The sequence below is a fragment of the Neptunomonas japonica DSM 18939 genome (assembly GCF_000422765.1).
GTDB classification, from domain to species: Bacteria; Pseudomonadota; Gammaproteobacteria; order Pseudomonadales; family Balneatricaceae; genus Neptunomonas; species Neptunomonas japonica.
The window spans coordinates 1-57,671 of record NZ_AUGR01000020.1; the positions used below are offsets into that span (position 1 = coordinate 1).

Annotated in this window: 51 protein-coding genes, 1 tRNA gene and 1 rRNA gene (1 of these 53 running past the window's edge); 40 read left to right on the plus strand and 13 right to left on the minus strand. The window is 45.2% G+C overall.

The window, feature by feature from the left end; translation table 11 throughout:
- The first annotated feature begins 181 nt into the window (after nucleotides 1-181).
- Nucleotides 182-297, plus strand: a 5S ribosomal RNA gene (gene rrf / locus G511_RS0113465).
- 201 nt (nucleotides 298-498) lie between these two features.
- Entirely contained in the window at nucleotides 499-1,275 is a 777-nt protein-coding gene (gene fabI / locus G511_RS0113470; protein ID WP_028470090.1) for an enoyl-ACP reductase FabI, read from the plus strand.
- 166 nt (nucleotides 1,276-1,441) lie between these two features.
- Here the strand turns inward: fabI and G511_RS0113475 are convergent.
- Nucleotides 1,442-1,517: transfer RNA gene (locus G511_RS0113475), tRNA-Phe, on the minus strand.
- Nucleotides 1,518-1,728: 211 nt separating this feature from the next.
- Between G511_RS0113475 and G511_RS0113480 the strand changes: the two genes are divergently transcribed.
- The 15 genes from G511_RS0113480 (at nucleotide 1,729) to G511_RS0113550 (ending at nucleotide 14,588) form a co-directional block, all read left to right on the plus strand.
- A complete protein-coding gene (locus tag G511_RS0113480; protein WP_028470091.1) occupies nucleotides 1,729-2,634 on the plus strand; it encodes a type IV pilus biogenesis protein PilM in 906 nt (301 codons plus the stop codon).
- Between the two features lie 3 nt (nucleotides 2,635-2,637).
- Nucleotides 2,638-3,243, plus strand: a complete 606-nt coding sequence (locus tag G511_RS0113485) for a PilN domain-containing protein (RefSeq protein ID WP_028470092.1) — start codon at nucleotides 2,638-2,640, stop codon at nucleotides 3,241-3,243.
- The gene (locus G511_RS0113490; RefSeq protein ID WP_028470093.1) at nucleotides 3,236-3,904 is read left to right on the plus strand and encodes a type II secretion system protein M; all 669 of its coding nucleotides are present in this window, start codon (nucleotides 3,236-3,238) and stop codon (nucleotides 3,902-3,904) included. The genes G511_RS0113485 and G511_RS0113490 overlap by 8 nt, the downstream gene beginning before the upstream one ends.
- Nucleotides 3,897-4,226 carry a hypothetical protein gene (locus G511_RS0113495; protein ID WP_028470094.1) on the plus strand — a complete coding sequence of 110 codons (330 nt, stop codon included), beginning with the start codon at nucleotides 3,897-3,899 and terminating at the stop codon, nucleotides 4,224-4,226. The genes G511_RS0113490 and G511_RS0113495 overlap by 8 nt, the downstream gene beginning before the upstream one ends.
- 26 nt (nucleotides 4,227-4,252) lie before the next feature.
- Nucleotides 4,253-5,860 carry a pilus (MSHA type) biogenesis protein MshL gene (gene mshL, locus G511_RS22905; protein WP_245574031.1) on the plus strand — a complete coding sequence of 536 codons (1,608 nt, stop codon included), beginning with the start codon at nucleotides 4,253-4,255 and terminating at the stop codon, nucleotides 5,858-5,860.
- Between the two features lie 36 nt (nucleotides 5,861-5,896).
- Complete coding sequence (locus tag G511_RS0113505) at nucleotides 5,897-6,814, plus strand: ExeA family protein (protein WP_028470095.1); 918 nt, start codon at nucleotides 5,897-5,899, stop codon at nucleotides 6,812-6,814.
- On the plus strand, nucleotides 6,811-8,238 hold the full coding sequence (locus G511_RS0113510) for a tetratricopeptide repeat protein (RefSeq protein ID WP_028470096.1): 1,428 nt from the start codon (nucleotides 6,811-6,813) through the stop codon (nucleotides 8,236-8,238). The genes G511_RS0113505 and G511_RS0113510 overlap by 4 nt, the downstream gene beginning before the upstream one ends.
- A 15-nt stretch (nucleotides 8,239-8,253) precedes the next feature.
- Nucleotides 8,254-10,017 carry a GspE/PulE family protein gene (locus tag G511_RS0113515; protein WP_028470097.1) on the plus strand — a complete coding sequence of 588 codons (1,764 nt, stop codon included), beginning with the start codon at nucleotides 8,254-8,256 and terminating at the stop codon, nucleotides 10,015-10,017.
- Nucleotides 10,018-10,019: 2 nt separating this feature from the next.
- Nucleotides 10,020-11,249: a type II secretion system F family protein gene (locus tag G511_RS0113520; protein WP_028470098.1), complete on the plus strand. Its 1,230-nt coding sequence runs from the start codon at nucleotides 10,020-10,022 to the stop codon at nucleotides 11,247-11,249.
- Nucleotides 11,242-11,760 (plus strand): type II secretion system protein, encoded by a 519-nt coding sequence (locus G511_RS0113525; RefSeq protein WP_028470099.1) that lies wholly within the window; start codon nucleotides 11,242-11,244, stop codon nucleotides 11,758-11,760. The genes G511_RS0113520 and G511_RS0113525 overlap by 8 nt, the downstream gene beginning before the upstream one ends.
- A gap of 71 nt (nucleotides 11,761-11,831) precedes the next feature.
- A complete protein-coding gene (locus tag G511_RS22910) occupies nucleotides 11,832-12,353 on the plus strand; it encodes a type II secretion system protein (RefSeq protein ID WP_036552073.1) in 522 nt (173 codons plus the stop codon).
- A gap of 29 nt (nucleotides 12,354-12,382) precedes the next feature.
- Nucleotides 12,383-12,886: a pilus assembly FimT family protein gene (locus G511_RS23910; protein ID WP_028470100.1), complete on the plus strand. Its 504-nt coding sequence runs from the start codon at nucleotides 12,383-12,385 to the stop codon at nucleotides 12,884-12,886.
- Nucleotides 12,867-13,376, plus strand: a complete 510-nt coding sequence (locus G511_RS22920; RefSeq protein ID WP_036552075.1) for a type IV pilus modification PilV family protein — start codon at nucleotides 12,867-12,869, stop codon at nucleotides 13,374-13,376. Before G511_RS23910 ends, G511_RS22920 begins: the two co-directional genes overlap by 20 nt.
- Nucleotides 13,376-14,185, plus strand: a complete 810-nt coding sequence (locus tag G511_RS0113545) for a prepilin-type N-terminal cleavage/methylation domain-containing protein (protein WP_028470101.1) — start codon at nucleotides 13,376-13,378, stop codon at nucleotides 14,183-14,185. Before G511_RS22920 ends, G511_RS0113545 begins: the two co-directional genes overlap by 1 nt.
- Nucleotide 14,186: 1 nt before the next feature.
- Nucleotides 14,187-14,588, plus strand: a complete 402-nt coding sequence (locus G511_RS0113550) for a hypothetical protein (RefSeq protein WP_156905220.1) — start codon at nucleotides 14,187-14,189, stop codon at nucleotides 14,586-14,588.
- An 8-nt stretch (nucleotides 14,589-14,596) separates the two neighbouring features.
- Here G511_RS0113550 and pyrE read toward each other — a convergent pair whose 3' ends face one another.
- Nucleotides 14,597-15,241, minus strand: coding sequence for an orotate phosphoribosyltransferase (gene pyrE, locus G511_RS0113555; RefSeq protein WP_028470103.1), 645 nt, complete (start codon nucleotides 15,239-15,241; stop codon nucleotides 14,597-14,599).
- Between the two features lie 150 nt (nucleotides 15,242-15,391).
- Here pyrE and G511_RS0113560 point away from each other — a divergent pair, with 150 nt between their 5' ends.
- Nucleotides 15,392-16,165 (plus strand): exodeoxyribonuclease III, encoded by a 774-nt coding sequence (locus G511_RS0113560; protein WP_028470104.1) that lies wholly within the window; start codon nucleotides 15,392-15,394, stop codon nucleotides 16,163-16,165.
- A gap of 55 nt (nucleotides 16,166-16,220) precedes the next feature.
- Here the strand turns inward: G511_RS0113560 and rph are convergent, their stop codons facing one another.
- The gene (gene rph, locus G511_RS0113565) at nucleotides 16,221-16,943 is read right to left on the minus strand and encodes a ribonuclease PH (protein ID WP_036552090.1); all 723 of its coding nucleotides are present in this window, start codon (nucleotides 16,941-16,943) and stop codon (nucleotides 16,221-16,223) included.
- A 153-nt stretch (nucleotides 16,944-17,096) separates the two neighbouring features.
- Between rph and G511_RS0113570 the strand changes: the two genes are divergently transcribed.
- Nucleotides 17,097-17,960, plus strand: a complete 864-nt coding sequence (locus tag G511_RS0113570) for a YicC/YloC family endoribonuclease (protein ID WP_028470106.1) — start codon at nucleotides 17,097-17,099, stop codon at nucleotides 17,958-17,960.
- Between the two features lie 79 nt (nucleotides 17,961-18,039).
- Here the strand turns inward: G511_RS0113570 and G511_RS0113575 are convergent, their stop codons facing one another.
- Together G511_RS0113575 and G511_RS0113580 are read right to left on the minus strand one after the other, a co-directional pair.
- Nucleotides 18,040-19,353: a type II toxin-antitoxin system HipA family toxin gene (locus G511_RS0113575; protein ID WP_028470107.1), complete on the minus strand. Its 1,314-nt coding sequence runs from the start codon at nucleotides 19,351-19,353 to the stop codon at nucleotides 18,040-18,042.
- The gene (locus G511_RS0113580) at nucleotides 19,343-19,639 is read right to left on the minus strand and encodes a helix-turn-helix domain-containing protein (protein WP_028470108.1); all 297 of its coding nucleotides are present in this window, start codon (nucleotides 19,637-19,639) and stop codon (nucleotides 19,343-19,345) included. The genes G511_RS0113575 and G511_RS0113580 overlap by 11 nt, the downstream gene beginning before the upstream one ends.
- A gap of 681 nt (nucleotides 19,640-20,320) precedes the next feature.
- Here G511_RS0113580 and G511_RS0113585 point away from each other — a divergent pair.
- A complete protein-coding gene (locus tag G511_RS0113585; protein WP_028470109.1) occupies nucleotides 20,321-23,581 on the plus strand; it encodes an NACHT domain-containing protein in 3,261 nt (1,086 codons plus the stop codon).
- A 126-nt stretch (nucleotides 23,582-23,707) separates the two neighbouring features.
- Here G511_RS0113585 and G511_RS0113590 read toward each other — a convergent pair whose 3' ends face one another.
- A complete protein-coding gene (locus tag G511_RS0113590) occupies nucleotides 23,708-27,166 on the minus strand; it encodes an acyl-[ACP]--phospholipid O-acyltransferase (protein WP_028470110.1) in 3,459 nt (1,152 codons plus the stop codon).
- Nucleotides 27,167-27,337: 171 nt separating this feature from the next.
- Between G511_RS0113590 and G511_RS0113595 the strand changes: the two genes are divergently transcribed.
- From G511_RS0113595 to rrtA, 3 genes are all read left to right on the plus strand, one after another.
- Nucleotides 27,338-28,090 (plus strand): helix-turn-helix domain-containing protein, encoded by a 753-nt coding sequence (locus G511_RS0113595; protein WP_036552078.1) that lies wholly within the window; start codon nucleotides 27,338-27,340, stop codon nucleotides 28,088-28,090.
- A 143-nt stretch (nucleotides 28,091-28,233) separates the two neighbouring features.
- Nucleotides 28,234-30,288, plus strand: coding sequence for a VIT and vWA domain-containing protein (locus G511_RS0113600; RefSeq protein ID WP_028470112.1), 2,055 nt, complete (start codon nucleotides 28,234-28,236; stop codon nucleotides 30,286-30,288).
- Complete coding sequence (rrtA, locus tag G511_RS23915; protein WP_051222049.1) at nucleotides 30,288-30,881, plus strand: rhombosortase; 594 nt, start codon at nucleotides 30,288-30,290, stop codon at nucleotides 30,879-30,881. Before G511_RS0113600 ends, rrtA begins: the two co-directional genes overlap by 1 nt.
- Here rrtA and gloA read toward each other — a convergent pair.
- Together gloA and G511_RS0113615 are read right to left on the minus strand one after the other, a co-directional pair.
- Nucleotides 30,829-31,263 carry a lactoylglutathione lyase gene (gene gloA, locus G511_RS0113610; RefSeq protein ID WP_036552079.1) on the minus strand — a complete coding sequence of 145 codons (435 nt, stop codon included), beginning with the start codon at nucleotides 31,261-31,263 and terminating at the stop codon, nucleotides 30,829-30,831. The two genes, rrtA and gloA, sit on opposite strands and share 53 nt — an antisense overlap.
- 70 nt (nucleotides 31,264-31,333) lie before the next feature.
- Nucleotides 31,334-31,750: a hypothetical protein gene (locus tag G511_RS0113615; RefSeq protein WP_028470114.1), complete on the minus strand. Its 417-nt coding sequence runs from the start codon at nucleotides 31,748-31,750 to the stop codon at nucleotides 31,334-31,336.
- A 145-nt stretch (nucleotides 31,751-31,895) separates the two neighbouring features.
- On the opposite strand from G511_RS0113615, the gene G511_RS0113620 reads away from it, so the two are divergent.
- From G511_RS0113620 to G511_RS0113650, 7 genes are all read left to right on the plus strand, one after another.
- Complete coding sequence (locus tag G511_RS0113620; protein WP_028470115.1) at nucleotides 31,896-32,459, plus strand: TetR/AcrR family transcriptional regulator; 564 nt, start codon at nucleotides 31,896-31,898, stop codon at nucleotides 32,457-32,459.
- A gap of 357 nt (nucleotides 32,460-32,816) precedes the next feature.
- Nucleotides 32,817-33,851, plus strand: a complete 1,035-nt coding sequence (locus G511_RS0113625; RefSeq protein ID WP_036552081.1) for an AAA family ATPase — start codon at nucleotides 32,817-32,819, stop codon at nucleotides 33,849-33,851.
- Between the two features lie 15 nt (nucleotides 33,852-33,866).
- Nucleotides 33,867-34,841, plus strand: a complete 975-nt coding sequence (locus G511_RS22930) for a DUF58 domain-containing protein (RefSeq protein WP_051222051.1) — start codon at nucleotides 33,867-33,869, stop codon at nucleotides 34,839-34,841.
- A complete protein-coding gene (locus G511_RS22935; protein ID WP_051222053.1) occupies nucleotides 34,841-35,308 on the plus strand; it encodes a DUF4381 domain-containing protein in 468 nt (155 codons plus the stop codon). Before G511_RS22930 ends, G511_RS22935 begins: the two co-directional genes overlap by 1 nt.
- Nucleotides 35,301-36,287: a vWA domain-containing protein gene (locus G511_RS0113640; protein ID WP_028470117.1), complete on the plus strand. Its 987-nt coding sequence runs from the start codon at nucleotides 35,301-35,303 to the stop codon at nucleotides 36,285-36,287. The genes G511_RS22935 and G511_RS0113640 overlap by 8 nt, the downstream gene beginning before the upstream one ends.
- A 1-nt stretch (nucleotide 36,288) precedes the next feature.
- Nucleotides 36,289-38,283, plus strand: coding sequence for a VWA domain-containing protein (locus G511_RS0113645; protein WP_028470118.1), 1,995 nt, complete (start codon nucleotides 36,289-36,291; stop codon nucleotides 38,281-38,283).
- Nucleotides 38,277-40,022 carry a BatD family protein gene (locus tag G511_RS0113650; RefSeq protein ID WP_028470119.1) on the plus strand — a complete coding sequence of 582 codons (1,746 nt, stop codon included), beginning with the start codon at nucleotides 38,277-38,279 and terminating at the stop codon, nucleotides 40,020-40,022. Before G511_RS0113645 ends, G511_RS0113650 begins: the two co-directional genes overlap by 7 nt.
- A 19-nt stretch (nucleotides 40,023-40,041) precedes the next feature.
- Here G511_RS0113650 and cadR read toward each other — a convergent pair whose 3' ends face one another.
- Nucleotides 40,042-40,512, minus strand: a complete 471-nt coding sequence (cadR, locus tag G511_RS0113655; protein ID WP_028470120.1) for a Cd(II)/Pb(II)-responsive transcriptional regulator — start codon at nucleotides 40,510-40,512, stop codon at nucleotides 40,042-40,044.
- 118 nt (nucleotides 40,513-40,630) lie between these two features.
- On the opposite strand from cadR, the gene G511_RS0113660 reads away from it, so the two are divergent.
- Nucleotides 40,631-42,958 (plus strand): heavy metal translocating P-type ATPase, encoded by a 2,328-nt coding sequence (locus G511_RS0113660; protein WP_245574033.1) that lies wholly within the window; start codon nucleotides 40,631-40,633, stop codon nucleotides 42,956-42,958.
- A 5-nt stretch (nucleotides 42,959-42,963) separates the two neighbouring features.
- Here G511_RS0113660 and G511_RS0113665 read toward each other — a convergent pair whose 3' ends face one another.
- The 3 genes from G511_RS0113665 to G511_RS0113675 all read right to left on the minus strand — a co-directional run bounded on the left by G511_RS0113665 (nucleotide 42,964) and on the right by G511_RS0113675 (nucleotide 47,233).
- Nucleotides 42,964-44,871 (minus strand): bifunctional diguanylate cyclase/phosphodiesterase, encoded by a 1,908-nt coding sequence (locus tag G511_RS0113665; protein WP_028470122.1) that lies wholly within the window; start codon nucleotides 44,869-44,871, stop codon nucleotides 42,964-42,966.
- A 179-nt stretch (nucleotides 44,872-45,050) separates the two neighbouring features.
- The gene (gene phbB / locus G511_RS0113670; RefSeq protein WP_028470123.1) at nucleotides 45,051-45,794 is read right to left on the minus strand and encodes an acetoacetyl-CoA reductase; all 744 of its coding nucleotides are present in this window, start codon (nucleotides 45,792-45,794) and stop codon (nucleotides 45,051-45,053) included.
- 65 nt (nucleotides 45,795-45,859) lie between these two features.
- Nucleotides 45,860-47,233: a malonyl-CoA decarboxylase gene (locus G511_RS0113675; RefSeq protein WP_245574035.1), complete on the minus strand. Its 1,374-nt coding sequence runs from the start codon at nucleotides 47,231-47,233 to the stop codon at nucleotides 45,860-45,862.
- Nucleotides 47,234-47,392: 159 nt separating this feature from the next.
- On the opposite strand from G511_RS0113675, the gene G511_RS0113680 reads away from it, so the two are divergent.
- The 9 genes from G511_RS0113680 to G511_RS0113720 all read left to right on the plus strand — a co-directional run bounded on the left by G511_RS0113680 (nucleotide 47,393) and on the right by G511_RS0113720 (nucleotide 56,592).
- The gene (locus G511_RS0113680) at nucleotides 47,393-47,833 is read left to right on the plus strand and encodes a MaoC family dehydratase (protein ID WP_028470125.1); all 441 of its coding nucleotides are present in this window, start codon (nucleotides 47,393-47,395) and stop codon (nucleotides 47,831-47,833) included.
- Between the two features lies 1 nt (nucleotide 47,834).
- Nucleotides 47,835-48,380 (plus strand): isochorismatase family protein, encoded by a 546-nt coding sequence (locus tag G511_RS0113685; RefSeq protein WP_028470126.1) that lies wholly within the window; start codon nucleotides 47,835-47,837, stop codon nucleotides 48,378-48,380.
- A gap of 49 nt (nucleotides 48,381-48,429) precedes the next feature.
- A complete protein-coding gene (locus G511_RS0113690; protein WP_028470127.1) occupies nucleotides 48,430-50,070 on the plus strand; it encodes an acyl-CoA synthetase in 1,641 nt (546 codons plus the stop codon).
- A 41-nt stretch (nucleotides 50,071-50,111) separates the two neighbouring features.
- Complete coding sequence (locus tag G511_RS22940; RefSeq protein WP_036552082.1) at nucleotides 50,112-51,317, plus strand: PAS domain-containing sensor histidine kinase; 1,206 nt, start codon at nucleotides 50,112-50,114, stop codon at nucleotides 51,315-51,317.
- Nucleotides 51,310-51,945: a response regulator transcription factor gene (locus G511_RS0113700; RefSeq protein ID WP_028470128.1), complete on the plus strand. Its 636-nt coding sequence runs from the start codon at nucleotides 51,310-51,312 to the stop codon at nucleotides 51,943-51,945. Before G511_RS22940 ends, G511_RS0113700 begins: the two co-directional genes overlap by 8 nt.
- A gap of 45 nt (nucleotides 51,946-51,990) precedes the next feature.
- Entirely contained in the window at nucleotides 51,991-52,611 is a 621-nt protein-coding gene (gene gmk / locus G511_RS0113705) for a guanylate kinase (RefSeq protein ID WP_028470129.1), read from the plus strand.
- A gap of 89 nt (nucleotides 52,612-52,700) precedes the next feature.
- Entirely contained in the window at nucleotides 52,701-52,913 is a 213-nt protein-coding gene (rpoZ, locus tag G511_RS0113710; protein ID WP_028470130.1) for a DNA-directed RNA polymerase subunit omega, read from the plus strand.
- Between the two features lie 84 nt (nucleotides 52,914-52,997).
- Nucleotides 52,998-55,106 (plus strand): RelA/SpoT family protein, encoded by a 2,109-nt coding sequence (locus G511_RS0113715; RefSeq protein WP_028470131.1) that lies wholly within the window; start codon nucleotides 52,998-53,000, stop codon nucleotides 55,104-55,106.
- A 163-nt stretch (nucleotides 55,107-55,269) separates the two neighbouring features.
- Nucleotides 55,270-56,592: an HDOD domain-containing protein gene (locus G511_RS0113720; protein ID WP_245574036.1), complete on the plus strand. Its 1,323-nt coding sequence runs from the start codon at nucleotides 55,270-55,272 to the stop codon at nucleotides 56,590-56,592.
- Here the strand turns inward: G511_RS0113720 and G511_RS0113725 are convergent.
- On the minus strand, nucleotides 56,589-57,671 hold the 3' portion of the coding sequence (locus G511_RS0113725; RefSeq protein WP_028470133.1) for an ATP-binding cassette domain-containing protein. Its footprint extends 840 nt past the window's final position; 1,083 of the gene's 1,923 nt are visible here — the last part of the coding sequence; the start codon falls outside the window, past its right edge; the stop codon is at nucleotides 56,589-56,591. The genes G511_RS0113720 and G511_RS0113725 overlap by 4 nt on opposite strands.

A 57,671-nucleotide genomic window follows, 5' to 3' on the forward strand; every position in this document is an offset into this window, starting at 1 on the left:
AGGCTGGGTGTGGAAGCGCTGCGAGGCGTTGAGCTAACCAGTACTAATTGCTCGTGAGGCTTGACCATATAACGCCAAAGGCGTGTGGGAAGCATGTAGTAACAGATAAGATTACAGACTAGCGCTTGTTAAACAGACAAAGACACAGAAATTCATCGAATCCATGTTGTGACAGTTTATGCTTGGCGACCATAGCGAAATGGAACCACCTGATCCCATCCCGAACTCAGAAGTGAAACGTTTTAGCGCCGATGGTAGTGTGGGGTCTCCCCATGTGAGAGTAGGTCATCGCCAAGCTTTTAATAGAGAACCCTGATCACTTCGTGATCAGGGTTTTTTTATGTCTGGAGTTGGGGAATAGGGGGGACTGAGTAGTGTTTGCTGCGTTGCGTCATTGGTAATTGAACTGCAATACAAAAGTAGCACAATTGACTTGCATATCAGGTATTTTGTCCTATATTGCATCGCAGCATAATAATCTTTTTGGAGTTGAGAAAAATGAGTATCCCTTTTTCTTTAGAAGGTAAGCGTGGCATCGTGTTGGGTATTGCTAATCGTCATTCTATTGCATATGGATGTGCGGAAGTACTGAGTGAATTGGGTGCTGAGCTTTGTATTACCTATCTGAATGAAAAATCTAAACCATTTGTTGCCCCTCTCGCTGAAAAACTATCTACAGCGTTATTTCTTCCTTGTGATGTAAGTAAAGAGGGTGAGCTTGAAGCTGTGTTTGACGAAGCTGAAAAGCAATGGGGCACAATAGATTTTGTTGTTCACTCTATTGCCTGGTCGCCATTGGATGAGCTACACGGTCGCCTAGTTGACTCTTCGTCGCAAGGCTTTGGAATGGCGATGGACATCTCTTGTCATTCATTTATTCGTACGGCACGTCTCGCTGAATCGTTAATGAAGGACAATGGTGGGACATTGGTTACAATGACTTATTATGGTTCTGAGAAGGTCGTAGACAACTATGGCATGATGGGGCCGGTTAAAGCCGCTCTGGAGAGCTCTGTACGCTATATGGCATCTGAGCTTGGGGAAAGTGGTATACGAGTGCATTCTGTGTCGCCGGGCCCTATGCCAACGCGTGCCGGCTCGGGTATTACTGATTTTGATGGTTTGATGGATGATGCTGTGACTCGTTCACCTTTGCATCGTTTAGGGAGTCCTGATGATGTAGGGCGCTTAACTGCGTTCTTGATTAGTGATTGGGCTTCTAGTCAGACAGGGAGTCAGCTGTTTGTCGATGCAGGTCATCATATAATGGCGTAAGATGCTCTAATGTTTATAAAGGTCTCTTTTGAGGCCTTTTTTATTGCCTTCCATTTATTATTTATTATTTGGTTTTCTGTGCAGTAACTGAAGTTTTTCTTACTCTCTTCGAGTTCGAAATGTTAGACACAAAAAAGCCCTGCATTTAACTGCAAGGCTTAATTGATGGTGCCCGGACGCGGAATCGAACCACGGACACGAGGATTTTCAATCCTCTGCTCTACCGACTGAGCTATCCGGGCAACTCAAAGAGGTGCGTATTCAATCATTTAGCGCTCTTTATATCAAGCATATTCTCTATTTTTCTAAGTAATTCAGCTAGCTAAATAGGTTATGTCGCCTAAACTATTATGAATGTGTGCCGTTATATATAAAATGAGCTTTTACTTACGGCTCAATATTTTATTATCTGTCAGCTGTGATGCAGTATTGATGTAGAAAGGGGTTGCTGATTTGCTTAGATTCAGGAAAAAGAATAACAAAGCAAAAGGCTTGGTTGCGGCTCATATTTCACATGAGGGTGTAGCTATTGCATCAGTGTCTTTGGTGGGTAACCAGAGAAAGTTATCGAGTGTCGCTTTCCTTTCTGTTAATGATCCCCTGAACCATGTTCAGTCCGTTGCAGCAGAAATATTGAACGTTGGTTTAGAAGGTAGTCGTTGTTCTTTGGTATTGTCCGCAGGGGAGTATCAGCTGTTGTTAGTTGAAGCTCCAGAAGTACCTAAAGAAGAGTTGAAAGAAGCCCTGCTATGGCGTGTTAAAGACCTCATTGAATATTCGACTGACGATGCCATTATTGACTTTATCGAGCTTCCTGAGGATGCCTTTAAAGGGCGAGGGAAGATGCTTTATGTTGTGGCTGCTGACCGAAAGTTAGTTGAAAAGCGTATTGCTTGGCTGGAGAGCATCGATCTTGAACCTGCCTATATCGATGTCCCAGAATTAGCTTTGTTGAATATCGCCGAAGATCTCTGTGAAGCCGAGGCGGGTACCGCTGTTTTGTATCTAAATGAACAGCAAAGCATTATCAATATGATGTCGCTGAGTAGTTTATATTTATCAAGAGCTTTGTCTTACAGTCATAGTTTGCAAATAGATAATGCTGTTTTAGATTTACAGCGATCTATGGATTATTTTGAAAGCCAAATAGGTAAGCCCCCCTGTTTGAGGATTGTTGTGATGCCTTTGCAAGTAGGAGAGACACCTCTGATGATGGAGCTTAGAGATAATCTCGGTGCGGATGTTCAGTCATTGGACTTAGGTGATGTAATTGAGTCCGAGACTCCCTTAACTATTGACCTTCAGCAACGATGCTTTTTATCGATTGCTGCAGCGTTACGTAATGAGGCAGTTAAGTAAGCCATGAAGCAAAGAATTAACCTGCTACCACCGAAACCTAAAGTTGAGCGTGATTTATTATGCTTTAGTTCTGTGCTTATGGGTTTGGCTGGCGTGTTTATGGTGTGCTCTGTTATTACTGGGTTGCTGTGGTATGACACTGAGCAAGCAGAGAAGAAATTCAATGAACTCGCGCAGCAAGAAGCATCATATCAAAGCAAACTAAAGAATCTTCAATCACTGCAGAGTCAGCGCAAGCCTGATCCAGAATTGATGGCATATCGAGACCTATTACAACAAACTGTTTTATCTAAAAAAAGTTTGTCGAATTTATTAAAAAGGGTTCAGCCTGAGCATCGACAAGGCTTTTCTGCGGGCTTGCTAGCTTTTTCTAATAGCACGCCTGATAAGGTATGGTTAACAGCATTTAAGATGACATCCGGCTCCTTGATATTAGATTTAACGGGCGAAAGCTCAGACACATCGAAAATTCCTGTCTTTTTAAGGTCACTAGCTCAACAAGACTTCTTTAAAAGCATGCGTTTTGCTGAATTAGAAACAGAACGCAAAGACGATCGAGCTTACATTTTTAATGCTCATGGCGTTATTACCGGAAGCACATATGAATAATGCAATGGCGACAAAGTTTAATGCTTTGAATAAGCGCGAACGAATGCTGGTATCGATCACCTCAGCCGTTATCGTTGTGATGCTGTTTTTTGTAGCGGCTATTGAGCCTTTGATGAAAAAATCGTCAAGGCTGGATAGTCAAGTTGAACAAAAAGAGCGCAGAATGAATGCCTATAGTGTGGAGGCCACCGCGTTTACTCAAGCATTAGCTGTCGACCCGTCCGTATCGGTAAAGGAGGAAGTGGCAAGCTTGGAAAAATCGGATAAGCATGTGACGGCTCTTTTACAGCAACGCTCAGTACATTTGATGGATCCTGTGCAAATGAGCCAAGTATTAGAAACTGTTCTTCAAGACAATCAGGGTATTACATTAAAGCGGCTTGCCTCTCTACCTCTAAAGCCTCTTGAATTATCCGAAGAAGCTGATAGTAGCGTTGATGATGTTGAAGTGGCACCAGCGGCAGCAGTTTACTCTCATGGCTTTGAAGTGGTGTTACAGGGGCGTTATTCCGATATTTACGATTATTTACGTCGTCTTGAAGGGCTTTCTTCATCGTTTTTCTGGGATTCTTTGGAATACGAGGTATCAACATATCCCAACTCCGAAGTAACTTTACAAGTACATACCTTAAGTGCGGTAGAGGGGTGGCTAGGTGGCTAAGTATTTAAGTATTGTTCTACTGCTTTGTTCTGGTTGGGTTTTAGCCGCGTCTGGCATAAAAGATCCGACACAGCCTTATCAATCTCAGAACACGCCTGTTTCACAGGACGTTGATAAAAAAGCAGTGTTTAATGTGACCTCGATTTTGAAGAAGAAAAAAACCGCATGGGCCATTATCAATGGTGCAAAAGCTTCTGTTGGTGAGCGCGTAGAGGGAGCTAAAATTATGCGTATTGCTTATGACAAAGTATTGCTAGATGTTGGAGGTAGCCGTCGTTGGGTTCCTCTTTCCAACAAATCAGGGCTGAAGAAAAGCCGGTAATATAATAAGGTTTGCGGATGAAGTATATGCATAAACATCTAGTTTTGATTATTGCTGGATTACTAGCAGGATGCCAGTCGATAGGGCACGTAACACAAGAGCCGCCAAAGCAAGAATCAGAGATGATTCTTCAGGCTGCTTTAGCCGAAACTAGTAGAACAAATACCGCTATATCACTACCTGCACTACCCTCTTTGGCTCCATTGCGCCTAGACGACTTGGCAAAAGTTGAGGAAGAGCGCTTTGATGTATCTGCTCAGCAGTTATCAGCTAGAACTTTCTTTATGGGGTTGGTAGAAGGTTCTCCTTACAACATGATTGTTCATGAAGGGATTAGTGGTGATATTTCGCTGCAGCTTAAGGATGTTACGGTTGCAGAAGTGATGAAAGCGGTACGTGATGTTTATGGTTATGAATATAAGCGTATGGGTAACCTGTATCAGGTTCTTCCTGCGGTTCTTGAAACACAAATTTATCAAGTGAATTACCTCGATGTTCAGCGTGATGGGCAGTCACAAACGTCCGTAAGCGCAGGATCTGTTAGTAATGCCGGCAGCAGCTCTTCCGGTGGTAATAGTTCTTCGAGTGATAATGATAGCTCCTCAAGTGATAGCGGAAAGGGAGCGTTAGTAGGAACTCATATCAGTACGCGAAGCAAAACAGATTTTTGGGGTGGCTTACAGGCAACATTATTGACCATTATCGATAGTGATAAGGGTCAAAAAGTAGTAGTCACGCCGCAAGCTGGTGTTGTGGTTGTCAGGGCTTTTCCGAGTGAGCAGCAAACCGTACGTGAATACTTAGAAAAGGCTGAACTGATTTTAGGACGTCAGGTTGTTATTGAAGCTAAAATTCTTGAAGTGAATTTGAATAATGGTTTTCAAGCGGGTATTGATTGGGCCGCTGTTGGCCAAATTAACTCGAAAAATACGGTAGGGTTTGGTCAGAGTGCTGAGCGAGTCATTAACCCAGATGGTATTGGTGGCGTCTTTAGTGCCGCTTTAAGGTTGAATGATTTCAGTGCATTGATCGACTTGCTTGGAACTCAAGGGAATGTGCAGGTGTTATCTAGCCCTCGAGTATCTACAATGAATAACCAAAAAGCAGTGATCAAAGTAGGCTCGGATGAGTTTTTCGTGACTGAAATTGAGAGCACGACAACGACCGGCACAGCGACAACGACAACACCGTCAGTGGAGCTGACACCCTTCTTTTCAGGTATTGCATTAGATGTGACACCACAAATCAGTGCTGAGAATGAAATTATTCTGCATATTCACCCTTCGGTTAGTGAGGTTGAAGACCAGCAGAAATTAATCAGTGTCGGTGCTGAGCAGTTTAATATTCCACTCGCTCTGAGTTCTATTCGCGAATCAGACAGTGTTGTAAAAGCCATGAGCGGCCAAGTGATTGTTATTGGTGGGCTGATGACGTCAGGTAGCAACGATACATTCGCGAAAGCGCCAGGCTTGGGTGATATTCCAGGAATAGGCAAGCTTTTTCAGCAACGCAGACAAGGTTCCAATAAAAGTGAGTTGGTTATTTTGTTAAGACCTGTGATTGCTAACTCTGCCGGTTGGCAGCAAGAGCTACAGCGTAGCCTTGATGGCTTCCAATCATTGAAGCAGCGTTAATTTAAACTCAGCACACAAGTGGTGGATTAGATACCTATGTACATTGATCACTTTGGGATGCGTGAACTACCGTTTACATTAACACCGAATACGCATTTCTTTTTGCAGTTGCCGACGCACCAAGAAGCTCTGAATTTATTGTTAGTAGCGTTAGGTAGCGGTGATGGCTTTATTAAAGTTGTAGGTGAAGTAGGCACAGGTAAAACAATGTTGTGCCGGACATTGCTTAATACATTAGAAGAAGAGCCATGTGTTACTGCTTATATTCCAAACCCTTATTTAAGCCCCGAGGCATTGCGGCACAATTTTGCGTTGGAAATTGGAATTGATAATGCTTTAGAGCTTAAAGATTTTGAACTGGCTAATCAGATCAACTTGCGCCTGGTTGAAATAGCCAAGGATGGTAAGTACACCGTCTTGATTGTCGATGAAGCGCAAGCCATGCCAGAAGAGACAATTGAAGCGTTGCGCTTATTAACCAACCTTGAAACAGAATCAGAAAAACTGTTTCAGGTGGTGCTGTTCGGACAACCTGAGCTTGATCAATTGCTAGGGCGCGCATCATTAAGGCAATTACTGCAGCGTATAACTTTCAGTTATCACTTACAGACCCTCTCAATAGAAGCCGTTAGTTCTTATCTAGAGCAGCGAGCAAGAAGAGCGGGTTATGAAGGGCTTTCTTTATTCTCTCCGCCTGCGGCACAGTTCATTGCAAAAGCATCAAAAGGCGTGCCGCGATTGGTTAATATTCTGGCTCACAAATCATTGATGAGTGCTTATGGCTTGGGTGATAGTGTCATTAAAAAACAGCATGTGATTAGAGCAATAGAAGACACCGAAGGTGTCGATGTTCCCGCGATGGCGGGTGTTTTAAAGTTTTTACTAGGTTCTGCCATTCTTGCTGGGTCTGCTTGTGGATTATTATACCTAGCGGTCATGCGGGGGCTTATATGAGCCTAGTTAATGATATGTTGCGTGATTTGGATGAGCGTAAACGAGATGGTTCAGTAAATCATAGGCCTGTTGCCAAGCCAAAACGCTCAATAGGGCGTTGGATATGGATTGCTTTGGCTACCTTGATCATCGCTGCTGTTGTGTACTTTGTCGCGATTGAGCTTAGAGGTAAAGTGGGAGAGCGAGCAGACCTGCTCTCTTGGTTAAAGCAAGAAACACAGGCGGCTGATAGTGTAAATTCCTCCTCAGTACCGCTAGCAGTAAAGAGTGATGTCGTTCAAAAAGAGTCTGAAGCTAATAGTGCTAAGCCTGAAACCGTTGCATCTGAATCAAGCAGTCCAATTGTTACTGATATAAACCTTATTAATTGGACAACAAAGACTCAGACAAGCGGTTACTTAACGTTTTGGATGGGTCAGGTAAAACCGTTTGTTCTTTATGAGAAAACCGCCAACAGCCTCGACATTGCGATTGACGAGTCAAGGCTAGTGACCGGGTTACCGGATATGGATTCATTGCTTATTTCTGCGGTTGAAATTATTGCAGAAGAGGGTAAAAGCCGCTTTAAACTCACCGCTAGCGGTCCTGTTGAGTTCAAAACGCAACTCAAGAAGAACCCAGCTCGCTTAGTGGTCAGTGTGAATGCTCCTGTTGAGGCTTCATCAAATACGGTTGTGAGTGCACAGAAGGCCACAGTAGAGGCGATGCCCGATACTCCAGCTCTAGCGGCGAGTGAGTCGGCACCAAAAAAGCCTGATGTCGTATCTATTGATACTCAGGAATCAGCCGTTTCTTATGCTGAGCCTGCAGCTCCAACCATGCCTTCTCAACCAGAGGGGCAATGGAGAAAGTCTCTCAATACATTACCGACAGATAGTTCAACGGTGCGAAGTGCGCGGCGCTTACTCAGCCAGCAGCGTACTGAAGAGGCTGTGAGTCTATTAACAGGTTATATTGAAAAAGCTCCGGCTTCTCTGCAAAGCCAGTATTTGCTGGTTCAGTTATACCTTGCGACTGAGCGTTACTCTCGTGCTACAGCGCTTTTAGAAAAAGCACCCAATAACTTGTCATGGTCTCTTCTTAAAGCTCGATCCTTATTGCAACAGGGTCAAGCAAATGAAGCGATACGTTTATTAGAACAATACCCTGATGGGCAAAGCCGAGAAGATTATCTCGACTTGCTTGCATCGGGTTATCAGCAAGTTGGTCAGCATGGTGCTGCTGTGGCGCGTTACTTGAGCCTGTTGGGTCTAAACCCTCAGGAAGCGCGTTGGTGGATTAACTTAGGTGTTTCGTTAGAACATCTTGGGCAGAATTCAAAAGCGTTAGATGCCTACCAAACAGCATTACAGATTCCTAATCTAGATCGGTCATTAAAGCAGTATGCAAGGCAGCAATCACAGCGGTTACTGCAATTACAATAAGAAGGGTTACGCGGCATGGCATCACCAAAGATGAAAATTCGCATTGGCGATCTGATGGTTCAGGATGGTGTAATTACTGAACAGCAGTTGATGGATGCATTGGCCCGCCAGAAAGAAACTCGGCAAAAGCTTGGGCGCACTCTTATATCGCTTGGCTATGTTGATGAGCAACAGTTTTTGGAGTTTCTTGCGCAACAGTTGAGTGTTCCGTTGGTAGAGTTGTCCCATTACAATTTTAATCAGCAAGATGTGTTACGCCTTTCTGAAACGCATGCACGGCGTTTTCGCTCTATTGTTCTTAAAGAAAATTCTGACCACTTTCTCGTGGGCATGTCGGATCCGCTGGATATATTTGCTTTTGATGAACTGCAGCGCCTCTTGCCCAAAACGATAGAACTAGCTGTTGTTGCTGAAAGTCAGCTCTTGCAAACGCTTGACCTAATGTACCGTCGCACCAACGATATTGATTCCTTAGCGGACCAATTGAGTGAAGATATCGTTGAAGACAGCTTTGACCTATCACGATTAACAGCCACCGACGAAATGGATGCTCCCGTTGTTCGGTTGCTTAAAAGTCTATTCGAAGATGCGGTACAAGTAGGCGCATCGGATATACATATTGAACCAGACGAGCATGTGTTGCGTATTCGCCAGCGTGTTGATGGCGTGTTACATGAGCAGGTTTTGAAAGAAACGCGCATAGCATCTGTGTTGGTGTTGCGTCTTAAGTTAATGGCTGAACTCAATATTTCTGAAAAGCGTCTGCCTCAAGACGGGCGTTTTAATATTACTGTCAAAAATCATAACGTTGATGTGCGTATATCAACACTGCCGATTCAACATGGAGAGTCGGTGGTTATGCGCTTGCTCGATCAAAGTGCAGGTATGATTGGTTTGGATAAAGCGGGTTTGCCAGCTAACTTATTGGCTAGAATGCGCAGAATTATCCACGAGCCTCATGGCTTGTTGTTAGTTACAGGGCCAACCGGTAGTGGTAAAACAACCACCTTATACGGCGCATTGAATGAGCTTAATGATGCCTCTAAAAAGATCATTACAGTGGAAGACCCCGTCGAGTATCGGCTTTCACGAGTGAACCAGGTGCAGGTACACCCACAGATCGGTTTAACCTTTTCAAAAGTACTACGTTCTTGTCTACGACAGGACCCGGATATTCTATTAGTTGGAGAGATTCGCGACCTTGAAACCGCAGATATCGCTATGCGAGCAGCGATGACAGGTCACTTTGTACTTTCTACCTTACATACCAATGATGCTATCTCCAGTGCTATGCGTTTGGTCGATATTGGTGTGGAAGGCTACCTAGCGGGTACCGCATTGCGCGGAATCCTCGCCCAGCGGTTAGTACGGCGTATTTGTGTGAACTGTAAAGGTAGCTATGCTCCTAATGTACAAGAGCAGGTTTGGCTAGATATAAAAGCTGAAGAGTTAGGTTCCCCCGCGATAGAACTCCAACATGGTAAAGGTTGTACCTATTGCAACAACACCGGATATAAAGGCCGTATTGGTATATTCGAACTGCTAGAAATTGACGACAGCATGGCCGATGCATTACGCCGTAATGATAATTCAGCGTTTGCACAAGCAGCCAGAGACAGCGACGGATATCAGCCGCTGGTTATCAGTGCGCTAGCATTGGCGGCTAAAGGTATTACCTCTCTGGAAGAAGTTTTCAGGGTGACTGAGCAGCTGGATGAGTCTGCTTATATCGACACACCAGAACCTCCTCAAGTTGATAATCATCTGGAGCTGGAGTAGGTATGGCATCGTTTCAGTATACAGGGCGTCATGCAGATGGCTCTGCCGCATCAGGGCGAGTCGAAGCGCTAAGCAAAGCGGCGGTGGCGTCTCAGTTGCTGGATCAAGGCATTACGCCGGTAAAAGTTGAGTTGGCAGCACAGAGTGAGGATGACAAAAAATCCAGCAAAGCTGGCCAAATACGTTTATTTGAGCGAGTAACACTGGATGAGTTGATTATGTTCAGCCGCCAAATGGCGAGTTTAACGCGTGCCGGTGTACCGATTACCAGTGGTATGCGTGGTTTAGCCAACACCATCCGAAACCCATTACTAGAAAGTACGCTCAATACGGTTGCAGATGATTTAGAGCGTGGAAATTCGCTATCAACTACGCTGAATAAACACCCTAAGTTGTTTAGCGACTTGTATGTCAGCATGATCCATGTAGGTGAGAATACCGGGCAGTTAGATGAAGCCTTTAGCCAGATGGCGTCTTATCTTGATCTTGAACGAAAAACAGCACGTAGTATTAAACAAGCGACCCGCTACCCTATGTTTGTTATGGCTGCCATTGCGATTGCTTTGGGCGTGATAAATGTTTTTGTTATTCCTGCTTTTAAGTCGGTGTTTGAAAGCTTCGGTGGTGAAATGCCGTGGCAAACACGTGTGCTTATTGCTATTTCTGACTTTACCGTGGACTGGTGGCATCTTATTTTGGGGGGCTTGTTGTTGTCGGGGTATCTGTTTATTCGTTGGAAAAAAACAGAAGATGGACGGCGAAAATGGGACCGGATTAAATTGCGCTTTCCGTTAGTGGGTGGGATTTTTTATCGAGCCATCTTAGGCCGTTTTGCGCGTACTTTTAGCGTGGTATTAAAAGCGGGTATTCCCATTGAGCAAGGCTTGTCTATTGTTTCCCGTGCAATGGGTAACCTGTATGTCGGAGAGAAAGTAGCAGACATGCGTAAAGGTATCGAGCGTGGCGAAGGCTTCACTGCGACAGCCCACCGTACCGGTATGTTTAGCCCACTGGTTATGCAGATGCTAGCCGTAGGGGAAGAGACCGGGCGAGTAGATGAGATGTTGGCAGATGTGGCTGACTTTTATGAAGAAGAGGTCGAATATGATCTGCAGAATCTTTCGAGTGTCATTGAGCCTATCTTAATCGTGGCGATTGGCATGATGGTGCTGGTTCTTGCGCTGGGTGTATTCCTTCCTTTGTGGGAATTGAGTTCCACGATAAATGGCTAACCGCAAATGGCAGAAGGGTTTTACGCTGCTTGAGTTAGTGATTAGCGTGCTGGTCATTGCCATCTTATACGGTGTTTTATCCACTCGTTTAGGGCGTGTAGCAGAATCGGCAGAGAGAGCGGCGGTTTATGGAGTGCTTGGCCAAGTTCGGCAGCAATTAAACCTACGTTTGGCTAAATTTTATATTGACGGCTCTTCAGATAAGGCTAAAGCGCTCATCAATGAAAACCCTTTTAGCTGGATCTCGCCACCCCCTAGCCAATACGCAGGGGAAGTTAGCGATGCGACAGAAGTGCTTATTAAAGGGCGCTGGTACTTTGATAGAGTGACTAAACAGCTGATATATCGAGTGAAACGAAATAATAATATAAAAATTGAGGGTGGTGAGCAGCGAAATCTCAGATTTGTGCTTAAATTAAATGGCAAAGCAGCCGATACCCAACAAAAGAGTGCTGTTTATAGTATTAAGATTCAAGCGGTTAAACCGTTTGTTTGGAACATTGGAGCGTAGATAGACATCTACGCTTATGTATTTTAAGAAGTATGGCGATGCCCGCCAAGTAAAAGAACGGAGTGGCACTAATGAAGCGACAGGCTGGTTTTACAATTATCGAATTGGTAGTGGTTATTGCGTTACTGGGCATTTTAGCAGCGGTGGCGTTACCACGTTTTATTGATGTGACGGATGATGCGCACAGAGCGGCAGTTCAGGGATCGGCTGGAGGTTTAGGTGCAGCGGTTGTGCTGGTTAAAGCTCAGGCCGTTGTCGATAATGTTGGGGCAGGTAACACCGCAGGTATTGATGGTATCAATGTGATTGTTAACGGCACTCGTTATCCAGTGGGTTCTTCAGCTACCCCTATTACCACAGCAACCGCTGCCCCTGCTCTTTCAGCAGCAAGTTGTGTGGCTGTTTGGGATTCAGTGTTACAAGGAAGCGCACCAACAGTGGCGACGGCTACAACGAATAAGCCTGATTATTTAGTTACTGTAGGTACAGGTACTACTGCAAATACATGCACCTATACATACCAAAGAGACCTGCCGACAGTGCGCACTATTGCTTATAATACAGCTAATGGGGAAGTAACTGTTTCTCAGTAAAAGCCAGTTGGCGTGATGGTGGTTTTAATATGAAGCACAGCATACGTCAGCAAAAAGGTTTTACATTAATTGAGTTGGTCACTGTGCTACTCCTACTAGGGATTTTAAGTGCAGTGGCCTTCGCGCGTTTAGGGGGCATAAGTTCGTTTAGCGAGTCTCTTTTTCAGCAGCAGGTTTTATCTTATTTACGCTTGGCACAACGCACTGCGGTGGCACACCAAGGCAGTGGCGCTCAGCTGAACATTAATCGAGTTAGTGCTTCTGAGTGGGACATCACACTGGTATTTGCTACGCAAACGTTAAGCTACCAACTTGAAGGTGATAATGCCTTAACCTTTGCATCGGGCGCCAGTACGGGCAGTATTTCTGCTGGGGATACCTTATCGTTAGTGTACAGCGATAACGGTGACCTTACTGAGCTGACATTACCGCTAGCGGCCGATATAAATGCTAGTCTTTCTTTGGTAGTGGCGGGTAGCCGCTCCATATGTATTTCACCTACAGGCTTTGCATATGAAGGTCTCTGCCTCTGAATCCGGCTTCTCACTGGTTGAGACTATTCTAACCATTGTAATCATCAGTATCTCGCTGGTGGTGCTTGTCTCTGCTTGGGGACAAGCAGCTAGGCAGAGTGCGGACCCTTTCTGGCATGCTAAAGCTGCGTATCTTGGCCAAGCGTATATCGAAGAGATACTTACCAAGCGCTATGATGAAAATACCCCCGTTGGAGGCCAGCCCGCCTGTAGCAGTACTACTTGCTCAACAACACTCGGCGCTGAGACAGGTGAAACACGCGCCCTGTTTGATGATGTTGATGATTACAACGGCTTAAATGAAACACCCTCTGAAAATGCCTTAGGAGACGTACGCCCTGAATATAACAATTATCAAGTAGAGGTGAGTATCTCCTACGCTGGAGGGGAGCTTGGTGTATCTGCAACAACAATGAAGCGTATCAATGTGACAGTGACGCCGCCGGGTGAGTCTCCTCAGCAGTTTGTGGTTTACCGAGGGAATTATTGATGCTCCTAGTAAATAGACGCCCGCAAAGAGGCTTTACCCTGTTAGAGCTAATTGTTGTCGTGGTTTTGTTGGGCATTATTTCTGTTGGTACCACCGGTTTTATCGTCAACTCCGTTGAGGGGTATAGCGATTTAACAAGGCGCGATGGTATTGCCGCTACTAGCCGAGTAGCCATGGACCGTATGGTGCGCGAGCTGCGCAACTCACTGCCTAACAGCGCCCGTACGAATGGCTCATGTTTAGAGTACATACCGATTTTGGATGCAACTACCTATATTGCAATACCGCTAAACAACAGCGCTACTACTTTATCGATAGTTCCCTTTAGTGAGCCGCCCGAGCTAGGTAACACTGCGGTTTATCCCATCAGTACCACGGCTGTTTATAACACCGTTACCCCTGCGGTTATCTCTCCTGCTATTAGCTCAGCAGCGGGGGATTTAGACGGGTCAGCTGTAGTAACATTATCGTTATCTGCTACTCATCAATACCCTGCAGACTCACCATCCAAAAGGATGTTTATTGTAGGAGGGCCTGTAAGTTTTTGTCTGGTGGGTGACCGCTTATACAGATACCAAAACTACGGCCGTTCAGCGACACAGCCAACCCTGGCTGCCTTACCCACGGATGAGCCTAATCGAGCACTGCTGGCGTTTCCTGTGACGGCGCCTGTTGCTCCCACGCTGCCATTCACAGTGGTGGATGCGACATTGCAACGTAATGCTTTAGTGATGTTGCAGTTCAGCGTAGAGCAAAACGATGAAAGCTTACTGATTCAACAAGAGGTGCAGATTCGTAATGCGCCCTAATGTGAAAAATACATATAAAAATCAAGCAGGCTTAGGGCTGGTGTCGGCTATTTTTGTGATAGTCGTATTGGCAATGCTGGTGGTTGGTATGAGCAGTATAATGACGGCAAGTCAAACCTATCGGTCCCAGGAGGTATTAGCCGTGAGGGCACTTTCTGCTGCGCAAACAGGGTCTGAGCTACATTTATCTAATCTATTGCACCCAGAGAATGCCCCGCTGGAATGTACAACGGATGCTACTCCCGTTGTATTAACAACGCCGGGCTTACTGGATTGCAGCTATCAGGCGAATTGTGAATCAGTAACGATTACAGATACGTATGTGACTATCGAAAGTGTCGGGCGGTGTGGATCAGGTGTGGATTCGGCCACCCGCATAGTAAAGGTGAGAGTGGCGCTTTAGTCTATCGGTTAAATACCATATTCCGCGCGGTAAGCCTGAATAGCAACCACTGAAGACTCGTATCCACCTACATCCTGTAGATATTCAACAACATCTTCCAAAGAAACAATGCTGATAACCTGCATGTTGTAATCTCGTTCAACTTCTTGAATCGCAGAAAGTTCACCCTTACCTTTTTCCATACGGTTAAGCGCAATCATGACAGCGGCAGGTGTGGCGTTGTCTGCACTATTAATAATATCCATCACTTCACGAATAGCTGTACCGGCAGTGATAACGTCATCAATAATCATGATGCGGCCTTCAAGCGCAGCGCCTACTAAACTACCGCCTTCGCCGTGGCTTTTGGCTTCTTTGCGGTTAAACACATAAGGCGTATCGCGGTCATAATCATTAGACAGTGCAATGGCAGCGGCTGCAGCGAGTGGAATGCCTTTGTATGCAGGGCCAAATAAAACATCAAACTCAACCTTGGCTTCATCAATAGCTGCCGCATAATAACGTCCTAGTTTTGCGAGAGCAGTGCCGCTGTTAAATAAGCCAGCATTGAAGAAATAAGGGCTAACCCGGCCAGACTTTAATGTGAATTCACCAAAGCGTAATACATTCTGTTCAATAGCAAATTGGATAAATTCTCTCTGGTAATCACGCATGGCAGGGTCTCATTTGGGATAAAAGGTGTATTCTACCATTAGGATGCACTATGAACGAGATTTTCAGCGGTTTGTAAATTTCCTTTTTGCTGACTTCACTATACAATTCGTCTCTAACATTTTTTGTGCGCTTTAACAGGAATAACAAATATGCGTGTTATCACCTTCAATACACAAGGTATTGAACAGGCGGCTGATAAAGGCTTCTTTGACTGGATGGTCAAGCAGGATGCGGACGTAATCTGCTTGCAGGATCTTCGGATAAAAGAGTATCAGCTCGATGGTGACCGTTATCATCCTGAAGGATATTACCCTTACTTTTTTGATGCCTTTGAAGATGGCTTCAGTGGTGTGGCTATTTACACTCGCCATGTACCCAAAGCAATAATGACAGGTTTGGGTTTTGAGCTTTGTGATTATCAAGGACGCTTTATCCAGGCTGATTTCGATAAAGTCAGTGTATCTTCTTTGTATGTGCCATCGGGCCTCAAAAGCTTCTCGGCGCAGCAGACAAAAGAAGAGTTTATGGCGCACTTTTTAGCGCACCTAAAAAAGACTTTGCGTAAACGTCGTGACTTTATCTTTTGCGGTACTTTTAACACGGCACATCGCACCATGGATTTGAGCAACTGGTATGCAAATCAGAGTGTTTCGGGTTTCTTGCCAAGCGAGCGGGCTTGGATGGAAGAGATGCTAGGTGATCTGGGCTTTGTTGATGCGTTTCGTGAGTTAAACAAAGCGGAGCGTCAGTTTACTTGGTGGCCTGATTATAACCGTGCACGCACGCTGAACGAAGGCGCACGACTCGATTACCAAATCACTACGGGAAACCTACGTAAGATGATTACTGGTGCGAGCATTTATAAAGACCAGTCGTTTTCAGAGCATGGCCCACTAATTATCGATTATGATGGTGATTTTTAGTAAAGCCTAGAGAGTAAAAAAGGGTGCTGATGCACCCTTTTTTGTGCCTGTAAGCTTACTTAGCCAGCGCTGCTTTTTGCAGCTCGATGATCTCTTTAATACCTTTGTCAGCGAGTGCCAACATTTTATTAAGCTCATCGTGAGAGTACGGAGCGCCTTCTGCAGTACCCTGAACTTCAATAAAGCCGCCTTGGTCAGTCATAATAACGTTCATATCTGTTTCGGCAGCAGAATCTTCGTCGTAGTCCAAATCAAGTACCGCTTCACCCTTATAAATACCAACAGAAATAGCGGCCAGCATATACTTGATCGGGTTGCCTTTTAATGCGCCGTGCTTATCTTTCTTCAAGAAATTAATGGCATCCATTAGCGCAACACAAGCACCGGTGATAGAGGCTGTACGTGTACCACCGTCGGCTTGGATAACATCGCAATCGATAGTGATAGTGTTTTCACCTAGCTTTTTAAGATCAAGCGCAGCACGCAAAGAGCGGCCGATAAGGCGCTGAATCTCGATAGTGCGGCCTGTTTGCTTACCGCGTGATGCTTCACGGCCATTACGGGTGTTTGTAGAGCGTGGCAACATACCGTATTCAGCCGTAACCCAGCCAGAACCTGATCCGCGTAAAAAACGTGGTACACCGCGCTCAACTGTTGCGGTACAAATGACTTTCGTCTCACCAAACTCTACCAATACAGATCCTTCTGCATGCTTAGTAAAATTACGTGTAATACGGATTTCACGTAACTGGTCGGGTTGGCGACCACTCGGACGCATGCTTGCAAGACCCAGGTTCTGAAGTTGATCGGACATGGTAGGACTCATCTGTAAAATACACCTTATCGACAATGAATGATTTGCTGCATAGAGCATCTGTCTTCAGACTGCTAAACTATCTGAATAGGATAATTCTAATCGAGATACGACAACATGACACGTAGTATGACTGCTTTTGCTCGTCAAGAGAGCCAACAAAGCTGGGGAACACTCACTTGGGAAGTGCGTTCGGTAAATCATCGCTTTTTAGAACCACATCTACGAATCCCTGAGCAGTTAAGAGAACTAGAAGGCAGTTTGCGCGAAACACTGCGTAAACGCCTAAGCCGTGGCAAAGTAGAATGCATGCTGCGTTTTGTGCCAGAAGAGCAAGCACAAACACTGCAAGTGAACGAAGCCTTTGCAAAACAGCTACTGGCAGCCACAGAGCAGATGGAACAATTGATGCCGGTATCGCAAACATTGAACCCGCTCGACCTGCTGCGCTGGCCTGGTGTGTTGCAAGACGTACAGATCGACATGGACGAAGTAAAACGCGAAGCACTGCAGCTGTTTAATAAAGCACTGGATGACCTACACGCAGGCCGCGAACGCGAAGGTAAAGAACTCGCATCGCTTATAGAGCAACGACTCGATGCAATCAGCGTTGTGGTGGCTGACGTACGTACTAAGCTGCCACAGATTCTGCTAAACCAGCGCAACATGCTTAAAACACGTGTAACTGACTTAGGTGTAGACCTAGATCCACAGCGCCTAGAGCAAGAAGTTGTACTGCTTGCACAAAAGGCTGATGTTGATGAAGAGATGGACCGCCTAGATACACACGTTCAAGAAGTGCGCCGTATCCTAAAACAGAAAGAACCCGTAGGCCGCCGCTTAGACTTCTTAATGCAAGAGCTAAACCGCGAAGCTAACACGCTTTCATCGAAATCGATTGTGACTGATACCACACAAAGTGCTGTGGAGCTTAAGGTGTTGATTGAGCAGATGCGTGAGCAAATTCAAAATATTGAATGATTTTTATTTGAAAGCTCTGCACTGTTTAAAGTGCAGAGCTCGCTCTTTGATAAAAATGACTTCAAGATAGATGTTTGATTCACTCTCCTATCAGTACTGCATTTTCTTTTCTGCGTTGTGCCAGCGTTTGTTCAATCGCGGATAGAGTCGCCGCGCTGATACCTTGTTGCTTAGCAAGGTGTTGGAACTGGCTAATCACCTCGACTACTTCATTTATGCATTTCTGCGCATCTTGCCATGATGCAAATCCAGCACTGGCTGCCAGCTTTTGTATTGATTTAAGCGGCGGTGTTTTTCCGTATCCGCCAAAGGCCGTAGCATTTTCATTAAAGGGATGGGGGCTAAAAGTAACATCATAGAAAGGTGCCACTTGCCAACTACCATCGTCCTGCTGTAAAAAGCCCCAGTTTTTACTGTGGTCGTCTTGGTTGGCGGCAAACAAATTGAACATGGCACGGCGAAATTGTAGCTGCCCGGCGGCAGGCGATTTACACAATTGGCGACTGGCTTTAATTAAATCTAAATAATCTAGGCTCGGGCTACGAAAATCCGCATCCAATAGACCACACGCACTGTGCATATGTAAGCGGCCAGCGCTGTTCACTCTCGGGATATAATCAAAACGTTTTACCGCAAGCCAAGCCATCGCGCCGCTTTGTTCTGACGCTTCGATAAGCTGCCACGTGGGCGGTTGGCATTTTGCTTTTTCCGCCATGTGTAAATAGACCGCTTCACACAGGCCCTCTTCATGGCCCAGGGCAAGATTTTGGGAAGTGAACTTGACCAGCCAAGCTTCGTCGCCTGGCATCGCAAAGGTGCGACAATGATTAGCATCCCCTGCAGGCATATAAATCTGCGCTTTTGGCCGAGCACCACCAGAACTACCAACGGCCACTAAGGTCGCCAGTACCTGTTGGGTTTTGCCATCCAGATCATCAGACAAGGATTGATCAAATAGTGTCTGTGCTTCTAACCCTAGGGTTGCTAAATCAATCTCCGGGCGTACATCTGACGAGAATTCCGACACAGGCGAAAAGGATAACGCTCCCATTCCCTGATACCCTACAAAAGCCAGCCGATCCATCGCGGTTAGTTGTGCTGGCAGAATACCCTGTTGGCGAAATACGCGATCTTGTAGCAGCAATCCCCACCCATCTGGAAGGCTGTCGCCAAAAACGCCATGAATACCCTGATGGGGTTGTTTGGGCGCTGGCTGTAGTCGCAAGTCGGCTTGCATCGTAAAAGGTGACAAATTGCCAAACTGCCCGATGTAGCTTTCATCGTACTGAAAGAAAGCCCCTTGTCGGTTTTGTGCCAAAACGCCCACAGGGACAACCTCACCCGTTGACAGGGTACGCTGGACATTCAACTTCTGAATCGGCTTAAAGTTCATCTTGCAGTACCTCCTCTATGCTGGTCGGTAAAGCAGAGCGAGCCATACCGGAGCCCGGCTGTGTCAGATCATAAAGACGAGACAGTGAATCCAGTGACTCCCACAATAGCAACAGCTGGCGAAAAGAGATCTGCCCAGTGAGTTCAAACTTTTTGATGGTCGAGGCGGGAACGCAGCTACGCTTGGCAAGCGCCTCTCGTGACAGCTTGGCCTCCTTACGCAAACCGCGCAAATGCGTGGCAAAAGCGTGGCTGACATCGGTATCATCAAGAAGTGTAAAGCTCATGTGCAAAAACCAAAAATGGATACAGTAATGTCTATTATAGGCTTGTAATTGATATTATGGATACAGTAAAGGCTAATTTATTGATGAGGCTGGCTCGATAAACCCTTCCGGAAATGCTGTTTTTTTCATAAGTCAGATGAGCAACAGCCAGAGAGCATCAAGCACGTTCAGCGGCGGATGAATCAAACTGGAAGGCCTTTGTTACACTAATGGGAGGGCCCAGCTGTAAATGAAAGGATCAAGCCCTACAGCTACATAAAGTAATCCGACGTACTGAGTGTGGGCTACAGGAAGAAAACGACTACGGTGAAATTATAAGCCGTGTGCGTGGTGTTATTGATCGAATTAAAGGCAAAGCAACGATGCTGCTAACTCGGGCTAAACGGTGGTCAGTGCGTAGGGCTGAGCATGATAGCGAATCGCAGGTATCGCCTTGGAGTTCTGTCAATAACTGTACGCAGAGATATGATGAGAATGAACTAAGCTAGTGCAGTGAATAGGTCATCGCTTAATCACGAATGCTCCACTAAAAGCTATTGATAAATAAAGAAAAGGACGCTATAAAGATATGGATTACATACAAAAGTTATCTTGTTATGATTATTAAGTTAGGCTTCAATTCAATGTGTGCCGCAAAGCAGTGACGCTCCTTTCTATTAGTTTATTAAAAATGGTATTTAAATGGATTTATCAATAGCCATATTCCCAATAGCAAAATTTATTTCTAAAAGTATTTTTACACTATGGGTTGAGAATGATCTAGATAGTAATTGTTTTGACTTTCTTATTAATTCTAATGATGCATCATTTGATATAGCAAAAGATCATGTTGATAATTTAAAACTGGCTCATATATGCAGTGGTATAGAAATTGAAATAAACGAAAGTATAAGTAAAATAATTGATATTGAATCTTATACCGAAGAAGAAATAGAAACTGTAGTGAATGCATTTAAAGAATCGACTTATGCTGCAGGCATTACAAAGAGATTCTTACTTGACATTGACTATGAAGCTCCACAGCTTGAGAAAAAAATAATAATAAATAAGGGACCTGCATATGAGAAAATATATGGTGATAAACCTCTAGAACTCTATAAGACTCTGGTATCGTTTTATTCAGTATCTTTGACCGCATCCATGCTTAAATTGCCAGAATTCAAAATAGATGCGATTAAAGAGATTTTGAAAAGAAGTTCCGAAGTTACAAGCTTGATATCTGAAGTTTTGAATCAACTTTTAGCTATAAACTATGTAGCATGCGCTAAAGATCAAAGTAAAAATAAAATTGATTTTGAAAAAAAATATAGAAACTGGGTTACTCAAAAAAACAGTAAAATTGATTTGTATGGAGTTGATCTGCAAGAGTCTTCTAAAGTGCATACTTTAAATGTTGCATATGTTTCGATTAGAGCAAAATCAGAGGATGATTCAGGAAACAATCAAAGCCTTCCTATTGAGAGAGTTTTATCAAAAGAAAAACGAATTCTTATTAGAGGGTTAGCTGGAAGTGGAAAAACGACTATTTTACAGTGGATAGCAGTTAATTCCGCGTCGCTACAATATAGAAATAGGCTATCAAAACTAAATAATGACTTACCATTTATAATAAAACTAAGAGATTTTCATAATAAGGATTTTCCTGGCCCTGATGATTTTATTTCAAGTATATCTTCTGTACTACATCTTGAAGAGCCTGAGGGCTGGGTTAGAGATAAGTTAAACAGTGGGGATGCTATTATATTGATTGATGGAGTGGACGAACTTCAAAGATCAAAACGAATAGAAGTTAGGGAGTGGATTGAAGATTTAGTATTTACGTATTCGGAGTGTCGCTTCATAGTTACCTCAAGGCCTACTGCAGCAACAAAGGATTGGTTAAAAAAGGTTGGTTTTTACTCTGCCGAACTTGAAGAGATGGCAAGTCAGCATATTGATAAATTTATTGATCACTGGCATGCAGCTGTCTCACATAATTATCCCTCTTCAGAGGACAGGAGAAAGTATCTTGAGTTAGGCGAAAAATTAAAACGCACCATACATGAGAATCGAGCACTAGTATCTCTTACTAATACCCCTTTATTATGTGGGATGATATGCTCTCTCCATAAAGAGCGAAGGGAAAGATTGCCTGAAGAAAAGACTGAGCTTTATGAAGCCTGTATTGAAATGATGCTAATAAGGCGGAATATTGAAAGACATATAAGCGATGATGGTTATCCTGTTGTACCAGGTAAGATTAGAAAACGCATCTTAACTGAGTTGGCGGATTGGTTTCAAATGAATGGCCATTCGACTGCCCCAAAGGCTGATGTAGAAAAAATAATTGAGCAAACTATTGAGGTTCTATCTGTAAAGGATTCTGCGAACGAAGTACTAAACTTACTCCTTGATAGGTGCGGCATAATTAGAGAGCCAACTATAGGTTATGTGGATTTTACTCATAAAACATTCCAAGAATTTCTTTGTGCTAAAAGAATAAGTGAAAGATCTTCTTTAAGTTATTTGGTTAGTAAGTGCACAGATGATACTTGGCATGAAACTGTGAAAATGTGCGTTGGCCTTTTTACAAAAGAAAACGTAACTTCATTTTTAGAACAGCTTATAAAAAGAGCAAGTAAAGAAAAAACAAACTCTAAAAAACTTATTCTTCTTTCTGTATCGTGCTTAAGTGAGACAATTTACATACAGCCGATTGGAATTCAAAAGGAATTGAAGAGCCAAATAAAAAAGATAATTCCACCTAAGAATTTAACAGAGGCAAACAGTCTAGCATCCGGAAAGTCTCTGGCTGTAAAAGAGCTAGGGGATGTTAGACGCTTTACAAAATATAAAGAGGTTGTGGCATGTATTCGTACCCTAGCAAAAATATCTTCTGATGAAAGTTCTAACGATCCAGAGACTACTAAGTCAGCCATAAAATCTCTGAGTAAATTATCTAATGATACAAGAAAGACTGTTGTTGACCAGTTATATAAAGAATGGGCTGGCCAGTCAAACATAGATTTATACTTTAATGAAGCTCTAAAGCCTCATGCTGATAAAATAATAAGCTTAAATATTGAAAACAGTGAACAACTTTTACTTATTCAATGCTTTAAAAATGCGAAAGCTATTTATATTAGCCCTGAAGTTACCTCTGCTGATATAGATAGATTGAGTGAGATGAAAAAACTGAGGAGTGTTTCAATTTATTCTGGATCAAAAATTGATACTTTCTCAAATATTGAACTTATGGAATCATTGCTGTCGCTATATGTTGCAAGGATAACTTCTTCAAAAATCTTTAATGATTCTAATTGTTTTAAAAACTGCGCTATATTATCAGTTTTAATATATAACGAATTCTCGATGTCTGACATGCTTTCTTTTGAATCATTGCATGAGTTACGTTTGTTTGGCTCTCGGCAAGTTAAATTTGATAACTGCTTCAATAATAAACTTACTTTTCTTCGGTTGTTTCATGTTGATAATATTACGGTTGTAAATACATGGCCAACAATTACTGAGCTTGATATCACTTGGTGTGACTTTAAAGATTTTAGTTTTATAAAGCAGTTTCCTAGACTGAAGAAGTTAATTATACAGAGTGATCATGTTATTCAAAATATTGAGTTCGTAAGGCATTTAAAAGAATTAGAGTCTTTAAAGTTACTTTGCAAATTTGATGGTGTTGATGTAAGTCCTTTGTTTGAGTGTGACACTATTAATAAAGTGCTAATTCCAGATTTTGGAATTGAAGGGTTGGCCGAATGGCTTGATTTTAAAGATAATTATAGATCTCAAATTGAAAACGATGTAATCAATCACAATGAAGCTGATTCTTGGGCAATAAAAGTAAAAAGAAAAAATATTGCTGTAACGGATTGTTTTGATGATCCAGATAATGTCGATATTACTAATTCAGATTTTTGGGATGAGCTGGATATTTCCTTTACGTAATATTGTTTCCAGGCTGTACTTATTTTAGCTGAAGATTCAGTTGTAACTTTTCAGCGCCTAAATCTAGATGAGTGATAAAATACCGAGCCTGCTAACCACAGAGACCCGGTATTTTTTTGCAGTACTTTAAGCGGTTTCGCTCAATGCCAGTTGTTTAGCCGTTGCAAAATCGTTTTTCCCCGACCCTAATTTGGGCACTGCATCCACGGCTATCCAATTGGATGGGATCATTAAACCGCTAACGCCATTCGCTAACATCGTTTGCCTCACTTCAGAAGTCTCTAAGTCTCCTTCATAGAGTAGTGTGATCGATTCACCTTTCTTATTGCAGGGTAGGTTGATAGCAACAAGCTCTATATCTTTTTCAGGTATCGCATTGCGTACGTTTTGCTCTAGTTCGCTTAAGCTAATCATCTCGCCCGCTATTTTGGCAAACCGTGAGTAGCGATCCAAAATCGTTAAAAATCCTTGTTCATCGATTGAGCCTTTGTCACCGGTTACATACCAACGTTCACCGTCAATTTGTTTTAGGACTTCAGCATTTTTCTCTGGGTTGTTTAGATAGCCCTGCATCACTTGCACGCCACCAATGAGGATCATTCCCGCTTCGCCTGTTGCTAGCTCGGTGTAGCTTTCTGGGTCGACTATTTTAAAGCTTGTTCCCGGTAGCGGCATGCCTACGGTGCCCTGTTTTCCGCCTTTTTGTACTTTCCAGTATTGGGTATCAAGTACATCAGGTAGGTTTACGCTGGCAACCGGTGTGGTTTCAGTACAGCCGTAACCTTCGAGAATGGGCTTACCAAATTTTAATTGGAAACTATCGCGTACATCGGTATTGAGCTTTTCCGCCCCAGAAACAACGATGCGTAAGCTGTCGAACATAAGCGGGTGTACTTTGTGGTTGCGGGCAAAAAGCCTAAGGAAGGTTGATGTACCACACATGACGGTTGCTTGATGCTTGGCCACGGCTTTAGCGATACCCAGAGCGTCCGTTGGGTCAGGGTGGCAGATCATCGGTAAGCCTTCGATCAGGGGTAAGAACTGGGTGACGGTTAATCCAAACGCATGGAACAAGGGTAATGAGGCCATGATAACGTCATCATCATTCATGTTGAGCACATCGGCCGCTTGTTTAACGTTGGCCATTATATTGCGATGGCTCAGCATAACGCCTTTGGGAGCGCCTTCACTGCCGCTTGAAAAGAGAATAGCCGCTGTTGCAAGAGGGTCGCGCTGTTTACACACTAAACGTGCAAGTAACGATGCAGGAAGAAGCTTCGCCATTAACCAATGGCCTAGTAGCTCTCCTTTACCGATAGTCTTTTTCATCTCTTCTAGATAAACAACCTGCACACCATCAAACAGTGGTGTGAGATCTACGCCACGCTTTTCCAGCTTTTTAACAAACCGCTCAGAGGTATAAATAGTTTTGATCTGTGCTTGTTTAACAGCAGATACCAGTGCATCGATAGAGGCTGAGTAGTTCAGGTTTATAACGGTTTTACCCGCCATGAGGGACGCCATATTGGCGAGTACACCACCGGCGCTGGTCGGGACTAATAAGCCGACTCGCTCCTCGGGGCTGAGTTTGCCAATACGGCGAGACATGCCCATGGCTCCAGCCAGAGCGCTCAAACCTGAAAGCTCTGTCCCCGTCGTGTCAGCAATGGCTAGATCAGTGCCTTGCTGCTTAGCAGTATTGATCCATGCTTCGGATAATGTGGGTAGTTGTTCAACATGCTTCTGCCAAGAGCTGATAGAGAGATCAAATACACGGCGTTTAAGCACATCAACAGTCGTGTTTTTATCTAACGGAGCGCCAAAAGACACTACAAGATCACGCTTTATACCACGCGCGCTATAGCGTTTTAGCCGCTCAGAAGAGTGCGAGAATTTGCTGCCCCATAGGCCGCGAAGGTAAAACGGCACAATGCTTACGTTATCGTTGGCTTCTTTACAGGCTAGCTCATAGCCACGGCGAAACTCAGCAAGGTGGCCGGTACGGCTAATGCTACCTTCGGGGAAAATACATACAACTTCGCCAGCATTAAGTGCCTCGGTTACTTTAGCTAAGGAGTCTTTGCTTGTTTTTCCTTGTTGAATAGGTACACAGCCCATCATTTTTAGAAAACGGTTGAGATACCATTTATCGTAAATGGATTTTAACATGACAAATCGAATGGGGCGGGGGCTGGCTATTTGAATGATGGCCCAGTCTACCCAACTAATATGGTTGCCCAACAAGAGTACGCCACCACTGCTAGGGAGGTTCTTTAGCCCCTGTACTTTAACCCGGTAGCGTCTGCTCATGAGTGAGCTAAGAATAACGCGCACCAAGCTTTGCGGTAGTTTTACGATGGTATAAACACCACCGATGAGTGCCACGCCAGCGATAATGTGTAGCAGAGTGCGGCTTTCGAACCCTTGTAGAGCAAACACCACGGTGAGTGCTAAAAAGCTCGCCATAGCCACATTTTGTACCCAGTTATTAACGGCGAGCACTTTCCCCATTTCATGATCTTCGGCATGAAATTGTATTAAGGCATTTAAGGGGACAATGAATAACCCTCCAAAGATACCCACTGCCGTAAATAGCAATGCTTGCCCTTGTAGTGTTGTGATGCTTGGCAGCAGCCATAAGCTAAGCGCAACACCTAGCGCACCCACGGGAACGAGGCCTGTTTCAATATGGTGTCGTGATACCCGCCCAGCCAACCAAGATCCAAACACGATACCAAGCCCCGTACACGCGAGCACGCCCTGAATGATGACCGTGTTAGTAATACCAAAGCTATCTTTTGCGTAAGATGGAAACGTTGCTAAAAGCACTTGTCCCACAGACCAAAATGTTGCCAGCCCAATGATGGATAAGCGGATAACGGCACGGCTGTTGACTGTTTTAAGATTGTTAGCAACGAGTTTGCCTTTAACGTAATCCGGCACCGAGAACTGCTTTGATGGTTCGCCTTGTTCGAGCGTAGGCAGGCGGTACATGGCTAGTAGCTCAAGTGCTGCATTGAACACTAAGACCCAACCCAAAGGCGCGATAGCGAGGAGAATAGTACTGCTATCGGTAGCGCCCTGGGGGTACATAGATTCAAAGAAGAGGGAATACACCACGGTGCCTGCCAAAATGGCAATAATAGTAACAGCTTGCACCATCGCATTAGCGGGTGCTAAACCCTCCTTGCCAAAAAGAGGCTTAATGTAGCCGTACTTGGCCGGCGAATAAAAGGCTGATTGCACGGCCAGTAAAAAGGTCATTGCAAATGCCGCCCAAAACCAGCCTTGGTAGTAACAAAAAGTAATGGCTAAAGTAAGGCCGAGTGCAAACCAAGCAGCCGCTTTAAGGACTCGGTTTTTGGGGTATTTATCGGCCACAAATGCAGACGGCGATAGCAGTAAGATAAAAGGCAGCAGGATTAAGCCGTTAATAATCGCGGTTAGGATAACCTGAGTTTGGTCATCGTAAACTTTAAAAATAGTGTTTTGAATAACAATCTTGTGGCCTAGGTCTACAAAGGCATTAAGAAACACTGCTGCTAAGTAAGCTAAAGAGCCGGTGATTTTGAGCAGTTTATCCATAAGAATATTCCTTGGTGTGATTCGTATACCATCCAGTATTGGCGAATACTCAAGAGATGAAATACTATCGGTAAAAGGCGCGGCATATCAAACAAATAGTATTACATAATGATCCTTTTTAAAGATTACTGCGGTTTTATTCGATTTTTAAATTTCTTGTGAGCTAGGATTATGACTTCTGTAGAGCACCGCCCGCAAACCAATGCTTTGATTACTACGCTTAAGCGCCAGCTTAAGGCGAGTGGCAAAACCTATCAAGATATCGCGTCATTACTAGGCTTAAGTGAAGCGTCGATTAAGCGGTTATTTCGTGAAGGTGATTTGTCATTGCCGCGTCTGGAAAAAATTTGTGACGGTATCGGGCTCGAACTCAGCGAACTGTTTCAATTAATGGCGCATCAGCAGCAACAACTGCAGGGTTTGAGTCGTGAGCAAGAGCAGGAAATTGTTGATGATCAGGTCTTGTTACTGGTCGCTATCTGTTGCGTGAATGGCTATAAATTTCAAGAGATTATCAATCAGTATACGCTTGAACCAACAACGTTAATCAAAAAGTTAGCAGCTTTAGATCGGTTAAAAATTATTGAGTTACAGCCTAATAACCGCATTAAGTTATGTATAGCCCCAAACTTCAATTGGCTTGCTAATGGGCCTATTCAGAACTTTTTTCACAGCCGAATTAAAGAAGAGTTTTTTCAAGCTTCTTTTGCCAAATCATCCGATAATTTACTCGTAGCTAACGGCCTCATTGCTAATAGTAGTAATGCTGAATTGCAAAAACGGATGCAGAAACTAATAAATGAGTTTACTGAGTATAGCCGTAAAGACGCTACCTTAGCGATGGGCGAACGTAATGGCACTATGATGGTGGTGGCTATGCGACAATGGCAGCCCAGCTTGTTTAAAGAGCATATTAAAAAATAAATAACTAAGCGCCCTGTAGGTAAGTACCAAGTAACCAAAGGTTGCAGCATACGCTACTTTTGTACATCTGCTGTTCTCTCGTTGCAAAAATCACAACACTACTTTCCATCACCACAGAAGTGGATCATGAGAGGAGAGTTGCCATGTTGTGGAAACAGATGATTAGTAAGTGCATTGGGGGAATGTTGTTATGTGCTGGGGTCTCGCTCAGCGCTCAAGCTGCAGGGTTAATGAAACCGGTTAACAGTGCATTGCCAGATTTGAGCATTCAACAGCATCACGTGAATGTGCTGGTGGAGGATGGTTATGTCACCACCACTGTTGAACAGGTATTTCATAACCCGAGCAATACGCAGCTAGAAGCAAAATACTCCTTTCCCGTACCCGAGCGAGCGGCCGTAGGTGAGTTTATTTACTGGATAAACGGCAAGCCAGTGATAGGGGAGGTTGTCGCTAAACAACAAGCCAAAAAGATTTACCAACAACAAAAACAAGCGGGTAATCATGTCGCGCTAACAGAGCAAGACAGCTACAAAACGTTTGATAGTCTTATTTATCCTGTTGAAGCCAATGCCGATGTACGCATTAAACTAGTCTATGTGCAGGCAGCACATCTTGATACCAATACAGGCCGCTACCTCTACCCTTTAGAAGATGGCGGTGTTGATGAGCAAACAAACAGTTTTTGGTCGCGCAACGAAGTCGTGAAAGAAAGCTTTAGTTTCAATATGGATATTCGCTCCAGTTATCCACTGGATGGCGTTAGGTTGCCCAAACATGCTAATGCCATCGTTACACAGCTATCACCGCAACAGTGGACAGTGGCTCTTTCCTCTTCAGCTCAGGTGGATGAAGGCAGTGGCACGTATCAGCCTGCTGCCTCCTTAAGTGAAGATATCTTGGTGTACTGGCGGTTAGAGGAAGGGCTACCCGGCTCGGTTGATCTAGTGAGCTATCGACACCCTGATAATACCCAAGGGACTTTTATGCTTACCTTGACGCCTGGAGATGACCTTCCTCCAGTGCAAGGTAATCGTGATTGGACGTTTGTGCTGGATGTGTCGGGTTCTATGGAAGGTAAGTATTCCACTCTTCTTGAAGGTGTTCGCCAAGCACTTGTAAAGTTACCGCCAAATGATCGCTTTCGATTGATTACATTTAACGATAAAGCACGTGATATGACCGGCGGCTATCAACAGATAAGTAACGAGAATGTCACGCGGTATATTGATCAGCTACAGAGCAATGGAACAGGAGGAGGGACCAACTTATATGCGGGCTTAGCAAAAGGCTTAAAGCGCCTCGATGACGATAGATCCACGGCTATTGTGTTGGTAACAGACGGTGTGGCCAATGTCGGTGTCACTGAAAAGAAAGACTTTTTAACGCTTGTTAAAGAAAATGACGTGCGGCTGTTCACTTTTATTATGGGAAACAGCGCTAATCGTCCTATGTTGCAGGAGATGACAGAGTTATCGAACGGTTTTGCTGCAAGTATTTCTAATGCAGATGATGTTATCGGCCAAGTGATGTTAGCAACCAGCAAGCTTAATCATGCTTCTATGAGAGATATAGAAGTAAGTATCCAAGGCGGGCGGGTGAGTGACCTAACACCAGAGCAGGTCAATACGGTTTATCGTGGACAGCAATTGGTGTTGTTTGGTCACTATTTTGAAGCAGGGACAGCCGAAGTAGTACTGCGCGGTAAAGTGGGTGCACAAGAGCGTGTGTACAAAACTCAGGTTGAGTTAGCAGGTGTGTCCACAGATAACCCAGAACTAGAGCGCTTGTGGGCCTACAGTAAGATAGAAGCACTACAGAAAAAAATGGATTACTTGGGGGCTGATGCCGACACCGAGCAAGCCATGACTGATTTAGCCGTACAGTATGGCTTGGTCACTGACTATACCTCGTTATTAGTGGTAGAAGAGGAGGTGTTCGAGCAACTGGGTATTAAGCGCACTAACCAGCAACGCGTTAGCAAAGAGCAGCAAGCTCGCCAACAACGCAGCCAGCGAGAGCATGTGCAAGACAACCGTGCCGATAGCAATCAGCCTATGTTCCAGCAGTCTCGTGCAAGCACCGGTGGTGGTGCGATTGATAGCTCTCTACTGTTAATCCTCCTAGCTTTGGGCCTGCCATCACTACTAGCCGGCTTTAAAGCGAGATCTGTTGTTATAAAAACAAACAAGAAGTGATGAATAATCAATGGACTATGCCCTGGATCACTGTTGCTATTAGCGCAGTGGTTTTGGGCTTAGGTTTGTTACCTGAACTATTTCAATGGCTCTATTTTGATCGCGCTTTGATTGTTGATCAACAGCAGTGGTGGCGTTTGTTGACGGGGCACCTGGTTCATAGCAGTGAGGCGCATTTAGGCTGGGACCTACTTGGGTTTATGGTGTTCGCAGGTATTGCGGAATGCTGGCATCGTAAAAAATTGATAGTCTCTGTTGGCATGGCATTATTTATGTTGGACTGCTTGCTACTGTCGCCCTTTGGGCTGGATCGTTATTGTGGTTTGTCGGGTGTTCTTTGTGCCCCTGCAACGCTGGTACTGTGGGCACACTTCAATAAGCAGCGAGACGTACTGCATTTTTTGCCACTATTAATTGCCGGGTTAAAGCTTGTCGTTGAAGAAAACAACGCTGATCTACTATTAGCACAGCAAGGCTGGCCTTTGTATGCACCAGCGCATTGGGTGGGGGTTATGGCGGGTACGTTAAGTTTGGCCTTAGCTAAATGTGCGAACGTTCTATACCAAGCGGGTTATTATCAGCGTAGTTTGTAATTCTTTGTATAAGTTCAATTTTGTATCCGTCGGGATCAATGACAAATGCAATAATTTCGTTACTACCGGTAAGAGGTTTAGGTTCGAGAACAATCGTCCCGCCTTTTCCTTTGATTTCGTTACAGGTGTCCCGACAATTATCAACGCTGATTGCAATGTGACCAAAAGCATCACCTAATTCATAGTTTGAAATGCCGTAATTGTATGTCAGCTCAAGTGCGCAGGTTTGGGATTCGTCGTCATAACCAAGAAACACAAGAGTGTACTTTTCGGTTGGTTGCTTTAATGTGCGCAGTATTCGCATACCAAGAATTTGAGTATAGAAATTTACAGATTCTTGCATGTCACTAACTCGAAGCATTGTATGTAAAATTCTTCGCATATGTTTTTCTCACCGAGTTCGTCATGATATTTGAAAGCGAACACTCTCAAATACCATGAGGTTGGAAAAGTTAGCCTCTAGATATGGCTTCACCTAATTGTTCATTCGTCATGGCTTTGCCATCCATATTCCATGTTCCGTCAACTGTATGTACCGCATTTGAAAAAATATGTTTACGCTGAAGGCTGCCCTTTGATAACTCTTCAATGATGTCGGTGGCATCTTTGAAAAAGTTTTCCTGAACGTCTCTGGAGCATAATGCAAAGCTTGGTGTTTTGGTTTCAATCCAAGCGCCAGTGAAAGGCTCTCCTCCCGATAAGGATTGATCTTTTGAAATAATATTGATGTGACAGGTGACATTCGGTGTCATCACTTGATTCCCATCGAGGGAGTGTGACTTAAGAAAAGCGGCTGTAATGCGTTTGCCTGCTTCCTTCTCAGCACTTTTTGGTATGGCTCTTTCCGTAAATGTAAGTGATATTGGCATAGTGAATCTCCGGTAAATTATATATTTTAGACCATAAGATAACGATCGCTATATTAACGTATAGCATGGCTGTTACTTTGTAAAGAATAGTGATCGTTATTTTATGATACTATTGCCTCATTAGAAGGTAAGTCAGGTCAAAGACATGAGATATAAGCCAGATCAAAAAGCAGAAACACGTAAGAAAATTATTATTGAGTCGGAGCGTAGTTTTAAAAAAGCCGGTTATAGCGGTATTGGCGTCGATGGCCTTGCCAAAGCCGCGGGCGTTACTTCTGGGGCTTTTTACGGACATTTCAAATCAAAAGAAGCAGCCTTTAAAGAAGCGATTAATTCTGGGATGGGAGGATTGTTTACTGCAATTTCGGAGCTGAAACAAGACGCGGGAGAAGGCTGGTGGGCTGAATTTGCGACGTTTTACACCCATCAAAAACGCACGTGTGACCTTACTGAAAGCTGTGCCCTGCAAAGCCTGTCGCCTGAAGTTGGTCGTAGTAATGATGAGATACGAGCAATATTTGAAGCTGAGTTGCTTAAAGTATTTGAGCTTGCCAATAGCAACGAACAAGATGCAAAAAAAACGTGGGCTAGTCTCGCTATGCTTATTGGTGGCGTAACTTTAGCACGAGCAGTTAAGGATGATGCGCTTGCTGACCAGATATCAAAAGCAGTAGAAAACGAAGTTATTGGCTTACATGAAAATAGCTAATAAGTCTTCGTAGCCTTCAATAGAGGTTCCAACAACCACTACATCAGATATTCACGTAGGGAACTGTTTTATTAACGGTGCATGATCTTCCCAGTTTATTAATGCTTTTCAAGTGTCGGATCTCACACACATAGAGCTTGCTTAAAAACGGTTACGTCTATTTCTGGTGTGAATATATCGATGTTATGAATAATTTAGTTCAGGCGTTGAATTTTTTTCTGTTGTCGCTATCTATAAACTGTCACTTTAACAGTGATTTGTTATATGTAAGCTGATGCATGTTAGTAGAAGTTGTTCAGGCATGGGCTATGTATGACCATTTAATCTCACATTACATTTTGTCACAGGAAAAAACTCATGACTGCAGAGGTTGTTCTTAGCAAGAGCCCGGAAAGCGCTGATAAAACCGTGAGTGCAACAAGCGAGCATCAGGCTACTTTAAGCGAGCTACGTACGGCACTGCAGAAAAAAGTCGTGGGCCAAGATAGCTTGATTGAGCATTTACTGATTGCTCTACTGACAGATGGTCACGTTTTACTTGAAGGCCCGCCAGGTTTGGCTAAGACCCGAACTATCCATGCACTCAGTGATCTGCTCGAAGGTGAGTTTAAGCGCGCACAGTTTACGCCTGACCTGTTGCCTAGCGATATCACCGGTACTGAAATCTTTAATGCACAAAAAGGCGAGTTTCAGTTTCGTCCCGGCCCTCTATTTTGCAATATGTTGCTGGCCGATGAGATTAACCGTGCACCGGCTAAAGTGCAGTCTGCTTTGCTCGAAGCGATGGGCGAGCGCCAAGTAACGGTGGCAGGTACTACCTACCCACTACCACGTTCTTTTATGGTGATGGCGACACAAAACCCGCTAGAGCAAGAGGGGACTTACCCTCTACCAGAGGCGCAGCTAGACCGGTTTATGCTACATGTGCGTGTCGATTATCCGCAGCATGAGCAAGAAAAACTAATTTTAAGGTTGGTGCGTAATGAGCACACCCAAGATACGGCAAAGGCGGAGTCTTCAGCCAGTGTTGTGCTGACTGAAACAGCATTACTAGAAGCACAGCGAGAAGTGATGAATGTCTTTTTGGCCGATAGCTTAGAAGACTATTTAGTCGCGCTAGTAATGGCCACGCGTAACATTGGTGCTTATGGTGAGGATCTCAAAGATAGCCTCACATTTGGGGCGAGCCCGCGTGCCACTATTGCATTGGACCGTGCGGTACGAGCTAAGGCATGGCTGCAAGGGCGTGACTTTGTGACACCGGACGATATCCAAGAGATATTACCGAGCGTGTTGCGTCACCGCATTGGCCTGAGTTATATCTCCGAAGCGAATGGTCTGGATAAAGATCAATTAATCACCAAGTTAATCGCTCGCGTGGCAGTGCCTTAAGGCGGAGAAGTCAGTATGTTTCTCGGTGATAACAGTCCACGCCCTGTGCCGCAGCAGCGCCATTGTATTTCATTAGATGAACTGCTCAGTTTGCGTCACTGGCCGCCTGCACGTAGCCCTAGCCGCCAGAGAATGGCGATTCGTGAGGGCCATCATCTCAGCCATATTCGTGGCCGTGGGATGGAGTACGATGATGTGCGGGAGTATCAACCCGGTGATGATATCCGTCATCTGGATTGGCGCTTAATGGCGCGCACCGGCGAAGCACATACGAAATTGTACCGAGAAGAGCGCGAGCGTCCGGTTTTTGTGTTGGCAGACCTACGCTCTCCTATGTCTTTTGCGACCCAAGGGCACTATAAGTCAGTGTTGGCATGTTATGCGGCGGCAATGACCATCTGGACAACTTTGGCTAATGGAGATCGCATTGGCGGGCAAATTTTAGGCGCTAAAGGTGAGCAGTTGTTTCGGCCCAGCAGTAATCGCCAGCAAGTGATGGCGATGATGGCTGCGCTGGCCCATGAAAGCAGTTTGACTCAAGGGAGTAATCTAGCCCAAGAGGGCAATGCAGCAGTAGATGCGCAAGAAACAGCAACAGTACCGTTGAGCTTGTCTGATGTATTAGCAACGGCTGAGCGCACTATTACGAGTGGCACCTTATTATATATTTTCAGTGATTTTCACGATGTCGATGACAGTGTGCAGCAGCACTTGATGCGTCTGGCACAGCGCTGTGAATTAAAACTGGTGTTGATCTCTGATCCCTTAGAAGAAAAGTTACCCCACGGTAGACGATATCGGTTTTTAGGGAGTGGCCGCGAGTTATTGGTTGATGCTGATCAGCATCAACAGCAGCGCTATCACCAACAGTTTCAAGCACGCATTCAGCTACTCGAGCGTTTGCGTAATCTGCGTGGTGTGGAGTTTGCGCATTGGCAAACAAACCAGCACCCCTTATTTCGGTCGCCGCTTATGAAGGAGACGGTTTAATGGAGCAACTCCGTCCTATGCAGTTACCCGATCCCGTTAGTTGGTGGCCAATGGCACCTGGCTGGTGGCTGTTGCTAGTGTTAATCATTGCCAGCATGTTTGGTTTGGTGTGGTGGTTACGCCGTCGTTGGGCTGACCCGCGCCGTTATGCACTGGCAGAGTTGAAGAGCCTTCAAGCCTGTTATTCCCCAGAGGGAAGTGATCAAACGGCGCTGCTCACGCACTGTAATCAACTACTTAAACGCACAGCGCTCACGCTTTACCCGCGTCATGATGTTGCCTCGTTATCAGGCGATGCATGGATAGCGTTCTTATTAAATAGCAGCAAAGGTTGCGAGGCAGAAGCGTTGCAATGCCTTAAAGATGGCGCTTATCAACAGAACGTTGAATACGATAGCGCTGCCTTGCTGAAAAGTTGCCGGCAATGGTTAAAGACAGCAGGTAAGAGAGGCCACAACAATGCTTGACCTTGCTTGGCCATGGCTACTGATTTTATTGCCTTTACCTTGGTTTGTGTGGCGCTTCTCTCCTGCTGTTGCGCATTCACAACAGAGTGCATTACAAGTCCCTTTTCTTGAAACAATGGAGCAAGCGGTTGGTGCTTCAGTTGTGGATAAACGTCGCAGTCGTTTATGGATAACTCTATTGGCGTATCTGGCGTGGTGTTTGTTGCTGGTATCTGCGGCGCGCCCGCAATGGTTAGGTGAGCCTGTCCCTCAGCAGCGTGAAGGGCGCGATATGATGTTAGCCATCGACCTTTCAGAAAGTATGCTAGAAGAAGATTTTGAGTTAGGTAACCGCCTGATCAACCGCTTAATTGCCACTAAGGTGGTTGCCGGTGATTTTATTGAGCGCCGAGAGGGTGATCGAATTGGTCTGATTCTGTTTGGTGAGCAAGCTTATTTGCAGGCGCCACTGACGCATGACCGTCAAACTGTAAAACAACTGTTGGATGAGGCGCAGGTAGGTTTAGCCGGTAAAACAACCGCTATCGGTGACGCCATTGGTTTAGCGGTAAAGCGCTTTAAAGAGATGCAAAACGAGCAACGCGTACTGGTGTTAATTACCGATGGTACGAATACTGCCGGTGCTATTGAGCCTGACAAAGCGGCTGAACTCGCCGCAGCCGAAGGGTTAAAGATATACACGATAGGTATTGGTCGAGATCGCAGCCAGCGTGGCTTAATTAGTCGGTTTTTTGGCGGCGGGACTTCTCAGATAGATGAAGCGGCTTTAAAGAACATTGCCGCTAAAACCGGTGGGCAGTATTTTCGTGCCAGAGATTTAGCGCAGCTATCTGAGATCTACACATTACTCAATGAATTGGAGCCTATCGGCCAAGATGAAGATTTTTATCGTCCTGTTGTCTCTCTTTACCAATGGCCGTTGTTGGCAGGTATTTTCTTGCTGTGTATAACGGCGTTATGGCAGAAAAGGAGGGTATAAGGTGTTGGCAGCGTTTCATTTTCAACAACCCTATTGGTTGCTACTTTTACCCCTATTCGCTGTGTTGGGTTATGGCTGGATACGCCATAAAAGAAACACATCACAGTATTGGTCTGAAGTGTGTGATCCAGCATTACTGCCTTTATTAATGAAAGAAGGGCAGGCAAGATCAAGCAGTGCCCCGGCTATTGCCGTATTGGTGGCTGTACTCTTATCGGTTGCGGCTGCACAGCCTGTATGGAAGCAACAACCCGTACCTGCATTTAAACACGGCGGCGCTGTAGTCATCGCGCTAGACCTGTCGGCCTCAATGAATGCGACTGATATTAAGCCGAGTCGTTTACAGCGGGCGCATTTTAAAATTGAAGATTTGTTGGGGCGTCTTCCCGACAGTCAAGTGGCTCTGCTGGTATATGCAGGAGATGCCTTTGTGGTAACGCCGCTCACAGAAGATACCGGTACAATTTTAGCGCAGCTACCCGTGATGACGCCTGAAATTATGCCTGCACAGGGTAGCCGTGCAGACCGCGCTTTGGCGAAAGCTGGCGATATACTGGCACAAGCAGGTGTCAGAGGTGGGACCGTTTTATTAGTGAGTGATGAAGTGAGCCCAGCCCAAATTGCCGCTTCTGCTAGCCGTTTGGCTCAACAAGGGCGTAGCGTCTCTATTTTAGCGGTTGGGACAGCACAGGGCGCTCCGATACCCACACAATTCGGGCCAATGAAAGATCAACAGGGGCAAGTGATTTTGGCACGTACCGATATGCAGCAGATGCGTGAAGCAGCGAGTTTGGGGGGCGGTACTGCCGTGCAGTTAGTCGCGGAGGAGTCAGATCTGAGTGCCTTAATTTCTACATTTAGTACTGGCCAGCGCGAAGAGGTAAAACAAGGTAGCGAGGTTGAGCGCTGGGTCGCAGAAGGCCCTTGGTTTGTATTGTTAGCACTGCCTTTATTATTACCTCTTTTTCGCCGTGGTATTGCGACTATCTTGTTGCCCGCTCTATGTTTTAGTGCTTTAAGCTTAGGTACGTTCGGCATTGCGTCTAATGTGGAGGCGGGAAGTGAGGTGGATGTTAAGGAAGGCGCAGCGGCTAGCATATGGCAGAATTTATGGAGAACCGCCGATCAACAGGCAGCACAGCAGTACCAAGCCGGCGATAAAGCGGCGGCGGCACAAACATTCAGTGATGCGCGCTGGAAACAGGTAGCACAATATGAAACACAAGATTATGCCGCGGCTATAGAAAGTCTTCCTGAATCCAAAACTGCCGCTGATTGGTATAATCGCGGCAATATACTGGCACAACAACAGCAATTAGATGAGGCCATTTCTGCCTACGAGCAGGCGTTGCAGAGAGACCCTGAGCACGAAAACGCGACGTTCAATAAGCAACTTGTAGAAAAACAAAAGCAGCAGGAAAAAGAACAAGACGGTAAACAGAACCAACAAGGTTCAAAAAGTAATTCAGAACAAGACAGCGAACAAAAAAAGCAGCAAAATAGCTCACAGCAACAAGGGCAATCTGATCAGCAAGATCAGCAAGATCAGCAAGATCAGCAAGATCAGCAAGATCAGCAAGATCAGCAGGGCCAACAAAACTCATCAGCGGATAATTCTTCGCAGGGCGATCAAGATGAAAATAACGCTTCGGCCGAAACGCCACAACAAAGTGAATCGACCCAAAAGGATTCACCGAGTGAAACGTCAGATCAAGCTACAGAGCAAGCCCAAGATGCTGAGGCGGCGAAAGCTGAAGAACAACAGCGCGCGGCCGATTATCTTAAGCAACAGATGGATAAGGTTGGGCCACATGATGGCCAAGCGGCGTCCGGTGATGCTTCAGAGCAGCCTGAGCCTATCAGCGAGTCCGCGCAAGCAAGACAGCAGCTCCTTAACCGAATAGTTGATGATCCTGCTGGTTTGTGGCGACGTAAGTTTATATACCAGTATCGCCAGCAGGCAGAACAACATTCGGGAGAAGAAAAAGCATGGTAAGTGCTCGCCGTGTATGGCTAATTATTGTCTTATTATGTGTCAGCGTTAATCTTCATGCTGCGATTAAAAGTAGTATTAACCGCAGCATGATTGAGCAAGGCGAGAGTATCCGCTTGAGCATTGACCTTGAAGATGTCGACGCTGACCAGGTTGGTTTGAAGCCGCTAGAGAAAGATTTTGAAGTGTTGGGGCGGAGCCAGCAATCCAAGAGAGTTATTCGTAATGGCTCGTACGAAAGCTCTTCTGAACTTATCCTAACACTGTTGCCCAAACGTAGCGGCGACTTACAAGTACCCTCGCTAAGAGCTGATGGTGATCAAACTAGTTCACATGCATTGCGCGTTACGGCTGTGCAGCAGCCAGCCGCTGCCGATGGTGGTATCGAGATGCTATCAACGCTTTCGAGCGAGCAGCCTAGAGTTCAGCAGCCGCTTATTTATCAGACAAGCTTGCTGGTGGGGCGGCAAATTTTCAATGCCTCTTTACAAGGCCCGAGCATCCAACAGGGCAAGGCACTCATCGAACCATTAGGTGAGCAGCGTCAGTACCAGCAAGCACTTAAAGGCCGGCAGGTCACCGTTGTTGAACAGACATGGCTTATTACGCCAGAGCAAAGTGGCCCGTTAGAAATAGCACCTGCGCAAGTTATCGGACAAATACAGACCGGGCGCTTAACGCGTAATCCATTTGGGGGGGCTTTTTCAGACCCTACCGCCATGCGTAGAGTTCAGGTATCAGCACAAGGTTATCAACTAGGTGTTGCCCCTATTCCTGGTAGCTTCAGTGGCCAAGTCTGGCTACCTGCTGAAAACCTAGTGTTAAGCGATGAGTGGAGTAGTGAGCAGTTCACAGTAGGGGAGCCTGTAACACGTACTATTAGATTAAAAGCAGAAGGGCTTAGCCGAAACCATATTTCGGAATTGCCTTTGCCTGAAATCGATGGCATTAAGCAGTATGCGGCTAATCCTGAGGTGGCACAGCAGTATGAAAATGATCGATTAACAGCGGTTTTAACACTAGAAGTTACGCTTATCCCTGAAAAATCAGGAGCACTGACCTTGCCTGCTATCACTCTGCCTTGGTGGGATGTCCAAAGTGATAGCGAACAAACGGCGGTGTTGGCAGCAAGAATAGTAGATATTGCCCCAGGAAAAGCACAAGCTGCAAAGCCAACACGCCCGTCTCAGGCTGCTCCCGTGCAAGCCTTAAGCCAGGCCCCTGTTACTGCCATTATTCCGCCATTAGCAAAGCCTACAACGCCACAGAGTACAGGTGGTGCTACGGATAATGACAACGTAAGCCCATGGCTAGTTGCGCTTTTAGGCCTTATTGTGGGCAGTGTGATAACCGCTTTGGTTATGATTTTTTGGCAGAGAAGCAGAAATTCATCAACCAACACAACTGAAAATACTATGCCGCTCCCGCCGCCTTCTGTAACGGCACTTAAGCAAGCATGTTCCAACAATGATGCAACGCAAGCACGTTTGGCTCTGATTCAGTGGGGGCAGAGTCTATGGCCAGAGTGTAGTAATTTAAACCAGCTGTCAGTGCGAGTAAGCCCTGAGTTACAAGCGGCCATTCGTGATTTACAGCAAAACAGTTACGGCCAGAGCGCTACCAGCCCCGTTGCCCAAAAATGGCAAGGTACGGAGTTATACAAAGCTGTTCAGGCGTTTTCGGTTCCTCAATCATCGATAGCTGTAAACACAGAAAAGCTATCCCCGTTGTACCTTTCTTAAAGGAGAGATACAGAGGTGTTTATTTAGGTTGATGTGTTTTACATTGGCTACCAGCAACGTGGCTCTGCACTACAAGAGCCTCGGTCAACTCATCCGTAGGCTGATCGAGTTCACGTAAAATTCCACAATCACGCGTGGTCAGGGCTGCATGGCATTGGCCGCGTAGTTCAATAAGCTGTGTTTCCAGTATTGTTAACTCTGCCATTCGGGCTTGCACATGATGTATATGTTCATCAATCAACTCGTTGATAGTTTCGCAACTGTCATCGGGCTGAATGCGCGCTTGTAGCAGTACCTTTATCTCGTTATGGGTCATCGCCAGCGTTCTGCAGCGACGAATAAAAATTAACCGCTCCAAATGCCCCTGATCATAACGACGATAATTATTCGCTGGGTTGCGCAGTGCCGCATGCAATAACCCTTCATTTTCATAGTAGCGGATAGTTTCTACCGTAACGCCAACCTGTTTGGCTAGCTCACCTATTTTCATGTGACCTCCGGATTGACGCGTTTCTAATTATTAGTCGCTTGACCCTAAAGCAACTTCAGGGTGTTTAATGCTAAGCATACGGCACAATGCAGGTAATAACTATATGAAGGGCGATGCTATGAGTGACTCAATCGATAATCGAGTGGATGATCGTATGAAGAGTAATGCAGCAGAGGATGCCGGCACGTGTTGCAGCTCAACGCATAAAAACAGCTCTGTTCCTGAACATACAAAACATGATGCCCAAAGCACTAAGTGTTGTGCTCCTGAGTCTTTATTAGAGTCGCTAAACGCCTCACCCATAGGTCAGCCACAAATAGTCGCTGAGGGCGCACGCACGCCAATACGTATTATGCAGATGGACTGCCCTATCGAAGAAGCATTGATTCGTAAAAAGTTGGGGGGGATGCCGGATGTGCTCAGCATGGAGTTTAACTTGATGCAGCGTATCCTCACGGTAGTGCACACCACGGGCTCATTGGAAAGCGTGCTCGATGCCGTGCGCTCCTTAGGTTTTGAGCCTGAAGTACCAGACGCGCAAGGCCAACTTGCCGATGTGGTCGAGCAAAAAAAGCCGTGGTGGCCCTTGGCTGTAGCGGGTGTAGCGGCCATAGCAGCGGAGGCTGTTTCTTGGATGGCAGCACCTAGTTGGTTAGCCGCTATACTGGCGCTGACCGCTGTGGGGTGTAGCGGCTTAACAATGTATAAAAAAGGCTGGGTGGCGGTTCGCCATGGCGATCTGAATATTAATGCGCTCATGAGTATAGCGGTCACAGGTGCGTTTATTTTGGGGCAGTGGCCAGAAGCTGCCATGGTGATGGTGCTGTTTACTGTGGCAGAGCTTATCGAAGCAAAGTCATTAGATAGAGCACGCAACGCAATCTCTGGGTTAATGCAGCTCACACCCGATAATGCCACCGTTTTGCAAGAGAATGGTTCATGGCAACTGGTGGATGCTAAATCAGTTGTTGTTGGCAGTATTGTTCGCATCAAACCGGGCGAGCGTATTGGTTTAGATGGGCTGATAGTACGTGGCTGCTCCACAATAAACCAAGCGCCTATTACGGGCGAAAGCTTGCCTGTGGATAAAGTAAAGGGTGATATGGTTTTTGCCGGCACTATCAATGAAGCCAGTGCTTTTGAATACAAGGTAACCGCTGCAGCAAATAACACCACCTTGGCGCGTATTATTCACGCCGTAGAAGAAGCACAGGGAACAAAAGCACCTACGCAACGTTTTGTAGATCAATTCGCACGCTTATATACCCCTATTGTTTTTGTTATCTCGTTAGGTGTGGCGGTGTTGCCTCCTCTATTGATGGGCGCTAGCTGGTTTGATTGGGTCTATAAAGCACTGGTCTTGCTGGTGATCGCTTGCCCATGTGCATTAGTGATATCAACTCCAGTGACTATTGTGAGTGGTTTAGCTGCCGCCGCACGGCGCGGGATTCTGATCAAGGGTGGTGTTTACCTGGAAAGCGGCCATCAGCTGAAATATTTAGCATTAGATAAAACCGGCACAATTACGCATGGAAAACCGGTGCAAACTGAGTTTGAAGTGTTGCATTCAGGCAATGATGACACGATCGATGATGTTACGAGAGAATGCCGCCGTTTGGCTGTGAGTTTAGCGGTGCGTTCTGACCACCCAGTATCACTTGCGATAGCTAAGGCTGCTGAAATTGATGGTGCTAACCTAACTCATGCCTATGTGGATAAATTTGAAGCTTTGGCAGGGCGTGGCGTTAAAGGAGAAATAGACGACAAAGTATATATCTTAGGCAACCACCGCTTGATAGAAGAGCTCGGTGTATGTACCCCTGAGCTGGAAATGCGTTTAGCTCGATTGGAGCAGCAAGGGAAAAGCGTTGTGATGCTGGTGGGCAGTCAGCAAGTATTAGCACTTTTCGCCGTTGCTGATACGGTAAAAGAGAGCAGCCGCAAAGCGATTGTCGAGTTGCAGAAATTAGGGATCAAAACCGTAATGCTCACGGGCGATAATCAGCACACAGCAACGGCTATTGCTCAACAAGTCGGTATTGATGAAGCACGGGGTAATCAACTACCAGAGGATAAACTGAGCGCCATTAAAGCAATGGAAGCTGAAGGTTTAGTGGGCATGGTAGGTGATGGGATTAATGACACCCCGGCACTGGCGCGTGCGCATATTGGCTTTGCAATGGGAGCGATGGGAACCGATACCGCTATTGAAACGGCCGATGTTGCCTTGATGGATGATGATCTACATAAAGTGCCTTCATTCATACGTTTATCACGCGATACGCGCACCATATTGATTCAGAATATCTCGCTAGCGTTAGGCATTAAAGCGGTGTTTATGGTGTTAACTCTTATGGGCATGGGCACTATGTGGATGGCCGTCTTTGCTGATATGGGGGCAAGCTTATTGGTGGTTGCTAATGGCTTGAGGCTACTGAGAAAGTAACAGGGTTAGTGCTTGGTTTGTCTAAGTATCTGTTGCAGAAAAACCTCGGGTAGGTCTGGCTTACCATATAGGTAGCCCTGGCCAATCTCGCATTGAGCTTGTGTAATAAAATTTGATTGTTCGATGGTTTCAATACCTTCAGCAACGACATGTAGTTTGAGGTTGCGAGCCATAGATATGATGGCCGTCACCAGATCTTGGTTGCGGCTAGATTCTGCAAGACTTGATATGAAGCTGCGATCAATTTTTACGGTATCAAATGGGAATTTTTGTAAGTAGCTCAGTGACGAATAGCCCGTCCCAAAATCATCAAGTGAAATGCGTACTCCGGACTCGGCTAAAACATTAAGAATTTCTAGGGCTTGAGCTTCATCTTGCAACAGGACGCCTTCTGTTATTTCAACTTCTAGGCAGTGAGGTGGTAGCTCGTAAAATTCAAGCAACTCAAGGATATGAGTTGCCAGCTGGTTATCCCTAAACTGTATGGGAGAAATGTTGACGGCAACATATACTTCAACTTGATGTGTTTTGCACCAATGGGCAGTTTGCTTTATTGCTGAACGAAGCACGAAGTTGCCTATGCTTAAAATAAGACCGCTTTGTTCCGCAATAGGAATGAAACTATCAGGCGGAACACTGCCCAGCATCGAGTTATTCCACCGTAGTAGCGCTTCGGCACCGATGATTTTTCTTGATTGTGTACAGATTAAAGGCTGATAGTGTAATGTTAGTTCTTTATTTTTCAATGCGTTAGATAGCTGGGATTCTATTTGTAGACGGGTGCTTATTTGAGACAGCATACTTAGATTGAAAAACTGATATTGATTATCAGCAGTGGCTTGTTTGCTTATACGTGCAGCACTTGATTTGCGTAATAGTTCATCCATATCTAACGCATCGTCCGGGTATAAGGCAATGCCTATGCTAACTGATAATGGAATGGCCTGCTCCTCTGTGACAACGGGCCTGCTAAAACTGAAGAGTTGGCAAAGCTTGTTGGCTAGTTGAGCAGATTCTTCTGCAATGCTGTGCTCTTGAGCTGTGTAAAGAATAATAAATTGATCGCCACTCAGGTGTGCTAAAAATGCTGTAGCCGGAATGTGCTGTTTGAGTTGGCGTGCTATTGTATGAATGACGTTATCTCCGGCCATATATCCGAAGTTATCATTAATCACTTTCATATTATTAATGCCGACGTGCAAGACCGCGGCTGAAAGAGGGGTTAATGACGCGTTTTCTAACGCTTTGAACTTTTCTTTTAATAACTTTCTGTTTGGCAGTCCTGTGAGAATATCGTAGTGCTTTTGCTGGTAGATGATTTTTTCTGCAGAGTTGCGTTCATCTATCTCTTGGGAAAGACGGTGATAGAGTGTTTCTAATTCATTGGTACGCTGGTGAACACGCTGTTCTAAGTATTCATTGGCATACTGTAATTTGAACGTCTGATATAAAATGGTGAGGCTGGCTTCTACAGATTTTTGGAAACGGTACAATAACTGACGCTTTTGCTCATTATACTGATTGGCTTTGTTGTCTAAGATACATATTGTGCCAAAGGCCTCTCCAGTGGGCCAATTCAGAGGGAGGCCGCAATAAGAAATCATGCCTATTTTGATATCTGGATTATGATCCCATATGGGGTCAACTAAGGCATTCGCTACTAGCAGTTCTGCTTGTTGCTTAATAACGGTTTCACAATATAAGCCTTGGCCTAATTCTTCTTTATGGCCACAGTGGTAAGGGTTGTAGTCGTGCTGACTACTGGCAAATACTTCAATATCTTTAGCATGTACACGCATGATTAATGACGTAGGGATTTCACAAATGCTTGCGATCAGGTCAACAGATTGCTGCCAGCCATCAAGTACGTCATCTGGAATGCCAATAGTGTGGATATTTATAGCATCGTTCATTTTTTATGTAGTCTATAAAAAGTAGCCAATATTATGATAGATGGGATTCTCTGCTTTACCAGTGGCCGCTTGATTTAATAGGCTTCAAACAATAGGCGTGGTGTTTAAATCGTTGAAATAATAAAGAGCTACAAAAGTGTGCAGCTCTATTCGTAGAGGCTTAAAAGCTTTTAAAAGAGTTAAGCCATATATTGGCCGCCGTTTACCGAGATATTGGTACCGGTAATAAAGCCAGCATCATCTGCCGTTAAGAAAGAAACCGCACGAGCAATCTCTTCTGGCTGGCCCAAGCGCCCAACAGGAATACCACCAACAATACTGTTTAATACGTTCTCTGGTACTTGGCGTACCATCGGTGTGTCAATATAGCCGGGTGAAACCGAGTTCACGGTTACGCCTTTTTTGGCACCTTCTTGAGCAATCGCTTTGGTAAAGCCATAAATGCCTGCTTTCGCAGCCGAGTAATTAGCTTGTCCGAACTGACCTTTTTCGCCATTTAGCGAAGAGATGTTAACGATACGCCCCCAGCCGCGATTACACATCGCTTCAAAGATTGGCTGGCTCATATTAAACATAGAGTTTAGGTTCGTGCCTATAACGGCTTGCCACTGCTCCGGCTGCATTTTTTTCAGAGGGGCATCGCGCGTAATGCCGGCATTGTTGACCAGAATATCAACGCTACCTTCGGAGCTTTCTATTTCTTCTAGTAAGCGTTTGCAGTCATTGAAATCCGAAACATCTACGGCCTTCATTGTGATATCAAAACCTTGCTGTTTCATCTCTTCTTGCCAGCTGGCAGCTGCCGCATCATGTCCAGGTACAAAGGTACCCACGACTTTGCGGCCTTGTTCGGCTAGCGCTTTACACATTGATTCACCTAGGCCGCCGTTTGCACCTGTCACTATGGCTATACGTTGCGTCATTTTTTTATCCTTATTCTTTTTAATAGATGATTAATTAAGCTGTTAACTAAGTTTATGATTCAAAGTTAGCTGCTCAGAAGTGATTTAATTGAAGAAGAAAGGCTTCGCTTATTTTGACTAAGATAAGCTTGACTGCGCTTTTCAATGTTGGGCAGATCATATAGGTAATTCACCATAAATCCTGCTGCTTGATTTAGACCGTTCACTGAGGTGTCTGCCATCCAGTTTAACTGGGCTATTTGTGCACCATTACTGAGATGGAAATGTGTCACAGAGTCAGCCGCAGTACCGCCAACACGTTCTGCTTTGGCGAGATAATAAGCGGCTAATTTGCTTAGCGGTGCCTTTAGCTGTGGTTCTGCCAGTTGCTCCATAGTCAGTGTAAGGGCTTGATCTTGTATGTGAGGTAATAGGGCTTTTCCACCGGGTAACTGTTCTAGCTCTTCTGCTGGTTGCTTATGAATCCAGCGAGTAAGGCCCGGTATAGGCGAAAGTGTGGAAAACTGTTTTAAATGAGGGAACTCATGTTGCAGTTCTTTCACAACGCGCTTAATCAAGAAATTACCAAAACTGATACCTGCCAACCCTTGTTGTGCATTGGAGATAGAGTAAAAAATAGCAGTGTCGGCTTGGTCAATATCGCCGACAGGTGCTGTTTCATCTAACAGGGTTTGGACGTTATCAGAGAGCCCTTTTACGAGAGCTACCTCAACAAAAATAAGAGGCTCGTTCGGCATGTTGGGGTGGAAAAACGCGAAGCAGCGCCTGTCTGAGTCTAGGCGATTTTTTAGGTCATCCCAGCTGGTGATGGCATGTACGGCTTCGTAGGCAATCAGCTTTTCTAATAGTTCTGCACTGGAGTGCCAATTGATCTGTTCCAGCTGTAATAGGCCGATATCAAACCAGCTTATCAGCAGCCGCTTAAGGTCTGCTTCCAAAGGTTTTAATTCGGGGTGCTGCTTTCGTAAAGAAAGAATCTGCGCGCGCATATCAACCAGAAACTTGATGCCTTCGGGTAGCTCATTGAAAAGCGTTAGCAGTTTCATTCTGGGGGGCTCAAGTACATTTCTCAGTTGGCGTGCCGCTTCTGCACGGGAGTCGTCACTGGCTTCTTGCCAACGTTCTATGTACTGCTCTACATCCACACGATTGGTATCGTAGTGCAACGCTAAAATAGACAAGAATCGTTGTTGCCCTATAGGGTCCAGCTCTAAATAGCTTTGCCCTAAAGTGGCGGCTCTAGCGCGTGACGCTATTTCTCCGCCCTTGTCCGCAAGGCAGTGATCAATCCATGTTCTGAGAATCGCTTCATCATCGCTGCTTAACTCAGGAGATAAGTTTAATCGCTCTAGCGTAGCGCGGTTATCAGTTGCTTCGCGCCAAGCCAGGCGTATATGACTAAACGTGCGCTCTAAGAAGCTGTTATTTGATGTAGCCACTATGCCTTACCTCGTTTTATGGAGAGGGGTTTACGTGCTTGCTATAAACACGCTAACAAAATAAAAATCAAAAACCAAGGGTTAATACTTGGTTTTTTAAGTGAAAACCATTAGTTTAATAATCATCAACACTTAAAACATGACAGATTTGGGGGATTTATGCAGGAATTACACGGTTTTTATCTGGAAGATTTAGAAGTAGGTCAGACGGCAAATTACGCTAAAACAATCACCGAAGCAGATGTGGTGTTATTTGCTGGCATTTCTGGTGACGACAACCCGGTTCATATCAATGCTGAGTATGCTGCACAAACGATGTTTAAAGATCGCATCGTGCATGGCATGTTTAGCGCTGCGCTAATTTCAGCTGTTTTGGGAACACGTATGCCAGGGCCGGGTGCTATTTATATCGATCAACAAATTAGCTTCAAAGCACCGGTGTACATTGGTGATACGGTAACAGCGACAGCAACAGTGATGGAAATTAATGAGCAGCGCCGCCGTGTGACACTGAAAACAGTGTGTACTGTGAAAGGAAAAATAGTGGCGGAAGGCGTCGCAACTAACATGGTAGATCGTCGTCCAGTAGGGGATAAATAACATGATGTTACAAAAAGATAATTCGTGCTTGATGGTGATTGATGTGCAAGCGCGCTTGTTACCCGGCATCCATGAAAGCGCGAAGCTAGTGGCGTATTGCGACTCACTAGTTGAGCTTGCCCAAGAACTGAGCATTCCTGTTTTTGGGACAGAGCAATACCCAGAAGGGGTAGGCCCTACGGCAGATGGTTTGCGGGAGCGTGTTGGTGAAGGTGAGTTTACAGGTAAAACTTTTTTCTCTTGTGTTGATGCGCCGCAATTCCAAGACAAGCTAAAAACTATTACACAGGATCAGGTTGTGATCTGTGGAATGGAGGCGCATGCCTGTGTTCTACAAAGCGCGATGAGCTTTAAAGCGATGGGCAAACAGGTCTTTGTTGTGGCCGATGCTATTTCTGCTCGTAATCCCAAAGATACCGAGTTTGCTATTGCTCGCATGCGTGAAGAAGGTATCAAGATCATTACGCGTGAAATGGTAGGTTTCGAGTGGCTGCGCCGCTCCGACGCAGAAGGGTTTAAATTGTTTAGCAAAAAATTCCTTCGCTGAGTCAGCACAGCTATATGTAAAGCGGTGCTATACCGCAAGGAGAATAGGTATGGAAAATAACAATAAAAGCCCGTACGAAAGCGGCCTTGATAAGGTGCCAGCTAATTTTGAAGCACTGAGCCCGATTCCTTTCATTGAACGCGCCGCTTCTGTTTATCCTCATCGCCCTGCGGTTATCTACGGTGATCTGCTTCGGTCATGGAAAGATACATATGCACGCTGTTGCCAGCTTGCTTGTGCACTCGAAAAGCGAGGTGTCGGCAAGGGCGATACGATTGCCGCTTTGTTGCCTAACTTGCCTGAAATGCTTGAGTTACATTTTGCAGCGCCTATGATAGGTGCTGTATTGAATGCGCAGAATATTCGTTTGGATGCCGATACTATTGCTTTCATGCTTAATCATAGTCAGGCCAGCGTACTCATGGTCGATGCTGAGTTTGCAGAGCTAGCCCAAAAAGCCCTGTCGCAGTGCGATCATTCGGTGCTGGTTATTGATGTAGAAGATGCCGCCAGCGGGTTTGATGAGCACATTGGCTCTATGACGTATGAGCAGTTATTGCAAGAAGGTGATGCTGCTTATCAATGGCGTTTACCTGATGATGAGTGGCAGGCGATTGCGCTGAACTACACCTCCGGCACGACGGGCAACCCTAAAGGGGTTGTTTATCATCATCGCGGTGCATATCAGAATGCGCTGAGTAATATTTTAGGCCAGAACTTACCCCCACATGCGGTATACCTGTGGACATTGCCAATGTTTCATTGCAATGGCTGGTGCTACCCCTGGTCTGTTACTGCTGTAGCAGGCACGCACGTTTGCCTACGAAATGTACGCGCCGCTGATATTTTTACTGCACTGAGTGCTTATAAAGTCACGCACTTTTGTGGCGCGCCTATTGTTTTAAATATGATGTTGAATGCTCCTGAAGCTGCCAATATTGAACTTGAGCAAGAGGTCACAGTTACAACCGGTGGTGCAGCGCCTCCGGCGGCAATTATTGAGGGAATGGAGCGCTTAGGCATTAAAGTGGTGCATGCTTATGGGCTAACTGAAACCTATGGTCCCAGTGTGTTTTGTGACTTTCAGCAAGCATGGGCAGAGCTACCTATGGAGGAAAAGGCTGTCAAAATGGCGCGCCAAGGTGTGCGAGCACCGGCAGTAGGGCGTCTAATGGTTGCTAATGCATTAACCCTTGAGCCTTTACCGCACGATGGCGAATCGATGGGTGAAGTATTTATTCGCGGCAATACAGTAATGAAAGGCTATCTGGCTAACCCAGAGGCGACGCAGGAAGCGTTTCAAGGAGGCTGGTTTCATACGGGTGATCTAGCGGTGTGCCACCCTGACGGTTATATCGAAGTTAAAGATAGAGCAAAAGACATTATTATTTCTGGTGGAGAAAATATCTCAACGCTCGAGGTAGAAAACACCCTCTATCAGCACCCCGATATTCTGGAAGCGGCCGTCGTTGCCTTGTCTGATGATAAGTGGGGCGAAGTGCCTTGTGCGGTTATTACGCTCAAAGCAGGAGCTGATGCTAGTGCTGATGATCTTATTCAGTTCTGCCGTTCACGCTTAGCGCATTTCAAATGCCCTAAACAGGTAGTTTTCTCGGCTTTACCCAAAACCTCCACCGGTAAGATACAGAAGTTTGCATTACGTGAATTAGTCAAAACAGCGCAACAATGAACACGTCGCTTTTGAGCTAATTTGCTATGATAGGAGGCTGAATGATATTGAGTTCAGGAAATAATCCCCCGATGGAAGCTTCTAGTGCGCAGCAAGGTCAAAGTGCTTTAACAGATGATGCGGAACGTAATCGCTTGCTGGCTGAAATGGCTGAGCAATCTACCGATATGATTTCGCGTCATACACCGCAAGAGTGGCGCTTTATCTATGCATCGCCAGCCGTCACTCACCTTTTGGGTTATAGCGTTGATGAAATTATCGGTATGTCTGCATATGAGTTGTATCATCCTGATGAGGTAGAAGACTTTAAGCGTCGACGTCCTAGCGTGTTCTATGAAAAAGGTTTTTATACGCATACTTATCGTTTTCGCTGCAAAGATGGACATTATACGTGGTTAGAAAGTACTAGTCGCTCGATTCGGGATGAACAATCTGGCGAGTTAAAAGAGATTCTTGTTGTTTCGCGTGATGTTAGCCGCCGCATCGAAGCAGAAGCACGTATGTTGCAATACCAAAAAGAACTTAATCGCGCTTCACGTTTAGTGGTAATGGGAGAGATGGCGTCGGGGCTGGCTCATGAGCTAAATCAGCCGCTAACCGCTATTGTTAACTATGCGCGTGGAATCGAGAGGCGCTTAGAGTCTAAGCAGACTCTTTCATTAGAAGAGGTTACGCCTGTATTGCAGCGGATTACCTCTACGGCTATGCGAGCGGGTGGTATCTTGCATCGCATGATGGATTTTGCACGTAAGCAAGAGTCGGTTAGAGAGCAGCTAGATTTACATGGTCTGATTGATGATCTACTTGAGTTTTGTGCGAGTTCAGCGGCGCAGAATAATGTGTTGTTAGAAAATCGAACACCGGCCATTTTACCTCAGGTGATGGCAGATCGTGTGCAGCTTGAGCAGGTGTTTCTTAATTTGATTTTAAATGCGATTGAGTCTTGTCAGACAAAACCGGAAGATGAGCCATTGTCTGTGTGGATTGATGCTTCTCTGGTGAAGAACGAACAGGTTATAATTTCAGTTTATGACCAAGGTGAAGGCCTTAGTGGCGATGTTGAGCAGTTATTTGAACAGTTCTTCACTACTAAAGCTGAAGGGCTGGGTATGGGGTTATCGATCAGCCGCTCATTGATAGAAGCGCATGGTGGGCAATTGCGCGGTGAAAAATTACCGGGTAAAGGCAGCGCTTTTCATGTGGTGTTACCGCTTTCCCTATCGTCTATTGAGGAGTTGAATGAGTAATCAGCCTAAGCAAATTATTTTTGTTGTTGATGATGATGCTGATGTCCGTGACTCACTCAAGTGGTTACTGGAGTCTGTAGATCTTAATGTGAGGGTGTTTGAAACGGCCCAGCGTTTTCTTGACGGCTGTCCAGAAAGCGCTCAAGGGTGCATCCTCATGGATGTTCGTATGCCAGGTATGAGTGGGCTAAGTGCTCAAACCCAGCTGGCTGAACGGCGCATCTATATGCCGCTGATTATGATTTCAGGTCATGCTGATGTAGATATGGCTGTATCAGCCATGACACAAGGTGCTCTCACTTTCTTACAAAAGCCGTTCAGCGATCAGGCATTGATTGATATTGTTCAACAAGCTCTGTTGCAAGACTCTGCGCGCTGTCACCAAGCAGAATTGATCAGTGATGTGCGTGCGTGCTATGCGAATCTTACTAAGCGAGAACGACAGGTTTTTGATGGTGTGGTTGCAGGTTTAGCGAATCAAGAAGTGGCAGACCACTTGGGTATTAATCGCAAGACGGTAGAAGGGCATCGCGCCAATATGATGGCCAAAATGCAAGCAGGTTCATTATCAGAACTTATCCAAATGTCTGTTGCGCTAGGTCTGGTCAAAAGTTATGGGCAGAACTAAAATTAAAGCTAAAACCGTCTCTAAGAATTTAGGTGTAAATGTAAAATGAGTGTTAAAGGTACCCTTTATATAGTGTCAGCGCCTTCTGGAGCAGGTAAAACCAGTTTAGTAAAAGCGTTGCTCAAGCAAGACCAGCAAGTACGAGTGTCTGTTTCTCATACGACACGTGACATGCGCCCTGGTGAACAAGATGGTGTTGATTATAATTTTGTCACTATGGATGTGTTTGATGGCTTAATTGCGCAGAAGCAGTTTCTTGAATATGCGGATGTGTTCACTAATAAATATGGTACATCTCAGGTTTGGGTTAAAAGTGAGCTGGATAAAGGTATTGATGTCATTCTTGAGATAGATTGGCAAGGTGCTGAGCAAGTACGTCAATTGATGCCTGATGCGGTGTCGATCTTTATTCTGCCTCCATCACAGGATGAACTGCGTAAGCGCTTAACCGGACGCGGCCAGGATGATGTCTCTGTTATTGATTTGCGTATGTCTCAGGCGGTTAGCGAAATGGAACATCACCCTGAATTTGACTACGTTGTGATTAATGACGATTTCGACGTAGCATTAGCGCAGTTACAGGCTGTTTTGACAACGCAACGTTTAAAGCGTGATGCGCAGTGCATACGCCATGCAGACTTGCTGAATGATCTCTTGTCAGTTTAAGCCGTGTAAGGTAAAATTTCGCCCCTTTGGATTTCTTAAGTAAGATCTCCTAAACTGATATTTAAACAAACCAAATTTTGAGGTTTAGCATGGCTCGTGTCACAGTTGAAGATTGTCTGGACAATGTAGATAACCGTTTTGAACTGGTTATGGTTGCAGCAAAGCGTGCGCGCCAGTTGGCAACAGGCGGTAAAGACCCTAAAGTTGATCGCGAAAACGATAAAGATACTGTTGTTGCATTGCGCGAAATTGCAGAAGGTTTGGTTGATAAGTCTATCCTAGACGATATCGCTCAAAGATAAGTTCCTCTTTTTTTAATCGGGCATTGTTCCATCTGGAAGCATTAGTGAGTAGATTATTACTAGCGCGGAAATAATGGAGGAATAATGCCGACGATTGATTTTCTTTCTGACCGATTAACAGACTACCTCGATCTTCAGCAGATCAAGGATGTTCGTCGTGCTTACTTCTATGCAGAACAAGCACATGATGGTCAGCGCCGTAAAAGTGGTGAGCCGTATGTTACTCACCCACTAGCCGTTTCCAGCATCCTCGCTACTATGCATATGGACCATCAAAGTTTGATGGCTGCTATGTTGCATGATGTTATCGAAGATACTGATATTAGTTATGATGGTATTGAAAACCAATTTGGCACATCTGTGGCAGATATCGTTGATGGCGTTTCTAAATTAACCCATCTCGAGTTCGAAACCAAAGCTGAAGCGCAGGCAGAAAACTTCCAAAAGATGGTCTTGGCCATGGCGGAGGATATCCGCGTTATTTTGGTGAAGCTGGCTGACCGGCTTCACAATATGCGTACTTTAGGCGCTATGCCGCCAGACAAACGGCGCCGTATTGCGCGTGAAACGATGGATATCTACGCCCCTGTAGCTGCTCGCCTTGGTATGCGAGATATGCAGGTAGAGCTTGAAGATCTTGCCTTTCAGTCGTTCTATCCTATGCGGGCTAAATATATTCGACGTGCTGTTGTACAGGCGCGTGGTCAGCGTAAAGATATGATCAGCTCAATTGAAGATGCTATCCGAAATCGACTCGACCAGGAGAAGCTACCAGGCATCGTCTCTGGGCGTGAAAAACATCTTTATAGCATCTACTCAAAAATGAAAGCGCAGCGTAAGTCTTTTGCGGAAATTATGGATGTGTTTGCATTTAGGATCGTGACCGATACCGTTGATGAGTGTTACCGCATTCTTGGTGCTATTCATAATCTATATAAGCCGGTACATGGTCGCTTCAAAGACTATATCGCCATTCCAAAAGCTAACGGCTATCAGTCATTGCATACCGAGCTATTTGTCGCACGTGACATTACGATAGAAGTGCAAATTCGTAGTCGCGAAATGGATGCGGTGGCTTCGCTGGGTATTGCTGAACATAGTCATTACAAGGTTTATGGTGATTCAGATAGTGCTGTTGGGTCTTATAACCGCGCTCGAAAATGGGTGTTGGGCTTATTGGAAATGCAAAAGCGTGCGGGTGACTCTATGGAGTTTATTGAGCATGTTAAAAAAGATCTGTTTCCAGATGAAGTCTACGTTTTTACACCTAAAGGGCAGATTCTCGAATTACCACGTGGCGCAACGCCAGTAGACTTTGCTTATGCAGTCCATACGGATGTAGGTAACTCGTGTGTCTCTTGTCGTATTAATAGACGCTTAGCTCCGCTTTCTGAGCCTTTAGAAAGTGGTGAAACAATAGAGATCATTACAACCCGCAGCGCACAGCCCAATATGGCATGGTTGAACTTTGTGGTGACAGGTAAAGCGCGTTCCAGTATTCGACACTTTTTGAAAAACCAACAGCGCCATGAGTCTGTTGAGTTAGGGCGTCGCTTGCTCAATCAGTTTTTAGGTCACTATGGTATTTCAGTTGATGAAATTGATGCAGGGAAGTTGCAAACTCTTCTAGAGGGCGCTGACTTCACTTCGTTGGAAGACTTGCTGGAAGATATTGGCATGGGTAACCGCATGGCTTATGTGGTTGCGCGTAAGTTAAAGCCTGATGAAAGTGACGTTGAGCTACTTAAAGGCCAGAAGCCAATTGCTGTTCAAGGCACGGAAGGCTTGGTTATACAGTATGCTAAATGTTGCCACCCTATTTCAGGTGATCAAATAGTAGGTCATATTAGCAGTGGGCGTGGTTTAGTTGTTCACCGCACTGAGTGCCGCAATATCCGTTATATGCGAGACGATCCTGAGAAATGTATTTATCTTGAATGGTCTGATGTTATGGATGATGAGTTTACTGTCGTCTTGAAGCTAGAAGTTGCATCGTATCGTGGCATTATCGCAAGTTTAGCCACTACCGTATCAGGCACAGGCACTAACATTCTGAAAATAGATATGGGAGAGGAAGAAGGGCAGCTAGCAACCGTTGATATGGAGATAGATGTTGCTGATAGGGTTCATCTTGCTCGGGTTATAAAAAAGTTACGTGCATTACGTGCAGTGAGCCGCGTAACGCGTCTGTAATACTAAGGCCTGTGTTTCTAAAGAAATTCACGCCTTTGCCGATACTCAATCAAAATTGTTCCTTAATTGATGATTAATCGAATGTTTTGCCTATACTCTAGTTAGTAGCTGCGATCTCTGCCGTATCGTTGCTGATAATTTGACTAGGCAAGCCTCGATTGGAGTGAGCACATTGGCTATAGGTGTAAGTACATTAAATAGTGATGCAGGTAAGGGCAATTATGCTCGGTTAGTGTTGCTGCATGACAATGTTGGCAAGGTGTTGGTTTTATTGCCGGCAGCCAAACTACTTAATTTAGTCAGCATTTGGCGAGAAACTGAGCGACATCTACAGCCAGTTAAGGGCGATGACGTAAAACGTTTCTTTAGTCAGAATAAACTGCTCTCAAGAGAAGGGCAGCAAAAGCTATTTTCATTGCCGGTCTTTATAGATAGCACGTTTGAAGATCAGGATATGCTGGATGTAGTCGAGCCTTATAGCTCTTTGCGTTTTACTGCTGATCGCTCTTGGTATTTGGCCAGCATGCGCTCTATACGTATGGGGCTGAGTGTTTCTGATATTGAAAATGTTCAGCCTCAAGGTGATGACGAAACGGTTATTACTCATGCTGTGGAGCGCTTTACAGCATTAAGAATACGTCAGCGTTTGGAAGATACTTTGGGTTTGCCTAGCTTAGCGCCGACTACGCAGAAAATAATCATGTTGCGTTCTGATCCGGCCGCTGGTGTTGACCGTCTTGTTCCTGTGGTGAAAGTGGATCCAAGCTTGTCTGCACAGGTAATGAGTTGGTCGGTTTCTCCTTACTATGCGGCGCCTGGTAGTATTCAGTCGATTGATGATGCCATCATTCGTGTCTTGGGCTTTGATCTTGTGGTGAACCTTGCACTAGGTATTGCTATGGGTAAAACATTGACGCTGCCAGAAGACACGCCACGCAACCAAACACCTTACTGGCAGCAAGCTGTATACACAGCAACGTTGGCAGAGCGTCTAGCTAAGAAAATGCCAGGCGATATTCGACCTAAACCCGGGTTGGTTTATTTGGCGGGTTTACTGCATAACTTTGGTTATGTTGTTTTAGCGCACCTGTTTCCTCCGCACTTTTCGCTCTTGTCTCGTTATATTGAGGCAAACCCGCATTTGCGCTTAGATTATATCGAAAAGCATATTTTGCATGTGACGCGCGAGCAGATTGGGGCGTGGCTTATGGAAAGCTGGTCGTTGCCTAAAGAGATTTATAATGGTGTGCGCTACTTAAATGACCCACTAAACCCTAAGGCTGACGCTTATGCGCAACTGATTCACTTGGCCAATCACGCATTGCGTCAAAATGGCTGGGCAGATGGTCCGGTTGAGGAGACGCTGGATCGTGACGTATTAGCTATTACTGGTCTTACTCAGGCGCAAGTGACTGAAGAGATCGAGCGTATGCAGAACGACAGTGAAATTTTGCAGGACTTTTCAGATTCACTCGCAAGCCATTAATCGGCTGCGAGTGCTAACTCTAGAGTCTCTAAGTTTTCTAGCTGTTCCATCCAGGTTAACTCAGTAGTATCAATCTGCTGTTTAAGCTGAGTTTGAGTTGCCAGAATTTCCTTCAATTTATCTTTGTTGCTTGCATCATATAAGCTACTGTCACCGAGTTGTTCTTCAGTCGAGAGGAGCTTTTCTTGCAGTGTTTCGAGTTGTTTCTCTAGTTTTGAGATCTGTGCTTTTATAGGGCTGAGCTTCTTACGTAGCTCGGCCGCCTCACGCTTCTGTGCTTTACGCTCAGTGGCTGAAAGGGAGCGGTTTTCACGCTCCTCTGTTTCATTAGTGTTTTGCTGCTCACTGCGGCGCTGTTCGGTCAGCCATTTTTGGTAATCATCTAGATCACCTTTAAATTCTTCGACATTACCGTTGGCGACCAATAAAAACTGATCAACCGTATTACGTAATAAGTGACGGTCATGTGAAACCAAAATCACCGCACCTTCAAACTCTTGCATGGCAACAGTAAGTGCGTGACGCACTTCCAAGTCGAGATGGTTGGTCGGCTCATCCAATAAGAGTAGGTTTGGTTTTTGCCACGCGATAAGTGCCAGTGCGACACGTGCTTTCTCACCGCCTGAAAAGCGCTTCACAGGTTCCAGTGCATCTTCACCAAAGAAACCGAAAGAGCCAAGATAGTTACGGACTTCTTGATCTGTGGCTTTAGGAGATAAGCGCATAATGTGAAGTAGAGGTGATGCCTCTAAATCTAACGCTTCTAACTGATGCTGGGCAAAATAACCGACACGCAAGTGTTCGCCTGAGTAGCGCTCACCACTGAGTTGAGCGAGATCGCCAACCAAGGTTTTAATCAGCGTTGATTTACCCGCCCCATTAGGGCCAAGTAAGCCGATACGTGAACCAGGTACTAATGTAAGAGAGATGTCTTTGAGAATGGGGCTACCAGCATAACCACAATTAGCTTCACGCATAGATAACAGAGGGTTGGATACTTTATCACTGCTATAAAAGTGGAAACTGAATGGGCTATCGACATGAGCGGCAGATATCTGCTCCATTCGTTCAAGTTCTTT

Excerpts from the sequence above, each read along its gene's own strand:
- fabI (WP_028470090.1), top strand. The coding sequence starts at position 499 with ATGAGTATCCCTTTTTCTTTAGAAGGTAAGCGTGGCATCGTGTTGGGT.
- G511_RS0113485 (WP_028470092.1), top strand. The coding sequence starts at position 2,638 with ATGAAGCAAAGAATTAACCTGCTACCACCGAAACCTAAAGTTGAGCGT.
- G511_RS0113490 (WP_028470093.1), top strand. The coding sequence starts at position 3,236 with ATGAATAATGCAATGGCGACAAAGTTTAATGCTTTGAATAAGCGCGAA.
- mshL (WP_245574031.1), top strand. The coding sequence starts at position 4,253 with ATGCATAAACATCTAGTTTTGATTATTGCTGGATTACTAGCAGGATGC.
- G511_RS0113505 (WP_028470095.1), top strand. The coding sequence starts at position 5,897 with ATGTACATTGATCACTTTGGGATGCGTGAACTACCGTTTACATTAACA.
- G511_RS0113510 (WP_028470096.1), top strand. The coding sequence starts at position 6,811 with ATGAGCCTAGTTAATGATATGTTGCGTGATTTGGATGAGCGTAAACGA.
- G511_RS0113515 (WP_028470097.1), top strand. The coding sequence starts at position 8,254 with ATGGCATCACCAAAGATGAAAATTCGCATTGGCGATCTGATGGTTCAG.
- G511_RS0113520 (WP_028470098.1), top strand. The coding sequence starts at position 10,020 with ATGGCATCGTTTCAGTATACAGGGCGTCATGCAGATGGCTCTGCCGCA.
- G511_RS0113525 (WP_028470099.1), top strand. The coding sequence starts at position 11,242 with ATGGCTAACCGCAAATGGCAGAAGGGTTTTACGCTGCTTGAGTTAGTG.
- G511_RS22910 (WP_036552073.1), top strand. The coding sequence starts at position 11,832 with ATGAAGCGACAGGCTGGTTTTACAATTATCGAATTGGTAGTGGTTATT.
- G511_RS23910 (WP_028470100.1), top strand. The coding sequence starts at position 12,383 with ATGAAGCACAGCATACGTCAGCAAAAAGGTTTTACATTAATTGAGTTG.
- G511_RS22920 (WP_036552075.1), top strand. The coding sequence starts at position 12,867 with ATGAAGGTCTCTGCCTCTGAATCCGGCTTCTCACTGGTTGAGACTATT.
- G511_RS0113545 (WP_028470101.1), top strand. The coding sequence starts at position 13,376 with ATGCTCCTAGTAAATAGACGCCCGCAAAGAGGCTTTACCCTGTTAGAG.
- pyrE (WP_028470103.1), bottom strand. The coding sequence starts at position 15,241 with ATGCGTGATTACCAGAGAGAATTTATCCAATTTGCTATTGAACAGAAT.
- G511_RS0113560 (WP_028470104.1), top strand. The coding sequence starts at position 15,392 with ATGCGTGTTATCACCTTCAATACACAAGGTATTGAACAGGCGGCTGAT.
- rph (WP_036552090.1), bottom strand. The coding sequence starts at position 16,943 with ATGCGTCCGAGTGGTCGCCAACCCGACCAGTTACGTGAAATCCGTATT.
- G511_RS0113570 (WP_028470106.1), top strand. The coding sequence starts at position 17,097 with ATGACACGTAGTATGACTGCTTTTGCTCGTCAAGAGAGCCAACAAAGC.
- G511_RS0113575 (WP_028470107.1), bottom strand. The coding sequence starts at position 19,353 with ATGAACTTTAAGCCGATTCAGAAGTTGAATGTCCAGCGTACCCTGTCA.
- G511_RS0113580 (WP_028470108.1), bottom strand. The coding sequence starts at position 19,639 with ATGAGCTTTACACTTCTTGATGATACCGATGTCAGCCACGCTTTTGCC.
- G511_RS0113585 (WP_028470109.1), top strand. The coding sequence starts at position 20,321 with ATGGATTTATCAATAGCCATATTCCCAATAGCAAAATTTATTTCTAAA.
- G511_RS0113590 (WP_028470110.1), bottom strand. The coding sequence starts at position 27,166 with ATGGATAAACTGCTCAAAATCACCGGCTCTTTAGCTTACTTAGCAGCA.
- G511_RS0113595 (WP_036552078.1), top strand. The coding sequence starts at position 27,338 with ATGACTTCTGTAGAGCACCGCCCGCAAACCAATGCTTTGATTACTACG.
- G511_RS0113600 (WP_028470112.1), top strand. The coding sequence starts at position 28,234 with ATGTTGTGGAAACAGATGATTAGTAAGTGCATTGGGGGAATGTTGTTA.
- rrtA (WP_051222049.1), top strand. The coding sequence starts at position 30,288 with ATGAATAATCAATGGACTATGCCCTGGATCACTGTTGCTATTAGCGCA.
- gloA (WP_036552079.1), bottom strand. The coding sequence starts at position 31,263 with ATGCGAAGAATTTTACATACAATGCTTCGAGTTAGTGACATGCAAGAA.
- G511_RS0113615 (WP_028470114.1), bottom strand. The coding sequence starts at position 31,750 with ATGCCAATATCACTTACATTTACGGAAAGAGCCATACCAAAAAGTGCT.
- G511_RS0113620 (WP_028470115.1), top strand. The coding sequence starts at position 31,896 with ATGAGATATAAGCCAGATCAAAAAGCAGAAACACGTAAGAAAATTATT.
- G511_RS0113625 (WP_036552081.1), top strand. The coding sequence starts at position 32,817 with ATGACTGCAGAGGTTGTTCTTAGCAAGAGCCCGGAAAGCGCTGATAAA.
- G511_RS22930 (WP_051222051.1), top strand. The coding sequence starts at position 33,867 with ATGTTTCTCGGTGATAACAGTCCACGCCCTGTGCCGCAGCAGCGCCAT.
- G511_RS22935 (WP_051222053.1), top strand. The coding sequence starts at position 34,841 with ATGGAGCAACTCCGTCCTATGCAGTTACCCGATCCCGTTAGTTGGTGG.
- G511_RS0113640 (WP_028470117.1), top strand. The coding sequence starts at position 35,301 with ATGCTTGACCTTGCTTGGCCATGGCTACTGATTTTATTGCCTTTACCT.
- G511_RS0113650 (WP_028470119.1), top strand. The coding sequence starts at position 38,277 with ATGGTAAGTGCTCGCCGTGTATGGCTAATTATTGTCTTATTATGTGTC.
- cadR (WP_028470120.1), bottom strand. The coding sequence starts at position 40,512 with ATGAAAATAGGTGAGCTAGCCAAACAGGTTGGCGTTACGGTAGAAACT.
- G511_RS0113660 (WP_245574033.1), top strand. The coding sequence starts at position 40,631 with ATGAGTGACTCAATCGATAATCGAGTGGATGATCGTATGAAGAGTAAT.
- G511_RS0113665 (WP_028470122.1), bottom strand. The coding sequence starts at position 44,871 with ATGAACGATGCTATAAATATCCACACTATTGGCATTCCAGATGACGTA.
- phbB (WP_028470123.1), bottom strand. The coding sequence starts at position 45,794 with ATGACGCAACGTATAGCCATAGTGACAGGTGCAAACGGCGGCCTAGGT.
- G511_RS0113680 (WP_028470125.1), top strand. The coding sequence starts at position 47,393 with ATGCAGGAATTACACGGTTTTTATCTGGAAGATTTAGAAGTAGGTCAG.
- G511_RS0113685 (WP_028470126.1), top strand. The coding sequence starts at position 47,835 with ATGATGTTACAAAAAGATAATTCGTGCTTGATGGTGATTGATGTGCAA.
- G511_RS0113690 (WP_028470127.1), top strand. The coding sequence starts at position 48,430 with ATGGAAAATAACAATAAAAGCCCGTACGAAAGCGGCCTTGATAAGGTG.
- G511_RS22940 (WP_036552082.1), top strand. The coding sequence starts at position 50,112 with ATGATATTGAGTTCAGGAAATAATCCCCCGATGGAAGCTTCTAGTGCG.
- G511_RS0113700 (WP_028470128.1), top strand. The coding sequence starts at position 51,310 with ATGAGTAATCAGCCTAAGCAAATTATTTTTGTTGTTGATGATGATGCT.
- gmk (WP_028470129.1), top strand. The coding sequence starts at position 51,991 with ATGAGTGTTAAAGGTACCCTTTATATAGTGTCAGCGCCTTCTGGAGCA.
- rpoZ (WP_028470130.1), top strand. The coding sequence starts at position 52,701 with ATGGCTCGTGTCACAGTTGAAGATTGTCTGGACAATGTAGATAACCGT.
- G511_RS0113715 (WP_028470131.1), top strand. The coding sequence starts at position 52,998 with ATGCCGACGATTGATTTTCTTTCTGACCGATTAACAGACTACCTCGAT.